This is a genomic window from Burkholderia sp. AU28863, from assembly GCF_002223195.1.
In the GTDB taxonomy this organism is placed as follows: domain Bacteria; phylum Pseudomonadota; class Gammaproteobacteria; order Burkholderiales; family Burkholderiaceae; genus Burkholderia; species Burkholderia sola.
In genome coordinates this window covers 851158-908507 of record NZ_NKFE01000003.1, presented here as the reverse complement: position 1 = coordinate 908507, position 57350 = coordinate 851158, and the positions used below count along the sequence as shown (strand labels likewise).

At 68.6% G+C, this 57350-nt stretch carries 48 protein-coding genes and 3 pseudogenes (1 of these 51 running past the window's edge); 20 read left to right on the top strand and 31 right to left on the bottom strand.

Features of this window, described 5'->3' with window-relative positions:
* Positions 1–26 precede the first annotated feature (26 nt).
* Together CFB81_RS36855 and CFB81_RS36465 are read left to right on the top strand one after the other, a co-directional pair.
* Positions 27–251: pseudogene (locus tag CFB81_RS36855) on the top strand (hypothetical protein); the annotation flags it as partial.
* A 178-nt stretch (positions 252–429) separates the two neighbouring features.
* The gene (locus CFB81_RS36465) at positions 430–591 is read left to right on the top strand and encodes a diguanylate cyclase domain-containing protein (protein ID WP_256976064.1); all 162 of its coding nucleotides are present in this window, start codon (positions 430–432) and stop codon (positions 589–591) included.
* Here CFB81_RS36465 and CFB81_RS06620 read toward each other — a convergent pair.
* The 4 genes from CFB81_RS06620 to CFB81_RS06605 are packed head-to-tail and all read right to left on the bottom strand — an operon-like array spanning position 588 to position 4880.
* The gene (locus tag CFB81_RS06620) at positions 588–1040 is read right to left on the bottom strand and encodes a hypothetical protein (protein WP_089434878.1); all 453 of its coding nucleotides are present in this window, start codon (positions 1038–1040) and stop codon (positions 588–590) included. The two genes, CFB81_RS36465 and CFB81_RS06620, sit on opposite strands and share 4 nt — an antisense overlap.
* Positions 1040–2449, bottom strand: coding sequence for a phosphatase PAP2/dual specificity phosphatase family protein (locus CFB81_RS06615; protein ID WP_089434877.1), 1410 nt, complete (start codon positions 2447–2449; stop codon positions 1040–1042). Before CFB81_RS06615 ends, CFB81_RS06620 begins: the two co-directional genes overlap by 1 nt.
* On the bottom strand, positions 2446–4215 hold the full coding sequence (locus CFB81_RS06610) for a bifunctional alpha/beta hydrolase/class I SAM-dependent methyltransferase (RefSeq protein ID WP_089434876.1): 1770 nt from the start codon (positions 4213–4215) through the stop codon (positions 2446–2448). Before CFB81_RS06610 ends, CFB81_RS06615 begins: the two co-directional genes overlap by 4 nt.
* Positions 4216–4274: 59 nt before the next feature.
* Positions 4275–4880 carry a CDP-alcohol phosphatidyltransferase family protein gene (locus CFB81_RS06605; protein ID WP_069617178.1) on the bottom strand — a complete coding sequence of 202 codons (606 nt, stop codon included), beginning with the start codon at positions 4878–4880 and terminating at the stop codon, positions 4275–4277.
* 470 nt (positions 4881–5350) lie between these two features.
* Here CFB81_RS06605 and CFB81_RS06595 point away from each other — a divergent pair, with 470 nt between their 5' ends.
* Positions 5351–5983, top strand: a complete 633-nt coding sequence (locus tag CFB81_RS06595; RefSeq protein WP_089435337.1) for a lysophospholipid acyltransferase family protein — start codon at positions 5351–5353, stop codon at positions 5981–5983.
* A gap of 39 nt (positions 5984–6022) precedes the next feature.
* Positions 6023–6952: a phosphatidate cytidylyltransferase gene (locus CFB81_RS06590; RefSeq protein WP_006481850.1), complete on the top strand. Its 930-nt coding sequence runs from the start codon at positions 6023–6025 to the stop codon at positions 6950–6952.
* A gap of 55 nt (positions 6953–7007) precedes the next feature.
* Here CFB81_RS06590 and CFB81_RS06585 read toward each other — a convergent pair whose 3' ends face one another.
* The 5 genes from CFB81_RS06585 to CFB81_RS06560 form a co-directional block, all read right to left on the bottom strand.
* Positions 7008–7820: a topoisomerase IV gene (locus tag CFB81_RS06585; RefSeq protein WP_089434875.1), complete on the bottom strand. Its 813-nt coding sequence runs from the start codon at positions 7818–7820 to the stop codon at positions 7008–7010.
* Between the two features lie 51 nt (positions 7821–7871).
* A complete protein-coding gene (locus CFB81_RS06580) occupies positions 7872–8627 on the bottom strand; it encodes a hypothetical protein (RefSeq protein WP_256975991.1) in 756 nt (251 codons plus the stop codon).
* A 304-nt stretch (positions 8628–8931) separates the two neighbouring features.
* Entirely contained in the window at positions 8932–9243 is a 312-nt protein-coding gene (locus tag CFB81_RS06570) for a hypothetical protein (RefSeq protein ID WP_089434873.1), read from the bottom strand.
* Positions 9243–10601 (bottom strand): acyclic terpene utilization AtuA family protein, encoded by a 1359-nt coding sequence (locus tag CFB81_RS06565; protein ID WP_089435335.1) that lies wholly within the window; start codon positions 10599–10601, stop codon positions 9243–9245. The genes CFB81_RS06570 and CFB81_RS06565 overlap by 1 nt, the downstream gene beginning before the upstream one ends.
* 39 nt (positions 10602–10640) lie before the next feature.
* Positions 10641–11939 (bottom strand): CitMHS family transporter, encoded by a 1299-nt coding sequence (locus tag CFB81_RS06560; RefSeq protein ID WP_089434872.1) that lies wholly within the window; start codon positions 11937–11939, stop codon positions 10641–10643.
* Between the two features lie 97 nt (positions 11940–12036).
* On the opposite strand from CFB81_RS06560, the gene CFB81_RS06555 reads away from it, so the two are divergent.
* Complete coding sequence (locus tag CFB81_RS06555) at positions 12037–12933, top strand: LysR family transcriptional regulator (RefSeq protein WP_089434871.1); 897 nt, start codon at positions 12037–12039, stop codon at positions 12931–12933.
* Positions 12934–12966: 33 nt separating this feature from the next.
* Here the strand turns inward: CFB81_RS06555 and CFB81_RS06550 are convergent, their stop codons facing one another.
* Positions 12967–13551, bottom strand: coding sequence for a flavin reductase family protein (locus CFB81_RS06550; protein ID WP_089434870.1), 585 nt, complete (start codon positions 13549–13551; stop codon positions 12967–12969).
* A 132-nt stretch (positions 13552–13683) separates the two neighbouring features.
* On the bottom strand, positions 13684–14109 hold the full coding sequence (locus CFB81_RS06545) for a VOC family protein (RefSeq protein WP_089434869.1): 426 nt from the start codon (positions 14107–14109) through the stop codon (positions 13684–13686).
* 112 nt (positions 14110–14221) lie between these two features.
* On the opposite strand from CFB81_RS06545, the gene CFB81_RS06540 reads away from it, so the two are divergent.
* Complete coding sequence (locus CFB81_RS06540; RefSeq protein ID WP_069617170.1) at positions 14222–15112, top strand: LysR family transcriptional regulator; 891 nt, start codon at positions 14222–14224, stop codon at positions 15110–15112.
* Here CFB81_RS06540 and CFB81_RS36460 read toward each other — a convergent pair.
* Both CFB81_RS36460 and CFB81_RS06530 read right to left on the bottom strand, forming a co-directional pair.
* A pseudogene (locus tag CFB81_RS36460) lies at positions 15085–15296 on the bottom strand (hypothetical protein); the annotation flags it as partial. The gene CFB81_RS06540 and the pseudogene CFB81_RS36460 sit on opposite strands and share 28 nt — an antisense overlap.
* Before the next feature lie 438 nt (positions 15297–15734).
* A pseudogene (locus tag CFB81_RS06530) lies at positions 15735–16784 on the bottom strand (RNA-guided endonuclease InsQ/TnpB family protein); the annotation flags it as partial.
* Between the two features lie 89 nt (positions 16785–16873).
* On the opposite strand from CFB81_RS06530, the gene CFB81_RS06525 reads away from it, so the two are divergent.
* Together CFB81_RS06525 and CFB81_RS06515 are read left to right on the top strand one after the other, a co-directional pair.
* Entirely contained in the window at positions 16874–18034 is a 1161-nt protein-coding gene (locus CFB81_RS06525; RefSeq protein ID WP_089434868.1) for a porin, read from the top strand.
* 392 nt (positions 18035–18426) lie between these two features.
* Positions 18427–19653 carry a transglycosylase SLT domain-containing protein gene (locus CFB81_RS06515; protein WP_089434867.1) on the top strand — a complete coding sequence of 409 codons (1227 nt, stop codon included), beginning with the start codon at positions 18427–18429 and terminating at the stop codon, positions 19651–19653.
* A 143-nt stretch (positions 19654–19796) separates the two neighbouring features.
* On the opposite strand, the gene CFB81_RS06510 is transcribed toward CFB81_RS06515, so the two are convergent.
* Positions 19797–20132 (bottom strand): hypothetical protein, encoded by a 336-nt coding sequence (locus tag CFB81_RS06510; protein ID WP_089434866.1) that lies wholly within the window; start codon positions 20130–20132, stop codon positions 19797–19799.
* A gap of 270 nt (positions 20133–20402) precedes the next feature.
* On the bottom strand, positions 20403–21149 hold the full coding sequence (locus CFB81_RS06505) for a MipA/OmpV family protein (protein ID WP_089434865.1): 747 nt from the start codon (positions 21147–21149) through the stop codon (positions 20403–20405).
* Positions 21150–21394: 245 nt separating this feature from the next.
* On the opposite strand from CFB81_RS06505, the gene CFB81_RS06500 reads away from it, so the two are divergent.
* Together CFB81_RS06500 and CFB81_RS06495 are read left to right on the top strand one after the other, a co-directional pair.
* On the top strand, positions 21395–22120 hold the full coding sequence (locus tag CFB81_RS06500; protein ID WP_089434864.1) for a response regulator: 726 nt from the start codon (positions 21395–21397) through the stop codon (positions 22118–22120).
* Positions 22121–23503 (top strand): ATP-binding protein, encoded by a 1383-nt coding sequence (locus CFB81_RS06495; RefSeq protein ID WP_089434863.1) that lies wholly within the window; start codon positions 22121–22123, stop codon positions 23501–23503. It abuts the gene before it with no gap.
* 42 nt (positions 23504–23545) lie between these two features.
* Here the strand turns inward: CFB81_RS06495 and CFB81_RS06490 are convergent, their stop codons facing one another.
* The 6 genes from CFB81_RS06490 to CFB81_RS06465 all read right to left on the bottom strand — a co-directional run bounded on the left by CFB81_RS06490 (position 23546) and on the right by CFB81_RS06465 (position 31414).
* Positions 23546–24586, bottom strand: coding sequence for an iron ABC transporter permease (locus tag CFB81_RS06490; protein WP_179235920.1), 1041 nt, complete (start codon positions 24584–24586; stop codon positions 23546–23548).
* Positions 24583–25575, bottom strand: a complete 993-nt coding sequence (locus CFB81_RS06485) for an ABC transporter substrate-binding protein (RefSeq protein ID WP_089434862.1) — start codon at positions 25573–25575, stop codon at positions 24583–24585. Before CFB81_RS06485 ends, CFB81_RS06490 begins: the two co-directional genes overlap by 4 nt.
* On the bottom strand, positions 25572–26357 hold the full coding sequence (locus CFB81_RS06480) for an ABC transporter ATP-binding protein (RefSeq protein WP_089434861.1): 786 nt from the start codon (positions 26355–26357) through the stop codon (positions 25572–25574). Before CFB81_RS06480 ends, CFB81_RS06485 begins: the two co-directional genes overlap by 4 nt.
* Positions 26358–26368: 11 nt before the next feature.
* Positions 26369–28579 carry a TonB-dependent receptor gene (locus CFB81_RS06475; RefSeq protein WP_373452642.1) on the bottom strand — a complete coding sequence of 737 codons (2211 nt, stop codon included), beginning with the start codon at positions 28577–28579 and terminating at the stop codon, positions 26369–26371.
* 319 nt (positions 28580–28898) lie between these two features.
* Positions 28899–29339, bottom strand: coding sequence for a nuclear transport factor 2 family protein (locus CFB81_RS06470; protein ID WP_089434860.1), 441 nt, complete (start codon positions 29337–29339; stop codon positions 28899–28901).
* Positions 29340–29389: 50 nt separating this feature from the next.
* Positions 29390–31414 (bottom strand): FAD-dependent oxidoreductase, encoded by a 2025-nt coding sequence (locus CFB81_RS06465; protein WP_089434859.1) that lies wholly within the window; start codon positions 31412–31414, stop codon positions 29390–29392.
* Positions 31415–31566: 152 nt separating this feature from the next.
* On the opposite strand from CFB81_RS06465, the gene CFB81_RS06460 reads away from it, so the two are divergent.
* Positions 31567–32133, top strand: a complete 567-nt coding sequence (locus CFB81_RS06460; RefSeq protein WP_179235918.1) for a PadR family transcriptional regulator — start codon at positions 31567–31569, stop codon at positions 32131–32133.
* Between the two features lie 147 nt (positions 32134–32280).
* On the opposite strand, the gene CFB81_RS06455 is transcribed toward CFB81_RS06460, so the two are convergent.
* From CFB81_RS06455 to wecB, 5 genes are all read right to left on the bottom strand, one after another.
* Positions 32281–33261 (bottom strand): NADPH:quinone oxidoreductase family protein, encoded by a 981-nt coding sequence (locus tag CFB81_RS06455; protein WP_069617157.1) that lies wholly within the window; start codon positions 33259–33261, stop codon positions 32281–32283.
* A gap of 142 nt (positions 33262–33403) precedes the next feature.
* Positions 33404–35233, bottom strand: coding sequence for an acyl-CoA dehydrogenase (locus tag CFB81_RS06450; RefSeq protein ID WP_089434857.1), 1830 nt, complete (start codon positions 35231–35233; stop codon positions 33404–33406).
* A 175-nt stretch (positions 35234–35408) separates the two neighbouring features.
* Positions 35409–37733 (bottom strand): xanthine dehydrogenase family protein molybdopterin-binding subunit, encoded by a 2325-nt coding sequence (locus tag CFB81_RS06445; RefSeq protein ID WP_069617155.1) that lies wholly within the window; start codon positions 37731–37733, stop codon positions 35409–35411.
* Positions 37730–38191, bottom strand: coding sequence for a (2Fe-2S)-binding protein (locus CFB81_RS06440; RefSeq protein WP_069617154.1), 462 nt, complete (start codon positions 38189–38191; stop codon positions 37730–37732). Before CFB81_RS06440 ends, CFB81_RS06445 begins: the two co-directional genes overlap by 4 nt.
* Positions 38192–38645: 454 nt before the next feature.
* Positions 38646–39863 (bottom strand): non-hydrolyzing UDP-N-acetylglucosamine 2-epimerase, encoded by a 1218-nt coding sequence (gene wecB, locus CFB81_RS06435; protein WP_069617153.1) that lies wholly within the window; start codon positions 39861–39863, stop codon positions 38646–38648.
* A 1182-nt stretch (positions 39864–41045) separates the two neighbouring features.
* Between wecB and CFB81_RS06425 the strand changes: the two genes are divergently transcribed.
* From CFB81_RS06425 to CFB81_RS06385, 9 genes are all read left to right on the top strand, one after another.
* The gene (locus tag CFB81_RS06425; protein WP_089434856.1) at positions 41046–42599 is read left to right on the top strand and encodes a glycosyltransferase family 2 protein; all 1554 of its coding nucleotides are present in this window, start codon (positions 41046–41048) and stop codon (positions 42597–42599) included.
* 3 nt (positions 42600–42602) lie between these two features.
* Complete coding sequence (locus CFB81_RS06420) at positions 42603–43598, top strand: polymer-forming cytoskeletal protein (protein WP_069617151.1); 996 nt, start codon at positions 42603–42605, stop codon at positions 43596–43598.
* Between the two features lie 10 nt (positions 43599–43608).
* Positions 43609–44619, top strand: coding sequence for a YaiO family outer membrane beta-barrel protein (locus CFB81_RS06415; RefSeq protein ID WP_069617150.1), 1011 nt, complete (start codon positions 43609–43611; stop codon positions 44617–44619).
* Between the two features lie 13 nt (positions 44620–44632).
* Entirely contained in the window at positions 44633–45403 is a 771-nt protein-coding gene (locus CFB81_RS06410) for a hypothetical protein (RefSeq protein ID WP_089434855.1), read from the top strand.
* 335 nt (positions 45404–45738) lie between these two features.
* Positions 45739–47877 carry a hypothetical protein gene (locus CFB81_RS06405; RefSeq protein WP_069617148.1) on the top strand — a complete coding sequence of 713 codons (2139 nt, stop codon included), beginning with the start codon at positions 45739–45741 and terminating at the stop codon, positions 47875–47877.
* Positions 47878–47969: 92 nt separating this feature from the next.
* Positions 47970–49058 carry a hypothetical protein gene (locus tag CFB81_RS06400; protein WP_089434854.1) on the top strand — a complete coding sequence of 363 codons (1089 nt, stop codon included), beginning with the start codon at positions 47970–47972 and terminating at the stop codon, positions 49056–49058.
* A gap of 49 nt (positions 49059–49107) precedes the next feature.
* Complete coding sequence (gene glmS / locus CFB81_RS06395; protein WP_089434853.1) at positions 49108–50925, top strand: glutamine--fructose-6-phosphate transaminase (isomerizing); 1818 nt, start codon at positions 49108–49110, stop codon at positions 50923–50925.
* A 256-nt stretch (positions 50926–51181) separates the two neighbouring features.
* Complete coding sequence (locus CFB81_RS06390; protein WP_089434852.1) at positions 51182–52258, top strand: glycosyltransferase family 2 protein; 1077 nt, start codon at positions 51182–51184, stop codon at positions 52256–52258.
* 16 nt (positions 52259–52274) lie between these two features.
* Positions 52275–53552: a glycosyltransferase family 87 protein gene (locus CFB81_RS06385; protein ID WP_373452641.1), complete on the top strand. Its 1278-nt coding sequence runs from the start codon at positions 52275–52277 to the stop codon at positions 53550–53552.
* On the opposite strand, the gene CFB81_RS06380 is transcribed toward CFB81_RS06385, so the two are convergent.
* The 5 genes in view from CFB81_RS06380 to CFB81_RS06360 are tightly spaced (each overlapping or abutting the next) and all read right to left on the bottom strand, a layout consistent with a single transcriptional unit that may run on beyond the window.
* On the bottom strand, positions 53516–54556 hold the full coding sequence (locus CFB81_RS06380) for a TadG family pilus assembly protein (RefSeq protein WP_089434851.1): 1041 nt from the start codon (positions 54554–54556) through the stop codon (positions 53516–53518). The two genes, CFB81_RS06385 and CFB81_RS06380, sit on opposite strands and share 37 nt — an antisense overlap.
* Positions 54549–54977: a TadE/TadG family type IV pilus assembly protein gene (locus CFB81_RS06375; RefSeq protein WP_089434850.1), complete on the bottom strand. Its 429-nt coding sequence runs from the start codon at positions 54975–54977 to the stop codon at positions 54549–54551. Before CFB81_RS06375 ends, CFB81_RS06380 begins: the two co-directional genes overlap by 8 nt.
* On the bottom strand, positions 54974–55843 hold the full coding sequence (locus CFB81_RS06370; protein ID WP_089434849.1) for a lipopolysaccharide assembly protein LapB: 870 nt from the start codon (positions 55841–55843) through the stop codon (positions 54974–54976). Before CFB81_RS06370 ends, CFB81_RS06375 begins: the two co-directional genes overlap by 4 nt.
* Complete coding sequence (locus CFB81_RS06365; protein ID WP_089434848.1) at positions 55840–56781, bottom strand: type II secretion system F family protein; 942 nt, start codon at positions 56779–56781, stop codon at positions 55840–55842. Before CFB81_RS06365 ends, CFB81_RS06370 begins: the two co-directional genes overlap by 4 nt.
* Positions 56778–57350: the 3' portion of a type II secretion system F family protein gene (locus CFB81_RS06360; RefSeq protein WP_089434847.1), read on the bottom strand. The gene runs 405 nt beyond the window's last position; only the last 573 of its 978 coding nucleotides appear in the window; its start codon lies off the right edge, out of view; its stop codon occupies positions 56778–56780. Before CFB81_RS06360 ends, CFB81_RS06365 begins: the two co-directional genes overlap by 4 nt.

The window sequence follows — 57350 nt, the reverse complement described above, 5'->3', positions numbered from 1 at the left end:
ACCGGCGCGAGCGCCGCCGCGGTCGAATTCGCCGAAGGCGACGACATGGTGTACCGCGCCGCGTCGGGCATGGCCGCCGGGATGTTCGCGCTACGGTTGCGGCTCGGGCAGCCTGTCGGGGCCTGTGTGTGCAGCAAGGCGAGTTGCTGCACTGCAGCGATTCGGAAACCGGCCCGCGCGTCGATCGCGATGCGTGCCGCCGGGTCGGCCTGCGCTCGATGCTCGTGATGCCGCTCACGCATGTCGGCACGACGATCGGCGTGCTGAAGGTGATGTCGCCGGCCGATTCGGGCACGCTGCGGCTGATGGCCGACCTGATCGCCGCCGCGATGTTCCACGCGGCCCGCAACGAAGCGAACGAACGCTACCTGCGCGCGACGCACGACGCGCTCACGGGCCGGCGAGCCGTTCGAATTCGACGGGCATGCGCTGCGGCTCGGCGTCAGGGTCGGCATCGCGATGCTGCCGGACGACGGTACCGACGTGAATGCGCTGATCGAGCATGCGGACCAGGCGATGTACGAGGCCCAGCGCACGCGGACGCAACGGACGGCCCGCGCGTCACGCGTGACGCGTCGCATGCGTCGCTAGCCGATCGGCGACACCGCGATCGCGATACCGACGACGAGCCACTGCACGACCGCGACGAGCACGGCGGCCCGGCACAGCCCGACCGCGCCGCGCACGCGCGCGTCGAGCGTGCGCCCGGCCTTCGTCGCATCGATCCAGCCCAGATCGGCGAGCGCGCGGTCGAGCGCCGCGAGCCCGTCGTCGACCGACCCGTCGCCGTCCACCGCCCGCGCCAGCGCGGCAAACAGCCGCCGATCGATCTCGATGCGCACCGCGTACCACAGCGCCGCGATCCCCGATCCGGTGCTGACGACGGCCAGCAGCACGCGGGCGAGCGTCGCCGACGGCCAGCCCGCCGCGATCCATCCGCCCGCGCCGGCCGCGGCCAGCGCGACCGCGATCGCCCACACGCCCGCATCGAGCACGCCGCGCGCGGCGGCAATCCTGAACGGGCCGGACCGATCGCGCATCACACCGGCTCCGCGTCGCGACGGCGATCGATCCACTGCTGCAGCACGGCCACGCCGTCATCCGACCACACCGCGTGCGGCCGGACCGCGCGCACCGCAGCCAGCGCGTCGCGCGCATCCGTCAGCCCGCGCCGCGCGGCCAGCCAAGCGGCCGCGCACAGCACGCTGCGCCCGTAGCCGAGCGCGCAGCAGACCAGCACGTCACGCCCGTCGTCGTGCAGCCGCCCGAGCGCCGCGACGGCCTGCGCGAGCTGCGCCGCCGTCGGCGCGACGAGGTCGAGCTGCGGCACGCACGCATATGCGAGCGAGGCATCGGCCGCCGCCCAGCGCGGCATCTCGGCGGTCAGGTCGATCAGTGCGGTGAAGCCGTGGCGCCGGATCTCGCGCGTCGTCGGCGTCCGGCCGATCGACACGCGCTCGTCGATCCGCACCGGCGCCGGGTGCCGGAACGTCCACAGCCGTGAATTGACGAACGCGCCGGCGATCGTCGGCGCAAGCAGCCAGCCGATGGAAACCGGAAACCGCCCCTCCGCATCCTTCTGGAACGCGCCGGGCGCGCCGCGCCGGTATGCCCATGCGACGCAGGCGAGCGCCAGCGCGACCCACCCTGCCGCCAGCGCCCACCCCGGCGCACGCGGCACGCACGCCAGCGCCGCGAGCGCGACCAGCGCGGCGCCGAACGCATAGCGGCGCGCGAGCGCGCGACCGGCCGCGGACGGCGACGCCTCGGCGCCGGCCAAGCGGCCCGCCGCATCGCGCAGCGGAAACAGGAACAGCGCGAGACAGCCGACGGCCGCCCCGGTCGGCACGTCGATCGCGTGATGCTGGTAAGTCGTCAGCACCGACACGCCGATCGCCGCGAACCACAGATGCAGCACGACGCGCGCGAACGTGCCGCGCACGTGCTTCGCATAGACGGCCCACAGCACGACGAGCAACCCGATATGCAGCGACGGCGCCTGGTTGAACGGCTTGTCGAAACCCATCAGCAGCGTGAACAGCGCACCGGCCACGCCGCCCGCGTCGGGCCGCTCGAAGCCGAAGCGCAGCGGCCACGCGACGAAACACGCGACCGACACCAGTTGCACGGTCAACAGCCGCTTCACGTGATCGAGCAGATCGTCGCGGCGCGTCCAGAAGAAGAACGACAGCGCATACAGCAGGTCGATCGACCAGTACGGCACGATCGTCCACGGCACGAACGGGATCGCATGCTCCCAGCCGAACGCGAACGTCGGCACCGCTTCGCGGCGCGCGGCGAGCCAGTTCGCGAAGCCGTACGTCGAGAAGAACACGGCGCCCATCGCCGCAAGCCAGCACAAGCGCAGCGCGAACGACGCGTCGCGCGCACCGGCCGCCGGCTCGGCCAGCCCGCCGCTCGCGTCCGCGCCGCCGCCGAGCGCGCTCATGACGCGTCGACCCGCTGCGCGAGGCTGACCGTGAAGATGCCCATCTCGTCGATCCGCTGGTCGAGCTTGCGGAAACCCGCCCGCGCGACGAGCTCGTCCATTTCGGCCTGCGAACGGCGGCGCATCACCCAGGTCGACTCGCCGCGGTGGTTGTTCAGCGCACGCGCGATGAATTCGAGCTGCGGATGCCACGGCTGCCCCGTATAGACGAGATAGCCGCCCGGTGGCACGGCCTGCGCGAGCCCGCGCAGCGAGCGCTCGATCAGCGCGTTCTCGCCGAACAACTCGTACAGGCCCGACACGATCGCCAGCGTCGGCCGCGGCTCGAGCGTCGCGAGCGATGCCTCGTCGAACGCATCGCCGCGCTCGAAGCGCGCGATCGGCTCGAGGCCGCGCTGGGCGATCAGCACGCGGCCGGCCTCGACGTTCGGCGGGCTGTAGTCGCGCAACGTAATGTCGTCGGGCGCCGCGCCGTCGCGCTCGGCGGCCGTGGCGATCGCGTCGAGCACGTAGCGCCCGTGGCCGGCCGCGATGTCGACGATCCGCACCGGCGTGCCGTTCCCGCGCAGGCGGCCGATCGCCGTGCCGATCAGTTCCTGCAGATGCACCTTGCGCTGGCGGATGCCGACCCAGCCCGGCGAATCGAGATACGTGCGGTCGATCAGCGCGCCGATGCCGAACCGCCCCTGCGCGCGGTTGCGGTACACGTAGTCGAGCGTCGAGCCCGAATCGAAGCCGAGCCGCAGCCCGAGCGCGATGCCGTCGGACAGCGCGCCGCCGGCTTTCAGGCCGGCGCGCGTGAGCGCCCAGTACGCCCGCGCGAACACGCTGGCCGGCGGCCGGCCGAGCGCCGCGTATTCGTCGTGGAACGCGCCGCGGCGGTCGGCGTCGGCAAGCGACACGCGCGGGCTCGGCGCATCGAACTCGCGCAGCACGAACGCACGCAGCGGCGCGAGCGCCTGCGCGCGGTCGCGCTCGCCGAGCGTGTCGTGATAGAAGCCCGGCAGCACGATGCGCTCTTTGCGCGCCGCGCCGAGCCGTTCGAAGAAGCGGTCCTGCGGGCCGCGATGCACGACCCAGTCGGCGCCCGAGATCAGCAACTGCGTCGGCACGGTGATCGCGGCGGCATCGGCGACGATCCGCTGCGCGGTATCGTGCAGGTCGAGCAGCATGTTGACCGCGATCGGCCGCGTGATCAGCGGATCGGACGCGTAGCTCGCGATCCGCTCCGGGTCGTGCGTGAGGAATTTCGGCTTCACGTAGCTGTTCACGTAGAACAGCCCGCGCAGCTTGTGCATCAGCCGCAGCCCCGGCCGCGCGAACGGCACGTAGAGCTTGATGTGGAATGCCGGCGACGCGACGACGAGCGCGCGGATCGGCGGCGCGTAATCGTGCACCCAGGTCGCCGCGAGCACCGCGCCGACGCTCTGGCCGACGACAGCCAGCTCCTCGATCGCGATGCCATGCGTGTCGCGGATATGCTCGACGAAGGTCTGCAGGTCGCGCACCGACGCGGCCGCGCTCGGACTGTAGCCGCGCGCGCCCGGCGAGCGGCCGTGGCCGCGTGCATCCCACGCAAAAAAGGCGAAATCCGGCAGGTCGAGCTCGTCGACGAGGTGCGCGACGCGCGCCGAATGTTCGTGCCCGCGATGCAGCAGCACGATCGCGCCGCGGCAGCGCGGGCCCGTCGCGGGCCAGTGACGATAGAACAGCGTTGCGCCGTCGTGCGTGATGAAATCGGCCTCACGGGCCGTGCGTGCGTTCATGCGATCTCTCTCGTTTCGTTATTCGAATGGTGTGGCGCCGCCCTCCGGCGCCGGGCCCGTCAGCGGCCCGCTTCGGCGATGCCGGCCCGCACGCGCCGCACCGCCGTCACGATCGACAGCACGATCAGCAGCCGCCACAGCCACGCGGCGACGCCGCCGACCGGGAAGCCGAGGCCGATCCACAGCGCGAACGCGCCGAGGGCCAGCGCGCGGTCGCTCTTGCCGAACGGGCCGTCGTAGCGGCGCGTCGCGCCGACGAGCGGGCCGATCAGCCCCGCGCATTCGACGATCACCGCCGTCAGCGCGAACAGCCAGACGTCCGCCGGAGCGAACGCGGGAATGGCGAGGAACGGCAGCACGAGCGCGACGTCGGACACGATGTCGCCCAGTTCGTTCAGGTACGCGCCGAGCGTGCTCTTCTGCCCGTGCTCGCGCGCGAGCATCCCGTCGATCGCGTTGAGCGCCATCCGCGCGAACAGCCACAGCGGAATCAGCAGGAACAGCGCGCGGGCGAATACGCCGAGCCCGGCGAGCGCGCCGACGACGATCGAGCCGCCGGCCGCGAACAGCGTGACCTGGTTGGCCGTGACGCCGCGTTCGGCGAGCGAATTCGCGAACGGGCGCAGATGGTTCTGGAATTTGGGTTTGAGTGCGTAGAGGCTCATCGTTTCGTATTCGTATTATTCGCGCGGCACGGTCGGATACGTTTCCCGCCGCCATGCCCCGGGCGGCGAAACGGCCGTCGTCGGCCTGGATTGAACGGCCCTCATCGTCGCCGAGCCGCCCCGATGCGTCAAGCATGCGGCCCGGCCCGCCCGCGTGGCGCCAATCTGGCGTTTTTCGGCGAAACTCGCGATAATCCGCTGGCCCGATCGCCGCGAGATTCCATTCGAACTGCAGACGGGCACTCGTGCAACAGCCGATTATCACGCCGCCGACCGGCGCATTCGCCGCGACGCAACCGCGTGCGACGGCGAATCGTCCGATTATCGCGGACCTGCGACAGGCAGCCACGAACTTTGAAAAAATTTAAACAAGAGCCGTTCGGCGCGCATCCTGCCGCGCCGGCATTCCGGGGTTCCGTCCGCCGCGCGTGCGCGGCGGGCCGGGCATGCACGCAGGAGGCCACGCGCCGATGAACATCCTCAACGTCTGGCAGCGTGACTTCCTGCTGTCCATCGTGCGGCTCGTCGCCGGCGCGTATCCGGTCTGGCATCAGGCGCCGCCGTCCCCGACGCAGAAGATCTACTTCTCGAACCACACGAGCCACATCGACACGCTCGCGATCCTCGCCGCGCTGCCGCGCGACGTGCGCGCGGTCGTACGGCCGGTCGCCGCGCGCGACTACTGGGACAGCAGCGACGTGAAGCGCCACATCGCGCAGAAGCTGCTGAACGTCGTGCTGATCGACCGTCACCGCGAATCCGGAGGCGATCCCCTCGACCCCGTGCGCGACGCGCTGCGACAGGGTCACTCGATCATCATCTTCCCGGAAGGCACGCGCGGCGCCGACGTGCTGCCGCAGCCGTTCAAGAGCGGGCTGTTCCATCTCGCGACCGAGTTCCCGGACGTCGCGCTCGCGCCCGTCTACCTCGAGAACCTGCAGCGCATCATGCCGAAGGGCGCGATCTGGCCCGTGCCGCTGATCTGCAAGGTGCATTTCGGCGCGAACGAAGCGCTCGGCGCCGAGGAAGACAAGCCGACGTTCCTCGCCCGCATGCGCGACGCGGTCATCGCGCTCGCGCCGCCGCAGCGGCCGGCCGGCTGAACGCGGCGCGCCCCCTTCTCCCTTTTCCGGATACCAACCATGCGAACCCTCTTCTGGGAACTGGTCGCGGGCGTCACGGGCGTGCTCGTCGTCGCGACCGTGATCGGCGCGATTCTCGGCGCGCGCAGCGGCGGCACCAGCGCGACCATCGTCAACCTGAACCAGCGCATCCGCGCATGGTGGGCGATGATCGCGATCATGGCCGTCGCGATCGGCCTCGGCAACAACGTCACGTACCTGGTGTTCGCGCTGCTGTCGTACCTGACGCTGCGCGAGTTCATCACGCTCACGCCGACCACCGCGAGCGACCATACGACGCTCTTCATCGCGTTCTTCGTCGCGATCCCCGTGCAGTACCTGCTGCTCGGGATCAACTGGTACGGGATGTACTCGATCTTCGTGCCCGTGCACCTGTTCTTCGCGATGTCGCTCGTGTCGGCGCTCACGCAGGACACGCGCGAATTCCTGAGCCGCAACGCGAAGATCAACTGGGCGCTGATGGTGTGCGTGTACGGGCTGAGCCACGCGCCGGCCGTGCTGATCCTCGACATCCCGCGCTACGCGGGGCAGAACGCGCTGCTGCTGTTCTTCTTCCTGTTCGTCGTGCAGATCAGCGACGTGCTGCAGTACGTGGTCGGCAAGCTGTTCGGACGCCGCAAGATCGCGCCGCAGCTGTCGCCGTCGAAGACGATCGAGGGCTTCGTCGGCGGCGGCCTGCTGGCCACGCTGTGCGGCGCGTCGCTGTATCGCGTGACGCCGTTCAGCTTCGGCGCGGCGTTCGGGATCTCGCTCGCGATCGTGATCGCCGGCTTCGTCGGCGGGCTCGTGCTGTCGGCCGTCAAGCGCTCGCTCGGCACGAAGGACTGGGGCTCGATGATCGCCGGCCACGGCGGGATGCTCGATCGCGTCGATTCGATCTGCTTCGCCGCACCGGTGTTCTTCCACCTGGTGCGCTACCTGTACGTGTGACGCAGTTGCGCGATACGCGGGCGGCGCAATGCCGCTCGTTCCTGCGCGCGAGGGATCAGTACCCGTCGCGCAGCGCCTTCGGCACGACGTAGCGGCCGCGCGCGGCGTCGAACTTCACCGTGTAGCGTGCATGGATGGCCTTGTCGCCGCGCGTGCCCGTTTCCGTGACCGTCAGCGGATAGACGTCGCCCGTGCCGGTCGTGTCCGGCGCGATCTCGAAGCGGCGCTCCTCGCAACGCGCGCGAGCATGCGCGCATTCCGTCGACTCGGCATTGTCGAGCGCCTCGTCGATGCGCGCCGCCGCATGCAGCAGTGCATTGCCGTATGGAAGCCAGATCGAACGAAAGCGTTGCGTGTAGCCTTGCCGTGTGTCGCTTTCGCCGATGACGAACCCGAATAGGCGCGGCCCGAGCCGCTCGATGCGCACCGTGCCCGGTTCGCCGCGCTGGCCCGATGCGATTTCCGTTGTCTTCGCGACCGGCTCGAGCGTCGTGCCGTCCGAAGAAGGCCTCAGCACGTACAGGTCTACCGCGCCCGGCGTCACGTCCGAATCCATGCCCGGCATCCCGTTCTGCACCGCCGCCTCGGTCTCGCCGCACATCGCGAGCAGCGTGCGCGGGCCGTCCGCGGTCGCCACGCGCAGCATGCCGCACGGCGAATGGATGAAATCGCCGTCTTCCGCCTGCCAGCCCTTGCGGTCCGCGCGCCAGTTGCCGTACGTGTCGTGGATGAAGGTTTTCAGTTGGCGGTCGGGCTGGGGCGGCTCGGCGGCATGAACAGGCGACAGCGCGGCGAGCGCCGTGAGTGCCGTGAGCGCGCCAAGGGCGGTGAGCGGCGTGAGACGTCGGTTCCGGTTCTGGATGGTCATGACGAGATCAGGTCGGATCGATGTGTGGCGGATTGTTGCAGAATCGACGGTTCAAGGTTGCCGGGGCGCGATGCCCGTGCCGTCCGGCTTCAGCCGCGCGGTACGCACCCACCCTTCGGCGATGCCGCGCGTACGCGAATTCAGGTATACGACCGACGTGAAGCGGCCGTACTCGGTCCGCGCGTCGACGTGGTCGTGCTCGACGATGAAGAGCCCGTCGATCCGGCAGGCGTCGTCCGGTGCGGAAAAGAACGGCAACCGCCCGTTGCCGATGACGACGCGCCCGGCGCCGCTGCCCATCACGTAATCGCGTTGCGCCTGCGCACGGCGGTTCAGCGCATCGCAATCGACGGCACTGTGTACCGGCGTCGCCGATGCCGCGCACGTCGCCACGAAACGCGACAGCGCGCGCCGGTCGATCCTGAGCACGTCCGGCCGATCAGGATCGCGTGTGACGTCGAGCGCCCGCATCGCCTTCGCATCGAGCGTCACCCAGCCGACCGTCGCTTCGCGATTCGGCGTGCCGGGATGGTCGGGCGTCGTGAACAGGCGGATCCGGTAGACGTCGCGGTTGCGCTCGTCCACCGCGGCATGGATGTCACGCCGGGCGAACTCGGTCTGCGGCAGCGCAGGTACGATCAGTGCCGTCAGTCGTTCGTTGCACGACGACGCCGGCGCGGCGGCGGCAACCTGCACGGCCAGCGCGCCGACACATGCGAGCGCGACGCGCACGGCGATGGCCGCGCACCGGATGCGCCGCCCGGCCTCGCCATTCGCGCCGGTCGGCGTTACGATCTCGTTCTTCACTTCAGGCTCCGTTCGGTACGCGGGGGAATCGACCCGCGAGGCCATAGCGTACACGCACACGTGACGAACCACATCCACCGACACCGCCCATGAAACTGAAGCTCGACATCGTCCAACTCGCCGGCCGCGACGGCGACACGCACGACCACCTGCAGCGCGCGATCTACGACTATCGTCGGAATCAGCGCCTGCACGTCGTCGGCGAGCGCATCGTGCACGCGGACGGGCGTCGCGACCTGCTGATCCGTGAGTCCGAATGTGAGCGTGAACGCGCGCCCGGTCGGCCACGCACACGGTCACGCCGTCACGTCGGGTCGGGCACCTCGATCGCCAGCAGCGCCGAACTGACCGACTTGCCGTGCGCGTCGAGCGCGAGCGAGCGCGTCACCCCGCCGCCGAGCGCATCGCGCAGCACGAAGTTGAACGCGCCGAGCGTCGGCAATTCGTAGCGCACGACGTCGCCGTGCACGATGCCCGAGAGCCACGCCTTCACCGCGTGCGCATCCAGATGCGTGCGCAGATGGTCGTAATGGCGCGGATCGCGGCAGATGACCGACACGTTCAGCGTATTGCCCTTGTCGCCGGTGCGCGCATGCGCGAGTTCACGCAATTGCATCAGGCCTCCACGAATGAAAACGACGGCGTCACGGCCGCGCGCGGCAGCAGCACCGACTGCACGGCGATCACCTCGCGCGTCGACTTGAACGCGCCGCCGCCGCCGGCCGGCCCGTTCGTATAGAGCGTCTCGACTTCGTTGCCGATCCGCGCGGCTTCGGCGGCGTTCGCCGCGCGGCCGGCCACCCGCACGCGCACCTCGGCCGGCTCGCCGCGCACGGCCGGCGCCGCGTCGCCATACAGCGCATCGACGCCGATCAGGTCGAAGCGCAATTCGCTCGCCGCGACGCCGGTCAGCGCGAGCCGCTCGCGAACGATGTCGAGCGCGAGACGCGCACGCGCGAGCGCACCCGGGCCGCCGTACGAGATCTGGCCTTCGCCGATCCAGCCGTCGACGTACGCCACCGACACCTTCAGCGTATCGGGGCGCGCCGTGCCGCGCCCGCCCGTCACGCGCACGCGATCGGCCGCTTCCTCGGCGACCGCCACGCGCGTGAAATCGGCCACGACGTCGGGTTGCAGATACCGCGCCGGGTCGTGAATCTCGTAGAGCAACTGCTCCTTGCAGGTCGCCGCGCTCACGCGGCCGCCCGCGTGCGGCACCTTCGTGATCACGACCGTGCCGTCGGCCGCGACCTCGCCGATCGGAAACCCGAGCCGCGCGAGATTCGGCACGTCCTTGTAGCCGGGATCGGCGAAATAGCCGCCCGTCACCTGCCCCGCGCATTCGAGCAGATGGCCGACGACGGTCGCAGCCCCAAGCGCGTCCCAGTCGTCCATCCGCCAGCCGAACGCGTGGATCAGCGGCGCGGCGAACAGCGACGGATCGGCGACGCGCCCGGTCAGCACGACGTCCGCGCCGGCCGCGAGCGCGTCGACGATCGGCGCGGCGCCGAGATACGCGTTCGCGGACACGATGCGGTCCCGATACGCGGCGACGTCGTCGCCCGATTCCTCGAAGCGGAACGCGCCGCGCAGCACGACGTCGAGCACGTCGTCGCCTTCGACCGCCGCGACTTTCAGCCCCGCGATGCCGAGCGACTGCGCGATCCGCGCGGTACGTCGGGCGGCCGCACGCGGGTTCGCCGCGCCCATGTTCGACACGATGCGCACGCGCTTGCCCGCCGCGACCGGCAACACCGCGTGCATCCGCGCGTCGAGCAGCGGATCGTAGCCGAGCGCCGGATCCTTGCGGCGCGCCTGCTGCGCGATCGCGATCGTGCGCTCGGCCAGGCATTCGAAGACCAGGTAGTCGAGCTGCCCGTGTTCGGCCAGTTCGACCGCGGGCTCGATCCGGTCGCCCGAGTAGCCGGCGCCCGCGCCGATGCGCACGCGCCGTTCAGGTTGCTTTGCTGTCATGTCCGTACCGTCGTCCGGCGAGCGCATCGCCGGCAGGAATCAAAAAACGCCGAGCACGACGCACGCGATCGTCATCACGATCGATGCGCCGAACAGCAGCGGAAACGTGAATTTCTGATGCTCGGCCAGCTCGATTCCGCACAGCCCGACGACGAGGAACGTCGCCGGCGTAAGCGGGCTGACCGGAAAGCCCGTCGTCATCTGGCCGAGCAGCGCCGCCTGTCCGACCTGCACGGCCGGCACGCCGAGCTGGCCGGCCACTTCCGCAATCACGGGCAGCACGCCGAAGTAGAACGAATCGGGATCGAACAGCATGCTGAGCGGCATCGACGCGAGACCGAGCGCGACCGGAATATGGCCGGCCATCGACGGCGGCACGAAGCCGACCGCCGCCTGCGCCATCGCCTTCAGCATCCCGCTGCCCTGCATGATCCCGGTGAACACGCCGGCCGCGAGCAGGATGCCGGCCATCATCAGCGCAGCACGCGCATGCGCGTCGATGCGCTTGCGCTGCATGTCGACGTCGGGGTAATTCACCATCAGCGCGATGCACAGCCCGACCATGAACATGATCGCGGGCGGAATCTTCTCGCCCATCACGACCATCGTGCCGAGCACGACGAGCGTCAGCACGAGGTTGAACCAGAACAGGTGCGGCCGGCGCAGCGCCTGCTCGTCGGGCGTCAGTTCGCGCCGGGGCAGCGGAATCGACGCATCGTCGCGCGACAGGCCGAGCCGCTTCTCCTCGCGCCGCCCGAGCCAGTACGCGACGCCGAACACGAACACGAGCCCGATCGCCTGCACCGGAATCAGCGGATTGAACAGCGCCGACACCGGCAGGTGCAGCGACGCCGACGCGCGGATCATCGGGCCCGTCCACGGCAGGAAGTTGATGCCCGCGGCCATCGACACGGCCGCGGCCAGCACGCGCCGGTCCATCTTCAGCCGGTCGTACAGCGGCAGCACCGCGGGAATCGTCACGAGAAAGCACACGGCGCCCGAGCCGTCGAGGTGGATCAGCAGCGCGAGCAGCGTGGTGCCCATCACGATGCGCGTGGGCCGCGTGCCGACCGCCCGCAGGATCCGGTCGATGATCGGGTCGAGCGTGCCGGCGTCGGTGATCGTCCCGAAGTACAGGATCGCGAACACGAACATCCCGACGACGGGCGCGAGCCCCTTCAGCCCGTCGATGACGAATTTGCTGGTGTGCAGCCCGAAGCCGCCGAGCAGCGACGCGGCGATCGGCACGACGATCAGCGCGACGAGCGGCGACATCCGCTTCGACAGAATCGCGGCCAGCAGCACGACGATCGTGCCCAGCCCGAGTAACGGCAGCATCCGTGTCTCCTACCTTGTCTTTTGTTGGAGACGAGCGTAAGGTCGGCGCAGCGATAGCACAATTGAAATGATTTGATCGCAGCAATCACGAACCGTTATGGATCTGAATCTTCGCGACATTCGCGCGTTCGTCACCGTCGCGCACGCCGGCAACTTCACGCGCGCGGCCGCGCGGCTGCACCTGTCGCAGCCGGCGCTGACCGTGCAGATCCGCCGGCTCGAGGAAATCGTCGGCGCGCGCCTGTTCGACCGCAACAGCCGCAGCGTCGCGCTCACGCAGACGGGGCGCGAACTGCTGCCGCTGTTGCAGCGCTCGCTCGACGACATGGAGCGCGTGCTGCGCGATGCACGCGCGCTCGGCGAAGGCGCGAGCGGCACGGTGCGGCTCGCGTGCCTGCCGACCTTCGCGTCCAGCGTGCTGCCGGAGCTGATCCAGTCGTTCCGGCGCGACGTGCCGCGCGCGGGCTTCGAGATCCGCGACGGCGTCGCGAGCCTCGTCACCGCGCTGGTGCGCAACGAGGACGCCGATCTCGGGCTCACCGGCGGCGATACGTTCGATGCGTCGCTGGACGTGCTGTATGCAGGCGCCGACCGGCTCGTCGCCGTGTGCCCGCAGGATCATCCGCTCGCGCGCAAGCGCCGCGTCACCACCGCCGACGTCGCCGGCGTGCCGCTCGTGCTCACCGCACGGGGCACGAGCGTGCGCAGCGTCGTCGATGCCGCGCTGGACGCGGCCGGCTGCACGCCCGACATCGCGTGCGAGCCGACCTACATGATGACGGCCGTCGCGATGGTGCGCGGCGGCCTCGGCGTGACGATCCTGCCCGCGACCGCCCGCGAGGTGCGCGCCGAACCCGAACTGGTCGCGAAGCCGATCGACGATCCCGCGTTCGTGCGGCCGATCGCGCTCGTCGCGAAGCGCGGGCGCACGCTGCCGCGCGTCGCGCAGGCGTTCGCCGACCTCATGCTGGCCGAATTGAAAAAGCGCGCATGAAGCGCGCCCGATTCGGGAAAGTCCGCGCGGCGCTTACTGCGCGTCCGGATCGACGTGCAGCGATTCGCCGATCGCATAGAAATTGCCGCCCGCGATGTAGTGCAGGCTGCGCAGCGCGGGATCGGCCGATTCGAAATACCAGTGGCCGTCGCGAAACACGCGCGTGTCCGACCATGCGCCGATCACCTCGCCGATGAACAGGTCGTAGGTCTGCTGATTGTGCGGTTCCGGAATCAGCCTGCACGCGAGCCAGCCCGAGCAGCCGGCGACGAACGGCAGGTCATGACCGTCGACGTCGAACAGCGTGACGCCCGCTTCGCGCAGCTTGTCGGGCCGCTCCGCGAGGCTGCGGCTGCCGACCGCATGCGTGAGCTGCAATTGCGCGGCCGTCGGCACCTGGATCACGAACGTGCCGCTGCGCTCGACGAGCTCGCGCGTCTTCGCGGATTTGTCGAGCACGACCGTCAGCTTCGGCGGCAGGAAGTCGAGCGCGCACGCCCAGGCGGCGGCCATCACGTTGTCGACGCCGTCGTGGCGGGCCGACACGAGCACGGTCGGGCCGTGATTGAGGAGACGATAGGCTTTGTTCAGCGCCACCGGCGCGATGTGACTGTCCATACGGGTTCCTTGGAGAACGAGGCGCACGGACCCATACCGTGCGGCGCGGCGCCGGCCGTCGCACGTGCGTGCGGCCGGGCCGAAGGCTGCATTCTCGCACCCGATTTCAATCGGCGCCGGCGCCGTGGCCGGTCACTTCGCGAACAGCTGACCGATGTCGCGGAACGCCTTGAATTCGAGCGCATTGCCGCACGGATCGAAGAAGAACATCGTCGCCTGTTCGCCGACCTGCCCCTGGAACCGCACATACGGCTCGATCACGAAAGTCACGCCGAACGAACGCAGCCGCTCGGCCAGCGCTTCCCAGCTCGCCCAGTCGAGCACGATCCCGAAATGCGGCACCGGTACGTCGTGGCCGTCGACCGCATTCGTATGCGCGCCTTCCTGCGACGCGGTTTTCGGATGCGCGTGGATCACGAGCTGATGCCCGTAAAAGTTGAAGTCGACCCACTGCGCACTCGAACGCCCCTCTTCCAGCCCGAACACGCGGCCGTAGAAATCGCGCGCGGCCGGCAGGTCGTAGACCGGAATCGCCAGGTGAAACGGGGAAAGACTCATGATGGCCTCGTAAAGGAACGCTCGCGTGTCGCGAGGACGGCACCATGGTAGACAACGCCGCTCAAAAATTAAATCAATATAAAATTGGCTGATTCACAAACGGAATTGATGAATGATCCGCGAGCTGAAAACCCTCGTCGCCGTCGCCCGCGAAGGCACCTTTGCCGCGGCCGGCAATCGTATCGGGCTCACGCAGGCGGCCGTGAGCGCGCAGATGCAGCGCCTCGAAGCCGAGCTCGGTTTCGCGCTGTTCGACCGGCAAGGGCGATCGGCGCGGCTCAACGAGCGGGGCCATCACGTGCTCGACCAGGCGCAGGCGCTGATCGGCCTGTACGAGAACCTGAGCTCGACCGCGCCCGGCTCGCCGGACGCCGTGCGCGTGACGATCGGCGCGATCGCGTCGGTGCAGAGCGCGCTGCTGCCGGCCGCGCTGGCCGATTTCCATCGCCGGCACCCCGGGTGCCGCACGCGCGTGATACCGGGGTTGTCGATCGAGCTGGTCAACCGGGTCGACGCGGGCGAAATCGACATGGCCGCGATCATCCGGCCGCCGTTCGCACTGCAGAGCGACCTGCACTGGACGACCCTCGCGCAGGAACCGTTCCGGCTGATCGTGCCGCGCGGCGTGAAGGGCAAGGACTGGACCGCCCTGCTCGCGAACGAACCGTTCGTGCGTTACGACCGCGCGTCGTTCGGCGGCCGTCAGGTCGACCGCTTTCTGCGCAAGATGCACATCGCGGTGCGCGACACCTGCGAACTCGACGAGCTCGACGCGATCGTCAAGCTGGTCGAAAACGGCGTCGGCATCGCGATCGTGCCGCAGACCGCCGTGTATCGCCGCTGGCCGGCCGGCGTGCGCGCGATCGACCTCGGGCATCACACGTTTCACCGCGACATCGGGCTCGTGCATCGTGCACGGCGCACGATGTCGGAGCCCGCGCAAGCGCTGGCGCAACTGATCGAGGCGGCGTCGCGGCGGCGCGCGGGCGCGAGCGTTTCGTAGTCCATCGTCGCGCCTTTCTCGTACGCGAAGATCGCGGCGTTGTCGGGTTGACCGTACACGGTCGCGATCGTGATCGCGCCGAGCCCGGCTTGCCCCGGCTCATCGGCGCCTGCTTGCCGTACGCGTTCGTCGCGCCGGCCGGCAGCCCGGCCGCGACCGGATGCGGCGCGTTGACGAGCCAAGGCGAGTTCGCGGCCCGAGTTTCAACGTGCGGCGGCTACGACGCACCGACGGTTCGTGACGTGGCGAGACGAGGCCGTCACCGCTCACGCGCGACGCGCATCTATCACATTCATTTCAGCGCAGCCGATTCAATTCGTTAAATAACGATTTGACGGATCGAAAACAATATCGAGATTGCGGTAGTTCACCCGCAAAACACGCCGAATTATCACGACATGCGCAAAGCCCACTGAAAAACCGGCGGAATGGCAACCTATTGATACGCGCTTATCAATAATCCCGATCCCTCAACGGTGAATTCCGGGAAACATCCCTGTCTGCATCAGGCCACAACGAAGAATTCCATTTTTGCCGTTTCAGTGCGGCTCTGTAGTCTCGTGCCCTTCCGGATCACGAACCCACACCCATGCGCAAAGGAGTTGACGTCCTCCCCTCCCTGAAGGGAGAGGATTCCCACATCTGGCGATGCACGTCCGCATCGGAGAATGTTCAACGCAGCGTTGATATCACGATCATGTTCGACACCACAGTCACTGCAGGTCCACTCTCTTATTCGCAGTCCCGCGATACCTTTCGGCCGCGTCGTGCTGTCTTTCGACCCGCACGCCGAACAGGACTGGGTAGAACCGCTTTCGTCCACTTCCTCGAACGTGGCTCCGTGCGCGATCGCTTTGTAGCGGAGCTTGTTTCGGAAGGACGACCAGGATGCGTCGTAGACGCTTTTCGCCATCCTGGTTCTGGCGAGTTTGACAGCCGACACGTTGCCGACCGCGATGTAATCGAAGCGCCGCACCAGATCGAGCGCGAGCTTGTGTTGGAAGTCGGCTCGGGCATTCGCGACCTTGGCGTGCAGCTTTGCGATATGCCGCTTGTGCTTTCGCGCCCGCTGCGCTTTCGCCAGCTTTTCCGCCGCGCGTCGACCGAACCGATCATTGGGCAGCTTCTCGCCGGTCGAAAGTGTCGCGAAGTCTTTCAGGCCAAGATCGATGCCGACACCGGAACGGATCGGACGAGCCTGAACATCCGGCATCTCGATCACGATGTTCAAGAACCAATTGCCGCGTGCATCCTGCGCAAAGTTGGTCCCGTCCTTGATCTTGCCTTCGGGAAGCGTCCGGCTGTTGAACACGCGAAAGGTGTTGCCGGCGAAACGGAACGCGTCGCCCTCGCGCTTCAGGTCACGTCCCTTCAGCGGCACCCAGCCGAGCGACTTCCTGCCGCGATAGCGCAGGTACGGGCGACGGTGCTGGCTGCGCGACTTCGTGTATTGCTCACACGTCGCGTTGATCGTGCCGGAGTGGATGCCGAGCGCCTTGCTGCTGCCGGTCGTGAGCACATTCAAGTCGAAACCGGTCGGCCACTTCTTGCTCCACTTGAGCGCGTGCTTCCGCGTGTCGTTGCAGAAGTTCCAGACGTAGTTCACCGCGCGGCTCTGCTTGTTAAGCAGTCCGTTGAGCGACTTCACGCGGTAGCGGTAGACAAGGATCATGCCGGTGATCCTAACCCGTGGAAGAAGCTGTCTGTCAACAGCACCCCTTTCCTCCCCGTCCTGAAGGACGGGGTTTCTCGGAGCAACTAATGAAACGCACGGCCCTCTCGATGATTGCCCTCGCGTCGTTGGCGGCGATGTCCGTCGCGCATGCGCAGTCGAGCGTCACGTTGTATGGCGTGATCGACACGTCGATCACCTATGTGAACCATGCCCAAGGCAAGGACAACGCATGGATGCTCGGCAACAGCAGCGCGGGCAACCTGGCCGGCAGCCGCTGGGGCGTGAAAGGCACCGAGGACCTCGGCGGCGGTCTGAAGGCGCTGTTCCAGTTGGAGAACGGCTTCGACCCGAGCAACGGCCGGCAAGGCCAGGGCGGCCGCCTGTTCGGCCGTCAGGCCTTCGTCGGCCTGACGAGCGACCGCTACGGCACGCTCACGTTCGGCCGGCAGTACGACCCGCTCGTCGATCTCGTGCAGGGCATCACCGCCGACAACTATCTGGGCAGCGCGTTCGCGACGCCGGGCGACGTCGACAACTACGACAACAGCTTCCGCGTCGACAACGCGGTCAAGTACACGTCGGCCGTCTATTCGGGCCTGCAGTTCGCGGCGATGTACTCGTTCGGCGGCATCGCCGGCAGCACCGGCGCCGCGCAGTCTTACTCGGCCGCCGTGTCGTACAACAACGGGCCGTTCAGCGTCGCGGGCGGCTACTTTCACGCGACCAACAGCCCCGCGTCGAACGGCGTGCGCAACGGCTGGACGAGCTCGTCGGACGGCACGTTCGACGGCCCGATCAACAGCGGCTATGCGAGCGCGCACTCGTTCGGCATCGCACGCATCGCGGGCCAGTACGTCGCCGGCCCGTTCACGTTCGGCGTCGGCTACAGCAACGCACAGTACCGCCGCGACGCAAGCTCGGTGTTCGGCTCGAACGAGCACTACAACACGGGGCAAGGTTTCGTGAACTACCAGGCGACGAACGCGCTGCTCGTCGGCGTCGGCTACAGCTACACGCGCTCGGGCGGCGACACGTCGGCGACCTATCACCAGGTATCGGCCGGCGCCGACTACAACCTGTCCAAGCGCACCGACGTCTATCTGACCGCCGCGTACCAGCACGCGAGCGGCCAGACCGGCGACGGCAACGGCGGCTCGATGGCCGCGCAGGCATCGATCGGTTCGTACGGTTACGCGGGCACGAGCTCGCAGACGATGGTCAACCTCGGGCTGCGTCACCGTTTCTGACGGCGACTACCTGAGGATGGCCTGCCGCGCGCCGCGCGGCCGGCCGAATCCGCATGGCGCAAACGGCGGCTTCGGCCGCCGATTTTTTTATCTTTTCTTTCGCCCCGGGCGATTTTCCTGTTCGCCCGCTTCATCGCCGGTTTCATCGTGCGCCTGACGTAATACGTCAGGTTTCCATCGCCGCCATTGCATCGGCACTCACGCCAATGCCGGCCATTTTTACCGATCCGCGATCGCCTCGAACCGTGATCCGGCGCGATAAAAGTGCGCGGCGCCCGCACGGGCAAATGCAAAGGAAAGTTTGACGCGAGCCATTTTCCCGCCTGCTATGGCACACTTCGCGTCTGCGTAATTTCCTTGCACCGGGCGGTCGGATTCCGCCCCATCCTGCCATGCCGCGTCATACTGCTCGCCCGCTCAGCCGCCACACGCTGACCATCGCCTCGACGATCGCGCTCTCGTGCGCGCTCTCTGGCGTCGCGCGGGCCGATTGCCTGGACGACGCGGCCGCGTTCCAGCACGTGAGCGTCGCCCTGATGCGCGGCATCGCGCAGGTCGAGTCGGGGATGAATCCGAACGCGGTGAACACGAATACCAACGGCACGGTCGACATCGGGCTGATGCAGATCAACAGCACGTGGCTGCCGACGCTCGCGCGCGAAGGAATCACGCGGGAAAGCCTGTTCGATGCCTGCACGAACGCGTACGTCGGCGCGTGGATCCTGTCGCAGAACATCCGCCAGCTCGGCCCCAACTGGAACGCGATCGGCGCGTACAACTCCGCATCGCCCGACAAGCGCCTCGCGTATGCGCGCAAGGTCTATGATGCAATCCGGACCATGCCGGATTCGCCGGATACTCCCATGCCCATCCTTCCACCGTCCTTTACGCCGCCGCAACAGGCACAGACGTACAACCCGTTCGCGAGCCTGAGCGTGTCGGCGCCGCCCGTCACGCGCGCACGCACGATCTCGCCGGGCTCTGCGCCTCCGCCGCCGCAGGGCGGCCCCGCCGGGCCGGCCGGCACGTACAACTTCGGATGGACGGTCACCGGCGCCGACCAGGCCAAGCCGACCCAGGTGTTCGACGACGGCGCGCGGGTCTATGTGCAGTTCAGCGACATGAAACACGTGCCGGCGATCTTCACCGAGACGTCGGCCGGGCGCGTGCTGATGTCGTGGGAGCTGCAGTTTCCGTATGCCGTCGTGACGCGTCCCGCGCAAACGTTGATCTTCCAGCTCGGGCCGTTCGAAGCGCGCGCGCAGCGCAGTGCGGCGGCCGCAGGCATGACCGCGCAGGCCGGGACGGCCGGGACGGCGACGGCCGGGGAATCGGCCTCGGCATCGAAGAAGTCGGCAGGGACGACGACGAATGCGGCGACAAACACGGCGTCCAAGGCGGCAGCGAAACGCACCGCGTCGGCCGATGCGCTGTGGTACGTGAATACGCCGTCGACGTCGGGAACGGCGGCGGCCTCGCCTTCGACCGCGAATATTCCCGCCACGCTGCCGACCGCAATCACGTCGAATACGCCGCCGCCCACGCCGGCTCAACGACCGGCTGCGACCGCTCAGCCGTCGCGCGCCAGCGCGGACGCGCTGTGGTACATCTCGAAGTAACGCGGGCCCGATCGCTTGCGCATCGCGGCGATTATTTCCGTGCGGTCGGCGGCAGTTCGGGCGCGGCCGTGCCACGCTCCGTGAAATACGCGCGCAGATCGCGCGACGTCGACGAGTCCGGTCGTGAAATCGTCATACGGCCGTCACCCGCGCCGCACCCAGATCACTTTCCCGTCACGAATGCCGAGATTGCGGCGCTCCTCCCGGTAATCCATCGTGCCCGGCAACGACTTCCCGTCGCGCTCGAGCACGCGCCACAGGCAGCCGCCGAGCAGCGCGGCCGCATCGGTCTCGGTCTTGCCGACCAGCGCATCGTCCGGCGCGCCGTCCGCCTTGCATACTTGCGCGGCGCCCGGCTGCAACGGGGCCCTGGCCGCGCCGCCGGCGGTGGCGTTGGGGTGCTTCGTGTCCATGTCCGCACATCCTGCAAAGGTTGCGCTCGCAACGAGTGCAACGAGCATCGCGATCGTATTCTTCATCGGTTTCTCCCTGTCTCGGCCCGGCGGTCCATGTGCGGCATTCGTGCACGACCGGGCATCGCATGATCGGTTCCCCACGCTGCCAGCCGTTTCCTGCCGGAGCCGGCCCGCGCATGGCGGCCTGTCGCGACTCGGCCGGGGCCACGTCGGCGCCCCGGCGTCGCAGGCCCGGCCTGACGCCGAACCCGCCCGCATGTTACCGCACGCGGTTCGCGGCGACGGCGCGACGCCGACACATCGTGTGCGCGCCAGCCCGCGTCGACAATCCGCTCAGAACTTGTACGTGACGCCCGCGATGCCGTAATAGTTGCTGCGCGACTGGACGATCGGGCTGTCGCCGGCGCGGCCGAGCAACCGCGTCACGCCGCCGGTCGCGAGCACCGACCAGTGCCGCGACAGCGTCCAGTTCCATGCAACCGCCATCGACGCGCTGTCGATCCCGCCGCTCGCCGAATACGGCCGGAACCGGCTCGTCATCGACTGTGCGTCGGTCACGCCGTAAAAGGTCTGCATGTAGCGTCCCGAGCCCGCGTGCACGGTGCCCGTCACGATGATCTCGTGCTGCGACGTCTTGAGCACCGGCACCGCGAGATCCACGTGCCCCGACACGCCGCGCGACGTGTGCGTCACCGGCGTATCGATCGTGACGCTCAGTTCCGCCGTGTCGAAAAGCGTCACGCCGGCGCGCACGCCGACGAGCACCGAGCCCGGAATCCGGCCCATGCCCTTCAGGTAGTCGGAGCCCGGCAGGTCGAAGCGGTTCTCGTCCGCGCGGCCCGCGTCGTAGTTCACCGCCGCCGACACGAACGCCCCGTGCGGCAGGTCCAGCCGGTAGCCGGCGCCCTGCGTGCTGTCGACGAAGAAGCCATTGCCGAACGTGGCGGAAAACGACGGCGCAACGACGCCGCGATACTGTTTGCTGCCCTGGTAGCGCGGGGCAACCCCGCCGCCGAGCGACAACGAATACTGGTTTTCCGCGTGGGCGGCGGCGGCGAGGGTCAGGCCGGCGAGCGGCATGCAATAGCGGTAGCGGCGAAGGGATGGGCGCACAATATTGAGATATGAGTAACGAAGCCCGCAGTCTAGGTGCCGCCCCGCGCCGAGACTGTCCTGAATGTGCGGCGAATGTGTGCTCAATTGTGTTCGATTGTTCGCGATTGTCGCCCCGCTGCCCCGGCGGTCGATCCGCCGGATAGAATTCGCGTGCCGCGCCGCCCGTCGGTCTGCCGGGTGGGAGATGGCGCGTGCATCCCGAGGAAACCATGAACGAAGTTCCGCTCAAATACCGCGTGCTGCTGATCGAGGACGACGACCGCCTCGCGCAGCTCGTCCGCGAATACCTCGACGGCTATGAATTCGCGGTGACGGTCGTGCGGCGCGGCGACCTCGCCGTCGCGGCGGTTCGCGAGCACCAGCCGGCCCTCGTGATACTCGATCTGATGCTGCCGAATCTGGACGGCATGGAGGTCTGCCGGCGCATCCGCGCGTTCACCAACGTCCCCGTGCTGATCCTGACCGCGCGCGCGGACGTGTACGACCAGGTCGCCGGGCTCGAGACGGGCGCCGACGACTACGTCACCAAGCCGATCGAGCCGCGCGTGCTCGTCGCGCGCGCCCGCGCGCTGTTGCGCCGTGCGCAACCGGCCGCGGCGGAAACGCCCGCGGTCGCGCCCGACGCGCTCGTATTCGGCGAACTCGCCATTTCGCCGCCGAACCGCACCGTCACGTGGCGCGGCGAGCCGGTCGAGCTGAAGACCGCCGAATTCAACCTGCTGCTGATCCTCGCGCGCGCGGCCGGCACCGTGCTGAGCCGCGACGACATCCTGAAGCAGTTGCGCGGGATCGAATTCGACGGGCTCGACCGCTCGGTCGATTCAGGCATCTCGAAGCTGCGCCGCCGCTTCGAGGATGCGTCATCGGAGCCGCACAAGATCAAGACGATCTGGGGTCGCGGCTACCTGTTCAGCCCTTCTGCGTGGGAAGAATAAATGCTGCGCCCGTTGCTTCGGTTGTACCTCGTCGTGATCCTGTTCGTCGGCGCGTCGATCATCTTCATCCAGCTGTCGTTCGACCGGATCTTCTACGAGCGCGGCGCGCAGGCACAACGCGACTCGCTGACGACCTATTCGTTCGTGCTGAACGACTACCTCGAACGCCATCCGGGCGCGCAGCGCGAACTCGCATTGCGCGAACTCGCGCTGCACGGCCGCGAAGGGTTCGGCTTCATGTCGATGGCCGACGCACGCGCGCAACTGAGCGGCGCGCCGCTGCGCGATCTCGACGCCGGCAGGATCGCGATCAGCTACAACGGCAAGGATTACTACATGCCGCTCGCCGACGGCTCGGTGCTGCATGCGCGCCCGATCGAAGCGCCGGACCTCGACATCCGCATCTATGCGTACATGCTGCTCGCGCTCGCGACGCTGTTCGCGGTGGTGCTGTGGATTCACTATCACTGGCGCGACATTCGCAGGCTGCAGGACGCCGCGCGCGCGTTCGGCGCCGGGATGCTGTCGACGCGCGTGAAGGTGTCGGGTAAATCGAACATCTACGAGCTGTCGCAGCAGTTCAACGACATGGCCGCGCGCATCGAGGCGTCGATCAAGCAGCAGCGCGAAATGATGCACGGCATCTCGCACGAACTGAAAACGCCGCTCGCGCGACTCGAGTTCGGGCTCGCACTGCTCGCCGACGCCGACGAAACGGGCCGGATGCGCGAGCGCCGCGACGCGCTGCGGCGCGACGTGCGCGAACTCGACGAACTCGTCACCGAACTGCTGACGATCGGCCGGCTCGAACAGGGGGCGAGCGAACTCGCGCCGATGGAGGTCGTCGTCGACGCGCTGATCGACAGCGTCGCCGGCAACGTCGCAGACGACATCGCCGATCGCGGCATCGCGCTCGACGTGTCGACGCTCGACGCGGCCGCGACCCACGTCTGCGATCCGAAGCTCGTCGCCCGCGCGCTGCTGAACCTGATCCGCAACGGCGCGCGCTATGCGTCGCGCAAGGTCGTGCTGGCCGCCGCCCGCGACCGCTCCGGTGCGCTCGTGCTGAGCGTCGACGACGATGGCCCCGGCATTCCGCCCGCCGAGCGCGCCCGCGTGTTCGAGCCGTTCCAGCGACTCGACTCGAGCCGCGACCGGCAGACCGGCGGCTTCGGGCTCGGGCTTGCGATCGTGCGGCGCGTCGCGCAGGTGCACGGCGGCGACGTGCGGCTCGAGGATTCGCCGCTCGGCGGCGCGCGCTTCGTGATCACGCTGCCCGTGCGCACGCTGCCCGACAGCCTCTTCGACGTCGCGCACGACGTCGCGACCCGGCACGCCGATGCGCGCCGCCGCAGCGGCACGCGTAGCGTCGTCCCGCTTTGACGAAACGGGCGGCGCCCCCGCCCCGTCGCCTGCCGCGCGCTGTCAGCGCCGGCGCAGCAGCGCGACGAAGAACAGGCTGCCGAACAGCGCGGTCACGATGCCGATCGGCAGATCCTCCGGCGCCGCGAGCGTGCGCGCGGCGACATCGGCCCACACGAGCAGGATCGCGCCCGCCAGCGCGGCGACCGGCAGCAGCCGGCCGTGCTCGGCGCCGACGACGCGTCGGCACAGATGCGGCGTCACGAGCCCGACGAAGCCGATCGCGCCGCTGACCGCGACCATCGCGCCCGTCGCGAACGACGCGACGACGAACACCTCGCGCCGCATCCGCGCGCTCGGCACGCCGAGCGACGCGGCGGCGACATCGCCCGACATCAGCGCATTCAGTTCGCGCCGGCGCGCATAGAGCGCGCCGCCGGCAAGCACCGCGCACACGGCCGGCACCGGCAGCAGATCCCAGCGCGCGAGCCCGACGCCGCCGAGCATCCAGAACAGCACCGACGACGCGGCGCGCTGGTCGCCGAGATACAGCAGCAGGTTGCCGAACGCGGCCATCATGAACGACACCGACACGCCCGCGAGCAGCAGCCGGTCGGATTCGAGCCGGCCGCTCCGGTAAGCAAGCGCGACCACGCACGCGGTGGCCGCAAGCGCGCCCGCGAACGCGGCGGCCGACAGCGTGAACGGGCCGAACGCGGCGCCCGCCACCACCGTGACCGCGATCGCGCCGAGCATCGCGCCCGCGCTCACGCCGAGCAGGTGCGGATCGGCCAGGCGGTTCGCGGTCGCCGCCTGCAATGCGACGCCGACCGCCGCCAGCGTCGCGCCGACGATCGCGGCCAGCAGCGCACGCGGCATCCGGATCAGCCACACGATGCTGTCGTCGCCCGCGGCGGCCGCGAACGCGTCGGCGCCGCCGAGCGCGGACGCGACGTGCGCGGCGACGATCCGCACCGCGGCCGGCATCGCGATCGGCGCCGGGCCGAACGCGGCCGACACGACGATCGACGCGATCAGCAGCACGGCCAGCCCCGGCAGCACCGCGCGCATGCGGAGCCGCGCCGCCTCCCCGCGCACGCTCATCGTGCCGCTGCCGCGAATGCGGCCGGATACAGCGCGCGGGCGAGCGTCTCGACGGCCGCGACGTTCTCGGGGCCCGGCGTCGCCGCATCGTACGGAATCACGACGAAGCGCCGGTCGCGGATCGCGGCCACGCGCGCGAGCGCGGGCTGGCTCGACAGGAACTGCTGCTTCTGCGTAGCCGTGACCGCCGAATAGTCGACGATCACAATCACCTGCGGATCGCGCGCGACCACGCTTTCCCAGCTCACCTGGGTCCAGCTGCGCGGCAGGTCGTCCATCACGTTGCGCGCGCCCGCCGCCGCGAGCAGCGCGGTCGGCATCGCGAGGCCGCCCGCCGTCATCGGCTTGTCGGTGCCGCTGTCGTACACGAACACGCGCAGCGGCGCCGGCCGCCCGATCGCGCGCGACACTGCCGCGAGCCGCGCGCGCATCCCGGCGACGACCCGCGCGGCGCGCGCATCGACGCCGAAGATCCGGCCGAGATTGGTCAGGTCGCGGAACACGTCGTCGAACGACGCGGCCGACTGCTTCATCACGTGCGAACACGATTCGGTCAGTTCGTACGTGCGGATGCCGAACGGCGCGAGCGTCGCGGGCGTCACCGGCCCGCCGACATGCATTCCGTAGTTCCAGCCCGCGAGATAGAAGTCGGCGCGCGCGGCGGCCAGCACTTCCAGCGACGGATACTGGCTCGCCAGTTCGGGCACGCCCCGCAATGCGTCGCGCACGCGCGCGGTGCCCGTCTTCCAGCCGCCGATGCCCGTATAACCGACGAGCCGGTCTTTCAGGCCGAGCGCGAGCATCATCTCGGTCAGGTTCACGTCGTTGCTGACCGCGCGCGTCGGCGCGCGCTCGAACGTCACGTCGCGATCGCAACTGCGCACGGTGACGGGATAGGCGCCCGCATGAGCGGCCGCGCCGCCGAGCACGGCAGCGGCAACGAGCCGGCGGGAGATGGAGGACAGAACAGGAAACGGCATGGCGGTCATTCCGGATGAAGCGGCGTGATGCGCGGGCGGCCCGTGACGGGATGGCGATCGACGAGCGCGGCGACGCCGAACACGTCGCGCAGCAGCGCTTCGGTCAGCACGTCGTCCGGCGCACCGGACGCGACGACGCGGCCGTGCGCGAGCACATGGAGCCGGTCGCAATACGCGGCCGCGAGATTGAGGTCGTGAATCGTCGCGAGCGTCGCGATGCCGAGGCGGCGCACGCGCGCAAGCAGTTCGAGCTGATGACGCAGGTCGAGATGGTTGGTCGGTTCGTCGAGCAACAACAGCTCGGGCTGCTGTGCGAGCGCGCGCGCCAGCAGCGCGCGCTGCTTCTCGCCGCCCGACAGCGACGCGAAGCGCTGTGCGCGACGCTCGACGAGGCCGACATCGTGCAGCGCGGATTCGACGATCCGGCGATCGTCGGCCGACTCCGCATCGAACGGCCGCTTGTGTGGCGTGCGGCCCATGTCGACGAGTTCGTCGACCGTCAGCCCGAAATCGTCCGGCGTTTCCTGCTGCAGCACCGCGATGCGCTGCGCGACCGCACGCGGCCGCATGCGCCATACGTCCTGCGCGTCGAGCGCGACGCGGCCCGCGTCGGGGCGCGCGTAGCGGAACACGCAGCGCAGCAGGCTCGTCTTGCCGCTGCCGTTCGGGCCGACCAGCCCGACGAATTCGCCTTCGGCCACCGTCAGCGTCACCGAATCGAGCACGTCGATCGCGCCGCCGGCAGACCAGCTCACGCGTTCGATATCGAGCATGTGGGTGACGGGACGCATGCCGTCCCGCCCTAGAAGCGCATCGTCGCGACGAGTTCCGCCGAGCGCGACGGGCCGAGCAGCCATTGCTCGCCGCCGTTCGACGTCGTCACCGCGTACGTACGGTTCGCGAGATTGCGCAGATACAGCGCGAGCTCGGTGCGTGATGTCGGCTGCCAGCGCAGCGACGCATCGAACACCGTGTATGACGGCACTTGCACGCGATTCGCGTCGTCACCGTACGTCGCGCCGACGTAGCGCACGCCCGCATCCGCGCGCCAGCGCTCGGCGAACGCCCAGCCGAGCCACAGGTTTGCCGTCTGCTGCGGCACGCCGGACGGCACGTTGCCGGCCCGCGACACCGTCGCGCCGCCGACCGTCTGGTTGAATGCGTCGTAGCGTGCCCGCAGCAGCGCGACGTTCGCATCGATCGTCCAGCCGTGCGGCAGCCGCGCGCCGCCGGTCAGCTCGACGCCGCGCGACGACTGCCGGCCGACCTGCTGGCGCAGCGCCGGATTGTACGGGTCGGTGCTGAGCAGATTGCGCTTCGTGATGTCGTACACCGCGAACGTCCAGTACGCGCGACCGTCGAGCAGCATCTGCTTGAGCCCGGCTTCCCACTGTTCGCCGGTCGCGAGCCGGTAGCCCGCCTGCGACGCGGACAGCGTCACGAGGGAGCCGACGCCCTCCGCACCCGTCGTGTACTGCGCATACGCGCTGAACGTCGGCGCGATGTCGAACACGAAACCGGTGCGCCAGCCGACGTTCGCGAACCGCTTGTCGAAGCCCGCGCCGGTCGCCGCCTGTTCGCGGCTGAACGCGATGTGGTCGTAGCGCAGGCCGCTCACCCACGCGAGCCGCGGCAGCACGTCGAGCCGGTTCTCCGCGAATACCGCCGCCTGCCGCACGCGCGTGCCGAACTGCGGCACGGTCGGGTCGGGGCTCGTGAATACGCCGGGATCGAAGCCGTGCGCCGGTACCGTCGTTTCGCCGCCGTACGGCGAATTGTTGATGCCGCTGAACGTGATCCGGCTGAATTCCGTGCCGACGACGAAACGGTTCGCGCGACCGAACAGCGTGCCGTCGATGCGCACGCTCAGCCGGTCGCCGATCTGCCGCTGATGGTGGCCGATGTCGAGATAGTCCCCGCGCGCGACGCGCCCCGTCGCCGCGTCGAGCGCATACGATTCCGCGTTGCGCCAGTGGCGGTTCGACGTCAGGTAGTAGAGCTGATTGTCGATCGTCACGCCGGGCGCGGGCCGATAGCTGGCCGACAGGCGCGTCCACTGGTCGTAGTACGAAATCGTCGCATCGCCAACCGTGTAGTTCAGCTTGCGCAGCGACGAATCGAGCACGCCGTTCGGCGCGGGCACGCCATAGTACGTCGCGGGCATCTGGCGCCCGTAGTCGTAGTCGAGCGTCAGCGTGAGTCGCGGGCTCACGTCGAATGTCAGCGCGCCGCCGATGGCCGTCGTATGCGTATCGGCCCGCTCGGCGAGACCGTTCGCGCGCGCATCGCTCGCGTAGAAGCGGTACGACGCCCGCGGGCCGAGCGCGCCCGTCGTATCGAACGCGAAGCGCTTCGCGCCGTCGGGGCCGACGCCGGCCTGCAGCGTCGTCTCGCGCGTGCGCTGCGGCCGCTTCGGCACCACGTTCACGACCCCGCCGATCGCCCCTTCGCCGTACAGCACCGATGCCGGGCCGCGCAACACCTCGATGCGCTCGACCGACCACGTGTCGAACGGAAACGTGCTCGTGCCGGCCGCCGGCATCAGCCGCACGCCGTCGAGCAGCGTCATCACCGATTCCTGCCCGCTGAAGCCGCGCACGCTCAACGCGGTGCCGCCGGTGCCCGGCGCGATCGCGCTCGCGAAGCCCGCGGTGCGCGTGACCGCATCGCGCACCGTGCGATCGCCGCGTGCGTCGATCGTGTCGGCCGTGACGGCTTCGACGCTCGCGGGCGTGTCGAGGCTCGCGAGCCCGAGCCGCGAGCCGGTTTCGAGTGGTTGCGTCAGCGGGTCGGCCGGTGCGGACGAAGCCGTGACGTTGATCGCAGGCAGCGCGCGCCGGTCGTCCGGCGACGATGCGGCGGCTTCGGCGGCCAGCGCGCCGGTGGTCGCGATCGCGCAGCCGACCAAGGTCGTGCAACTGCGTGCCGCGCGCGTGCGCCAGGCGCTCGCGTGCCGGCGCGGCGCGGCATGGCGCCGCTCCCCGCGCGCCGGGGTGTGTCCGGTTCTCGTCACGTCGTATCGATCTTCGTTGGATGTCGTCGCACGCGAGCGGCCCGGGCAGCCGGCCGACCGGCGACGAAAACGTCAGATGATACAATATATCAACTTGATCCGTCAGGATTTTGACAGCTCGAGTTGCCGCTCCGCGCGTCTACGGCGGGAAGCCGAACTGCACCCACGGCGTGTCGGCCTGCGGCCGGTTGTGTGCCGCGAACGCGTGCGTCCGCACGCGCGCGCGCCTGCCGCGCGCCTCGTCGAGGCTACCCACGACCTCGCGCGCTCAGCCCGGCTACGCGGCCGCAAGCCGGTTGCACGATAGTCGCCGCACCGCTCAACCGCCGGTCTTGAACGCCGGCAACTGCTGCCCGAGCCGCGCGCCCATTTCCGCGCCGAGCGCCTGCAGCGCATTGAACGGCCGGATCATGACCTCGAACTCCACGATCCGCCCGTCGTCGTCGAAGCGGATCATGTCGATCCCCTTCAGCGCCTTGTCGCCGATGGTCGCGCCGAACTCCAGCACGACGCTCTTGCCGTCGTCGGCCGCGAACTGGCGGTGATACGTGAAATTCTCGAGGATCGTGATCACCGTGCGCAGCGCCATCAACAGCGCGGGCGCGGGCCCGTACGGCTTGAACGCCATCGGCGAACGGAACACGGCGTCCGGGTGGACGATCGATTCCAGCGCGCCGAAATCCTTGCGTTCGACCATCGCATGCCATGCGTCGAGCGATTTCGCGACGGCGGGATGAACATGCAGCGGGGAATGCGTCATCGCAGTCTCCAGTCATGTGGTGGGACGGAACAGAAACGGATCGGTATCAATCAAAGGGTCGCCGCCAGCGTCGTGCCCTGGTGAATCGCGCGCTTCGCATCGAGTTCGGCGGCCTCGTATGCGCCGCCGATCAGATGCACGCGGCATCCGGCAGCCTGCAGTTGCGCCGCCAGCTCGCGCGACGGCTCCTGCCCCGCGCAGATCACCACGTTGTCCACCGGCAGCGTCTGATCGACGCCGTCGATCGTCACGTGGAAGCCGTCGTCGTCGATCCGCCGATATGTGACCGACGACGACATCCCGACGCCGCGCGCCTTCAGCGCGGTACGGTGAATCCATCCGGTGGTCTTGCCGAGCCCGTCGCCGACCTTCGACGCCTTGCGCTGCAGCAGGTGCACGTGCCGCGCCGCCGGTTCGGGCCGCGCTTCACCCAGGCCGCCGGCATTCGCATACGACCGGTCGACGCCCCATTCGCTGAAGAACCGGTCCGCATCGACACGCTCGCCGCCGTCGCGATGAACGAGATATTCGGCGACGTCGAAGCCGATGCCGCCCGCGCCGACGATCGCGACGTTGCGACCGACGGCCTTGTCGTCGCGCAGCACGTCGAGATAGCCGAGCGTCTTCGGATGCCCGACACCGTCGATCGGCGGCGTGCGCGGCACGATGCCCGTCGCGATCACCACTTCGTCGAATTCCCCCTGCAACAGCATCTCGGCGGTCGCACGCGTATTGACGTGCAGCGCGATGCCGCGCAATTCGATCTGCCGGCGGAAATAGCGCAGCGTCTCGTTGAACTCTTCCTTGCCGGGCACCTTCTTCGCGATGTTGAACTGGCCGCCGATCTCGGCGCCGGCTTCGTACAGCGTGACCGCGTGACCGCGTTCGGCCGCCGTGACCGCGAAGCCGAGGCCGGCCGGCCCCGCGCCGACCACCGCGATCCGCTTGCGCCGCGGCGCCGGCTGGATCACGAGCTCGGTTTCATGACACGCGCGCGGATTCACGAGGCACGACGTGATCCGGCCGCTGAACGTATGATCGAGACACGCCTGGTTGCAGCCGATGCACGTGTTGATTTCGTCCGCGCGCCCTTCGCGCGCCTTGCGCACGAAATCGGCATCGGCAAGGAACGGCCGCGCCATCGACACCATGTCGCAATAGCCGTCGGCGAGCAGTTGCTCGGCGACTTCCGGCGTATTGATCCGGTTGGTCGCGACGAGCGGGATGCCGACCTTGCCCATCAGTTGCCGCGTCACCCACGCATACCCGGCGCGCGGCACCTTGGTCGCGATGGTCGGAATGCGCGCCTCGTGCCAGCCGATGCCGGTATTGAGGATCGTCGCGCCGGCCGCCTCGATCGCCTGCGCGAGCCGGATCACCTCGTCGAGCGTCGAGCCGCCTTCGACGAGATCGAGCATCGACAGCCGGTAGATGACGATGAAATTCGTGCCGACACGCTCGCGCACGCGCCGCACGATCTCGACCGCGAAGCGGATGCGGTTGTCGTACGCGCCGCCCCACGCATCGTCGCGATGGTTCGTGCGCGCGGCGATGAATTCGTTGATCAGGTAGCCCTCGGACCCCATGATCTCGACACCGTCGTAGCCCGCGTGCTGCGCGAGCGCCGCGCATCGCACGAAATCGGCGATCGTCTCGTCGACCTCGTCGCTCGTCAACGCATGCGGCGTGAACCGGTTGATCGGCGCCTTCAGCGCGCTGGGCGCCGCGAGCGCCGGATGATAGGCGTAGCGCCCGAAATGCAGGATCTGCAACGCGATCCGGCCGCCCTCCGCGTGCACCGCGCGCGTCACGACACGATGGTGTTCGGCCTCCGCTTCGGTCGTCAGCATCGCACCGCCCGGCCCCGGACGGCCGCGCTCGTTCGGCGCGAATCCACCCGTGACGATCAGGCCGGCCTCGCCGCGCGCGCGCTCCGCATAGAACGCAGCCATCCGCTCGAAGCCGTTCGGCGCTTCCTCGAGGCCGACGTGCATCGACCCCATCAACACGCGATTCCTGAGCGACGTGAAGCCGAGTTCGAGCGGGGTCGTCAAATGCGGATAACGGGAGGTCATCGGGGCGTCTCCATTTTTTATGCAACAAGTTGCACAGATGGTAGCGCGTCGATTTTGTTTATGCAACATGTTGCACAAAGAGGCCCCACCGATTGTGCCGCGGCACCGATATGGCAAGATTCGGTTCATTGCGCAGCCTTCCCCGATCCGACATGTCCCTGCCTCACGCGCTTCTCACCGCCCTCGCCGAACGCCCCGGTTCGGGGTCCGAGCTCGCCGACCGTTTCGATCGATCGATCGGCTATTTCTGGCAGGCGACGCACCAGCAGATCTATCGCGAACTCGGGCGTCTCGAGGAAACGGGCTGGATCGAATCGCTGCCCGCCGAGTCCGGCCGCGGCCGCAAGCGCGCGTACCGGATCCTGCCGGCCGGCAAGAAGGAATTGCGCCGCTGGATCGCCGAACCGGAAGATCCGACGCCGCTGCGCGAGGCGTTGATGGTGCGCCTGCGCGCGGAAGCCGTGCTCGGGCCGGCCGGCCTCGAGGACGAGATCCGGCGGCGCATCGCGCTGCATCAGGAAAAGCTGGACTTGTATCTGCAGATCGAGGCGCGTGATTTTTTGGCGGCCGGCGATCCCGCGGACGGCGCTTCGGTGGCCGGCGATTCGCGCACGAAGCGCCTGCAGCATCTGGTACTGCAGGCCGGCATCGCGAACGAACGGTTCTGGGTCGAGTTTTCGCAGCTCGCGCTCGACACGCTGCGTTTGCCGAAGGGTTGAAGCCGCTGCGGCGTTCGCTTCAGCGCCGATCGACATCGTGCGCCCGACTGTCGGGTCGCGACGCCTTTACAATCGATCGCACCGCGCCCGCTTTCGTGAAGCCCAGGCCGCGCGGCCTGCGTCGAAGCAGCGCGCGGCGAAACCGGATCACGCGTCCGGCAAAATCACCACCTTGCCCTTCACCCGCCGGTTCGCCATCCGCGCGATCGCATCGGCCGCGCCGTCCAGCGACACGCGTTCGGTGATCGTGGGCCGCACCTTGCCGGCCGCGAACCATTCGGCGAGCAGCCGCATGTTCGCCGCATGCTGCGCCGGATCGCGACGCACCGCATCGCCCCAGAACACGCCGAGAATGTCGCGCTCCTTCAGCAGCGCGAGGTTCAGCGCAAGCTTCGGGATCTCGCCGGCCGCGAAGCCGACCACGAGAAACCGGCCGCGCCACGCGGTCGCACGCAGCGCCGCTTCGCTGTATGCGCCGCCCACCGGATCGTAGACGACGTCGGCGCCGCGCCCGCCGGTCAGTTCGTCGACGCGGCGGCGCAGGTCCTCGGTCGCATAGTCGATCGTCTCGTCGGCGCCTGCCTCGCGGCACAGCGCGAGCTTGTCCGCGCTCGACGCCGCCGCGATCACGCGCGCACCGAGCGCTTTCGCGATCTCGATCGCGGCGATCCCGACGCCGCCGGCCGCGCCGAGCACGAGCAGCGTCTCGCCCGCCTGCAGACGCGCCCGCTGCTGCAGCGCGTGCAGCGACGTGCCGTACGCGAGCACGAGCGCCGCGCCCTGCTCGAACGTCATGTCCGGCGGCAGCGCGGCGAGCTGGTGCGCGTCGGCCACGCACTGCTGCGCGAACCCGCCGTGGCCGGTAAACGCCATCACCGAATCGCCGGGCCGCCATGCCGTGACGCCCTCGCCGACCGCGTCGACCACGCCGGCAAACTCGGCGCCCGGCGAAAACGGCAGCGCCGGTTTCACCTGATACAGCCCCTGGACGATCAGCGCGTCGGGGAAGTTCAGCGACGCCGCCTTCACCTGGATCCGGACTTGTCCGGCAGCCGGTTCGGGAATCGCGACGTCCGCGATGCGCAAACGGTCGATCGGGCCGAATGCGGTACACAACAGGGCTTTCATGCGCTTATCTCTCCTTGCGCGGCGTGGCCGGGCATCGGTACGGTGTGCGGGACATCCCCGCGCGGCCGGTTCACGACGCGTATGCGATGCCCGACGGCATCGGCAACATCGTCAGTATTCCGGAATGTCGTTGAAGCCACGGTCAGAACCACGCGTCGCGCATGCCGAGCGTCGTCGTGTCGACGCTCGACAGCAGGTCGAGCTGCGCATCCACCTTCGGCAGTTCCCAGCGGAAAAAGTACCGGGCCGCCGCGCGCTTGCCGTCGTGGAAATCGCCGTCGCGCCCGTGCGCGGCGAGCGTCACGTCGAGCCACAGCCACGCGACGACGAGATGGCCGAACGCTTCGAGATACACGCTCGCGTTCGCGAGTCGCGTCTGCGGATCGCCGATCGCGCCGAGTTCCCGCGTGACGTCGCCCAGCCGCGCCCAGCGCCGCGCCAACGCATCGGCCTGCTCGCGCGTGCCGGCCTCCAGCGCTTGCGCGCGCTCGACGGTCGCGCCGACGCGTGCATCGAGTGCGCGCAGCGACGCGCCATCGTCCTGCACGACCTTGCGGCCGAGCAGATCGAGCGCCTGAATGCCGTGCGTGCCTTCGTGAATCGGGTTCAGGCGATTGTCGCGATAGAGCCGTTCGACCGCATAGTCGCGCGTGTAGCCGTAGCCGCCGTGCACCTGGATCGCGAGATCGTTCGCGGCAAGACACCATTGCGACGGCCAGCTTTTCGCGATCGGCGTCAGGATGTCGAGCAGCCGCGCGGCATCGGCGCGCACCGCCGCATCGTCGTGCGCACGCGCTTCGTCGACGCGTTTCGCGCAGTACAGGATCAATGCGAGGCCGCCTTCGACATACGCCTTCTGCGCGAGCAGCATGCGGCGCACGTCCGGATGGTCGACGATCGGCGCCTGCGGCGCGGCCGCATCCTTGCCGGCCGGCCCGAGCGGGCGCCCTTGCGGACGATTGCGCGCGTAGTCGAGCGCATGCAGATAGCCGGTGTAGCCGAGCGCCACCGCGCCCGCACCGACGCCGATGCGCGCTTCGTTCATCATGTGGAACATATAGGCCAGCCCGTGATTCGGCTGACCGACCAGGTAGCCGATCGCGCCCGCTCGCCCTTCCGGCCGGTACCGCGTCCCTTCGCCGAAATTCAGCAGGCAGTTGGTCGTGCCGCGATAACCCATCTTGTGGTTCAGCCCGGCGAGCACGACGTCGTTGTGCTCGCCGTTCGCGCCGCCATCGACGCCCGTCAGGAACTTCGGCACGACGAACAGCGAGATGCCGCGCGTGCCGGGCTGCAGCCGGCCGTGCTCGTCGGGAATCTTCGCGAGCACGAGATGGACGATGTTCTCCGCGAGCTCGTGCTCGCCGCCGGAAATCCACATCTTGTTGCCGGTCAGCCGGTAGCGCGCACCGAGCGGCGAATCGCATTCGAAATCGGCGCGCGTCGCAATGTCGGACAGCGACGAGCCGGCCTGCGGTTCGGACAGACACATCGTGCCGAGGAAGCGCCCTTCCAGCTCCGGACGCGCAAACGCGTCGATCTGCGCGGCGCTGCCGTGCGCGACGAGCAGGTTCGCATTGGCGACGGTCAGGAACGGATACGCGGCCGTCGCGATGTTCGCGGCCTGGAAGAACAGGAACGACGCGGCTTCGACCAGTTTCGGCAAGCGCATGCCGCCGAGCGCTTCGTCGTGGCCCGCGGCGATCAGCCCGGCGTCCGCGAACGCGCGCACGGCCGGTTCGACTTCCGGGATCAGCGTCACGCGTTCGCCGTCGAACCGCGGCTCCTCGCGATCGCCGCGCGCCGCGTGCGGCGCGAACAGGTCTTCGGCGATACGCTCGCTGGTGTCGAGCACCGCGTCGAAAGTCTCGCGACTGTGCTCCGCATAGCGCGGCAGCGCGACGAGCGCTTCGGCGTCGAGCCAGTCATACAGCAGGAACGCAAGATCGCGTCGCGACATCAACAGGCTCATCGTGCTGCCTCCCGGGGTGCTGGCCGTGCCAGCCGAATGAAGGGTTGCGTGACGCCAAGTGCTGGCAGGAATTTAGCACGGTCGTTCGCAAACGACAACGACGCGCCTGCTCGTCCGCGTATCCGGGAAGTGGGCCGGGCCGCACGGGGCGACCCGGCGCGGGACAGCCGTCGCGTCAGCCCGCCTGCGGCTTCGCGAGCTGATCGGCAACCGGCAGGCTGCGGATGCGCGTGCCGGTCGCCGCGAAGATCGCGTTGGTCAGCGCCGGCGCGACGGGCGGCAGGCCCGGTTCGCCGACACCGCCGAGCGGCGTCGCGTAGTCGTCCGGTGCGACGAGATGCACGCGAATTTCGCGCGGCGCCTCGTTCATCCGCAGCACCTGGAAGCCGTTGAAGTTGCTCTGCTCGGGGCGGCCGTCCTTGAACGTGATCTCGCCATGCAGCGCGATGCCGAGCCCCATCACCACCGCGCCCTCGAGCTGCGAGCGCACCCGCTCCGGATTGACCTGCGGCCCGCAGTCGATCGCGATGTCGACGCGCGGCACCGAGATCCTGCCGTCCGCATCGACCTGCACCTCGCACACCGCTGCCGTGTACGACACGAAGCTGCGATGCGCGGCGATCCCGAGCCCGCGCCCCTTCGGCAGCTTGCGCCCCCAGCCGGCTTCGCGCGCGACCGTCTCGACCACGCGCCGCAGCCGGCCCGTATCGACCGGATACAGCGCCGGATCCTCGCCGTAGTTCACGTTTTTCACCGTGATGTGCGGCTCGAAACGCCGCGCGGGCCCGATCAGGTCGAGCAGGAAATCCTTCGGATCGCGGCCGGCCGCATGCGCGAGTTCCGACACGAAGCTCTGGATGCCGAATGCATGCGGGATGTTGTACACCGAGCGGAACCAGCCGATCCGCGTGTGCGCCTCGGCCGCCGGATTCTCGATCCGCACGTTCGGAATCGCGAACGGCAGATCCGCGATGCCCTGCGCGAGCTCGCCCGGCTGCTCGTGCACGACGCCGGCGCGGAACGTCGACTGGATCGACGGCGCCACCGTGCGATGCTGCCACGCGACCACCTTCCCCGCCGCATCGATCCCGCCGTCGAACGCTTCGAGCGACACCGCGTGGAAGTAGTCGTGCGCGATGTCGTCCTCGCGCGTGAACGTCAGCTTCACCGGCGCGCCGACTGCCTTCGACAGCAGCGCGGCTTCCACCACGTAATCGGGCTTCGACTTGCGGCCGAAGCCGCCGCCGAGCAACGTCACGTTGACCGTGACGCGCTCGGCCGGCACGCCGAGCGCCTTCGCGATCTCGTCGCGCGTGGTCTGCGGCGCCTGCGTGCAGGTCCACACTTCGCAGCGGCCGTCGGCCACCCGCGCCACCGCCGCGGGCGGCTCCATCGTCGCGTGCGCGAGATGCGGAACGTAGTACGTCGCGCGCACGCGTTTCGCGGCGCCGGCGAGCGCGGCCGCGGCATCGCCGTCGTTGCGGATCACGTCGCCCGGCTGCGCGGCGGCCGCTTCGAGCGTCTTGCGATACGCGGCCGAGTCGTAGCCCGCATGCGGCCCGCGCTTCCAGTCGATCTTCAACTGCGCGCGTGCCTGGATGGCCGTCCACGTATCGCGCGCAATGACGGCCACGCCGCCGAGCGGCTGGAAGCCGGACGGCAGCGGCGTCGACGCCAGTTGCACGACCTTGACGACACCCGGCAGCTTCTCGGCGGCCGATGCGTCGAACGACGCGACCGTGTCGCCGTACGCCGGCGGTCGCGCGACGACCGCATACAGCATGCCGTCGAGCCGCGTATCGATCCCGTACCGCGCGCGGCCGCCGACGATGTCGCGTCCGTCGATCAGCGCCGTCTTGCCCTTGCCGATGTAGCGGAATTCGGCCGGCGCCTTCAACGCCACGCTTTTCGTATCGGGCACCGGCAGCGCGGCTGCCTTCGCGGCCAGTTCGCCGAAGCCGAGCTTGCGCCCGCTTTGCGTGTCGACGACCTCGTGCACCGTCACCTTCACCTGACGCACGTCGACGCCCCACACGGCAGCGGCCGCCTGCGCGAGCATCGTGCGCGCGGCCGCCCCCGCACGGCGCAGCGCGGCGAAGCTCTGGCGCAGGCTGCGCGAACCGTCGGTGTTCTGGTTGCCGTAGCGCGGCTCGTCGCCGACTGCTTGCGCGACCTTCACGCGCACCCAGTCCGCGCCCAGTTCGTCGGCGACCACGAGCGCGACGCTCGTGCGTACGCCCTGGCCCATCTCGGAACGGATGCAGGTCACCGTGACGGTGCCGTCGGGTGCGATCGCAACGAACAGGTTCGGATCGTCGCGCAAGCCGTGCGGCATCCCGGCGCCGCCATACTGCGGATTCGCACTGACGGGCGGCTGCACCGGCGCGGCCGCCTGCGCGAGCGTCGGCACGCCGAACGCGAGCAGCAGCCCGCCCGATGCGAAGCCGAGCAGCAGCGCGCGGCGGCTTTCGTTGTGGACGGAGAGTTCGGGTGCGCTCATGCATCACCTCCGCGGCGCACGGCCAGCCGGATCGCCGCGCGAATGCGCGTATAGGTGCCGCAGCGGCAGATGTTGCCGGACATCGCATCGTCGATGTCGGCGTCGCTCGGATGGGGATTCGTCTTCAGCAGCGACGCGGCCTGCATGATCTGCCCGGACTGGCAGTAGCCGCATTGCGCGACGTTCAGTTCCTGCCACGCCTGTTGCAGCGGGTGCGTGAGATCCGTCGACAGCCCCTCGATCGTCGTCACGCGCCGGGACGCGGCCGCCGCGACCGGCGTGATGCACGCGCGGATCGCGACGCCGTCGAGATGCACGGTGCACGCACCGCACAGCGCCATCCCGCAGCCGAACTTGGTGCCGGTGTGGCCGAGCACATCGCGCAGATACCAGAGCAACGGCATGTCGGGATTGCCGTCGAAGTGCTGCTCGCTACCGTTGACGGTCAGCGTGATCATCGTTCACCTCCTGGTTGCGATGCCCGCCGGGCAGGCATCGAGTGGGGATTCGAACGGCGCGGCGCACATTCCGAACGATCAGGCAGGCGTGGCGCCGTTTCGTCGACCGTGTCGCGTGCACGCACGGTCGGGCGGATGCCGCGAACGATGCCGTCGGCCGGTTGCCTGCGCAACCTTTCACCTTCGCCCCGGCCGGCGCTCGTCCGCATGGATCGCCGCCCGCATTATCGAACCATTTCGGATTTGACGTCGGATTGCGGCAATTCGGGAGTTTTAGGCAAGCGGGGAAAAGGCACGGCCGGGGACCGGACGTGTCATTGGTGTGGCTTCCGAGTGCATCGGGATGCGTGCGTTCCGGGTCGCACATAGGCAAACATCCGGCCGACCTCGCGGCCGGACCGGATGCTTGACGGTTGCGCCGAACGCGCCGCAACGCGCTAGCGGGCGATCTTCCTCACGGCGACCGCAACGCCTGCAATCCGAGCGTGAGCGCGTTGAACGGCATCTCCGCGGCGCCCATCGAGAAGCTGGTCGTCTTCGTGGATACGCCGGGCGTGCGCATCAGCGCATGGACGATCCGCTCGCTCGCGTGGCCGTCGCCGTACGGATTGCTCGCGCGCGACATTTCCTCGTATGCGCTCTCGCTGTCGAACAGCCGCGACGCCTCCCACACGATCCGGTCCTGATCGGTGCCGACGAGCCGCGCGGTGCCGGCCTGAATCGCTTCGGGCCGCTCGGTCGTCTCGCGCGTGACGAGCACCGGCTTGCCGAGCGCCGGCCCTTCTTCCTGAATGCCGCCCGAATCCGTGATGATGAAATGCGCGCGCGACATCAGGAATACGAACGACAGGTATTCCTGCGGCTCGATCAGGTAGATGTTGGGCACGCCGCCGAGCCGCGCGCGCGCCGGGTCCCGCACGTTCGGGTTCAGGTGCAGCGGATAGACGAACTGCGCATCGCGATAGCGGTTCGCCAGCGTGCACAGCGCGTCGCAGAAATGCCGGAACGGTTCGCCGAAACTTTCGCGGCGATGGCCGGTGATCAGCACGACGCGCCGCGACGGTTCGAGAAACGGGAAGTACGCGGCGATCTTGTCCGACAGCGCGGCGGTGCAATCCAGCATGCGCTTGACCTCGTGCAACGCATCGATCACGGTGTTGCCGGTCAGCGAGACCGCCCCGCCCGGCACGCCCTCGCTCAGCAGATTGTCGCGTGCCTGCCCGGTCGGGGCGAAATGCCATGACGACACCGCATCGGTCACGCGGCGATTCAGCTCCTCCGGCCACGGCGACCAGATGTCGCCGCTGCGCAAGCCGGCCTCCACGTGACCGACCGGCAGATAGCGATAGAACGCGGCCAGGCTCACCGCGAGCGTGGTCGTCGTATCGCCGTGTACCAGCACGACGTCCGGCCGAAAATCGTCGAAGACGATGCCGATCGCCTGAAGAATGCCGGTCGTCACGTCGGTCAGCGTCTGGCCTTGCCGCATCAGGTTGAGATCGTAGTCGGGCTTGATGTCGAACAGCGTCAGCACCTGATCGAGCATTTCCCGATGCTGCGCGGTCACGCACACGCGGGCGTCGACATCCGCCTGCGCCTTCAGCGCACGCACCAGCGGCGCCATCTTGATGGCCTCCGGCCGGGTCCCGAACACAAGCAAGATCTTCTTCATCGTTGTCCTCGTTTAGCCCGCTTCGCGCCTGGCGATCCTGCACGTGGCGCGAAGCATGTATTCGGGCGGCGCATCCCGTATTCGCACGCGAGCGACACGCGGCGGTGTTGCGGGGCGAGCGCACCGCTTCGTCCGCGCGGTCCGGGCCGCGCGAATCGTCGTACTACCGGCGTCCCGTTGCACTGGATCAATCACGTCATGAGTCGTTCCTCGCCGTGTCGAGCGTCACGTCCTCCCACACCAGCAATATTCAAACCAGCCGGCTCGCGTCGCGGCCCGCTTCGCTCGGCGGCCATTGCCCGCGAACGGTGCGTGACGGAATGTTTCACAACTGCTACGGACGCCCGCATCGCCGGATCGACGCGACACCGATAAACAGTCGGACGTTCGCGCGATCCGTCTGACGACGTCGTCCGACGAATCGCGCATGCAGGTCGCGCCCCCGTGACGATGCGGATCGCGTTGACCTTTCGACGCGCGTTGCGTCGCCTCGATTCGCCCCTTTCGTCTGTGCAGTGCGCGGTGCGCACTCGAGCGTCGACCGTCGTCGCGCGCGCAGGATTTCATCGACATCCGACGCTGCCTTGCATCACACGAATCGGGGCGCGGGAAATGTTGCGGATGTGTAACGCGGATTCGAAACCGGCGAATACATCGGAGTCCGGTCCATTTGTCTCATGTGAAAGCAGTGCGCCGTGGTAATCGCGGGGCCGACGCGTGCACGCCGAACGGCACACGACGGCCCGTCATGCCAAGCCGTACCCGGCAAGCCGGCATCTGCGGCTTGGACGGCCGGGCGCCGCGCGACGCGCTCGCGGCGCGCGCCCGACCGTGCGGGGTCGGATGCGACGTGCTCATGCTGATTCGTCAGTGAATCAAAACACGCGGGCTGCACGCGCGCCGCATCCGTTCCCCGCGCGCGCCCCCTTGCTGCGCGGGGCATCGCGGCAGATGGCTCACGCCTTGCTTGATGTCGGACATGTGCGTCCCGAAGCACTCGCATCGCAGCAGACGGACGGGAACACCAAAGCAACGAAGCCGGGAGACGACGCGACACGTCCGTCCGGGGCAGCCGACAACCGCCCTGCAACGAATGCGCCATCGTTTCCCATTGACGTCCGCGCGATCCACGGAGCGCCTTCAGCTCTCATCGGTCGTCGTTGCGGGCACGGGGATGGGGACATGAAGAAAACGCTGGCGGCGTCACTCTGCGAGCAAGGCATCCTGCTGCTGATCGTGCTTGCCTGCTCGCTCATCGTGCGCGACACCGCCTCGCAGGCGATCGCCGAACCGGTCCGGTTCGGCGTGCCCGCCGCAACGACCGCAACCACCGGACTCGCGATGGAGCGCACCGCGCTCGACAGCGTGACGCTCTCGCTCGTCGCGCCGGCCTCGCCCGATACGGACACGTCGCTCGAGCCGCCCCCCTCCCCTCCGCCGGGCATCGCGTTCGACCCGGAGCTGCTGCTGATACCGTGTGTCGCGTACCTGTGGCTGTTCACGCTGTTGACGTGCGCGTATGCCGCACGGCACTACGTATTCAGCCTCGACCGCCTGTTCAAGCCGCAGCACGCGCCGTACCGGACGATGACCCACGGCGACTGGCCGCGGCTCACCGTCTTCGTCGCCGCCCACAACGAGGAAACCGTCATCGTCGATTGCCTGATGGCGCTGCTGGCGACGACCTACCCGCGCGACCGGCTGACGATCATTCCGGTCAACGACCGCTCGACCGACAACACGCGCGCATTGATCGACGAAGTCCGCGCACTCGCGCCCGAACTGATCCAGCCGTTTCACCGCGAGACCGGCAAGCCCGGCAAGGCAGCCGCGCTGAAGGATGCGCTGCGCTTCATCCGCGGCGACATCATGGTGGTATTCGACGCCGACTACCTGCCGCGCCCGGGGCTGCTGAAGGAACTGGTCGCACCGTTCTTCGACCCGGAAGTCGGCGCGGTGATGGGCCGCGTCGTGCCGCAGAACGCCGACAGCAACCTGCTCGCGCGGCTGCTCGATCTCGAGCGCGCGGGCGGCTATCAGGTCAACCAGCAAGCCCGCAACAATCTCAACCTGGTGCCGCAATACGGCGGCACGGTCGGCGGCATCCGCAAGGGCGCGCTCGACGCCGTCGGCGGCTGGTGCGACGACACGCTGGCCGAAGATACCGACATGACCTACCGCCTGCTGCTGAGCGACTGGCGCACGGTCTATCTGAACCACGCCGAATGCTACGAGGAAGTGCCGGAGCGCTGGGCCGTCCGCGCGCGGCAACTGACGCGCTGGGCGAAGGGCCACAACCAGACGATGCTGCGCTATCTGGTTCCGGTGCTGCGCACCCCGCTGATCTCGCGACGCTGCCGGCTCGACGGCGCGCTGCTGCTCGGCGTGTTCGCGATGCCCGCGCTGCTCGCGATCGCCTGGAGCGCCGCGCTCGCGCTCTACCTGTTCAACGGCGTCAACTCGACCGCGCTCGGCCTGCTCCTGTCGCTGTTCGCGCTGTTCTCGTTCAGCACCTTCGGCAACTTCGGCGTGTTCTTCGAGATCGTCGTCGCCGCGCGGCTCGACGGCCGCGCGACGCGGCTGCGGCTCGTGCCGGTCAACGTCGTCGGCTTTTGCGTGACGATCGCGGCGGTCGTCTCCGCGCTGTGGGGCCTCGCGCTCGACGCCGCGTTCCGCCGCGAACTGAAATGGGACAAGACCGAGCGTTTTCGCCGGCAGTTGAAACCGGAGCGATGAGCGATGACGACCTTCAACGTGATGGTGCCGGTGGCCGGCGTGCTCAGCCTGCCGTTCCTGCCGATGCTGCATGAACTGATCCGGCGCAGCGACGTCGCGGCGCTGCCGATCGGCGACGGGCCGTTCGTCGATCAGGCGCTGCTCGCCGCGCGCTGGCACGACGCGCTGCGCGCGCACGTGGCCGGCACGCCGCCGCCGGATGCATCCGGCGCGCCGCCGTGGCAAGCGCTCGGGCTGCCCGTCGAGCATGTGGACGCGATCCATGTCGCACGCGACGCGCATCGCGACGACGTGCTCTACGCCGATCGTTCGATCACGCTCGACGACGGCGCGCGGGCCGCGTACGCGTTCGCCGACGAGCGCATCGACATTCATGCCGGCGCGACGATCGGCACGCTCGCGCATGCGCCGCTGATCGACGTCGACGGCGCGGTGCTCCGCGGCGTCGTGGTCGGCGACACGGTGCGCCTGCGCGGCGCCGGCGGCTTCGCGTGCCTGTATGGCGAGCCGATCGTCTTCGGCGCGGCACCCGGCGAGCGGCCTGCCGACACACCGGCCGCCCCGCGCCGCGCGATCACGCTCACCCGTCACTTCGCGTCGCTGCCACATCGCTTCCTGCACGGTCGTTACCTGCTGCCGTGCGACGTTCGCCTGCCCGCGCACACGGTCGTGCAAGGCAACCTGATCGTCGAAGGGACGCTCGTCCTCGGCGAAGGCTGCGTGCTGCGCGGCAGCGTCAAGGCACATCGCGTCGAACTCGAACGCCGCGCATTGCTGCACGGCGCGGTATTCGCGCGCGACGACGTGTTGCTCGCCCACGCGAGCTGCATCGACGGCGTCGTGTCGGCCGGCGGCCTGCTGCGACTGACGGGTGCGCGCATCGGCGTCGCCGGTCATCCGGTCAGCGCGTGCGCGCGCGACGTATCGATCGTCAATCATGCGTGCGTGCATGGCGATCTCGTCGCGTGGCGCAGCGGCTGGTTTCACACATCCCGTTAAGGAGCGCCTCATGTCCGATCGCCCCAGCCATCGCGGCCCGCGCGTGCCGGTTGCCACCCTCGCGATGCTGTGCGGCGTCGCCTTCGGCGCGCCCGCGGCGCTGGCGGAGCAGCCGGACGATGCCGCCGCCGCGCCCGCCGTGCAGCCGCCCCCCCCGACCGTCATCACGCCAAGGATGCGCGACGAATCGATGTTCGTGCGCGTGGAGGCCGAAGGCCTGCCGGACGGCGTGCCGCTCGCCGAGTTCACGCCCGAGGATACGAACCGGCCGCCGCTGCCCGATGCAGTCGTCACCCATGTTCAGGCGCCGCAGGAATCGCACACCGAGCTGTCGCTCGGCTATTCGAGCGCACATCTGACGCACGGCTACGGCGACTGGTACGGCGTGCACCTGCGCGGCGTCTATCAGGACGGCAGCCGCACCGTGCTCGGCGAACTGGCGCAACTGCACCGCTTCGGCGAGAACACGCAGCTCGGCGCGCTGACCTACGTGCAGAACCTCGGCCCCGACTGGTTCGGCGGGATCGGCTTTTCCGGCACCACGTCAGGCACGATCCTGCCGAGTGCGCGCATCGACGCGTCGATCAACCGCAAGCTGTTGCCCGATCGTTCGCTGGTCGTGTCGCTCGGCGCCGGCTACGCATGGAACCGCAGCGGCCACCGCGATCAGCTCTATCACGCCGGCGTGATCTGGTACGCATTGCCGAAGTGGATTTTCGAGGCGGGCGCGAACTATACGGTCGATTCGCCCGGATCGGTGAAGGCGCCCGCCTACTACGGCGCCGTCACCTACGGCGAAGTCGGCAAGAGCGTGATCGTGCTGCGCGGCGGCGTCGGCCGCGAAGCGTATCAGGTCACCGGCTCGGGCTCGCAGATCGCGGATTTCCGCAGCCACGAGATCACCGCGAAATGGCGCTACTGGGTCACGCGCAAGTGGGGAACGCAACTCGAATTCGCCTACTACCACAACCCGTATTACTCACGAATCGGCGGCGAGCTCAGCGTCTTCTATCGCTGGTAAGCGGGCGGGCGCCATGCACACGCATCCCGTCCGTCCTCCCGTCGACCGTTCGCTGCGCACCCACGCGCACCCGCAGCGCTGGCTGTCGTCGATCGCGCTGCTGACACCCGCGCTGTACGCGTCGCTGTGGTTCGGAATGCCGCTCGCGTGGCGCTACTGGCGCGCGGTGATGGCGTGGGGCGCGCGCCAGATCGATCCGGCGCTTCATGTGATCGTGATCGGTTATCCGGCCGACGCACCGCGCGTGCCGCTGCTGTCGATCGACGTCGCGGCCCGCATGCCGAGCGGCACGCTGCTCGTCGCCACCACCGCGCTCTGTATGATCGGCTTCGCCGCATCGTTCATCCGGCGCTCGCACTGGCTGCCTGTTGCATATCTGTTACGTATCGCGAGCTTCACCCAGCTGCTGATTTGCGCGTACTTCTGGCTCGCGCCCGGCACGTTCCCGTACGTCCCGCAGCTGCATCTGCGCGACATGTTCGTGCTGCACGGCGCGGCGATCGCCCTGATTCCGCTGGTCATGGCCGCACTGTACTACCCGCTCGATTTCTCGCTGCTGCAAAAAGCCTTCGCATCGCTGCTGGTGCTCGGCTACTTCGTGTTCGCGCTGCCGTTCGTGATGCTGCTGCACGCGACGATCGTCCATCACGGCTCGCTGCTGTTCTTGCCGTTCTGCTATTTCCTGCTCGGCGGGCCGCTGCTGATCGGCCTGCTGGTCACGCTCTATACCTACTGCGCGAGCTGGCCCGGCGCACTGACGCGCGATCGCGATTCCGTCTGCTGATAGCGCGTCCCAACGCGCCGTATCAGCGATGAAACGAATCCGCCGGGTTTGCGACCGTGCCGCGCGACCTGCAGCGCAAGAAGCCCGCAGGACCGGGCCTCCTGCGCCAATGGCACGTTGTTCGCTTCTTTCAATGCGTCGCATCGAGTCCTCTCACCGGTGAAGGCAGCGCAGCGCACCGGCGCATTTGCGCAGTCGGACCGCCCTGACACGCACCGCTCGATACCCGACGAACCGGACAGCCGCACAACACCTACGGGGCTGGATTGCTCGACCTGGCGGCACGCGTATCCCGGCTGCCGCACGCCCCCCATTCCTTGAGCGAGGAGCACACCATGTTGGCAAAGTCAGGCAAGTTCTTGCGGATCCTGTTCGCGCTGTTCGCGCTCGCGTTCGCATTCAGTCCGGGCGGCGTTCAGGCGGCCACCAACCAGCTTCTGCTGTTGGTGCCCGATACGCTGACGCTGCCCGATTCGCGCGTATCCGCATGGCTCGACAGTGCCCAGGAGGAAGGGCTGCAGATCAAGGTGATGACCGACAGCCAGTTCATGGCGGCCGGCGCGACGCTGTCTCAGTATCCGGGCCTGATCCTGCCCGATCAGGTGCATACGACCGCCGCCGACGCGCTCGTGACGGCGATTCAGAACTACGCGCTGAACGGCGGCAAGGTGATGCTCGTCTACGATTTCGGCGTGCTGAATTCGGCCGGCTTCTACGTCAGCCCGAAATCGCGCTTCAGCAGCATGGTCGGCGTGGACTATGTGCTGTATGACCAATACGGCGGCAACATGATCGGTCTCGGCAACGTAACCGGCATGAGCAGCTGGCTGCGCACGCTCCAGGTGCCCCCCGGCAAGTCGATGGCGTGGACCACGACTTCGTCGACCGCCACGACCGCCAGCGCGTTCGCGGCGACGAGCCCCTCGGGCACGTCGACGACTTCGACGTCGGGCAGCGCACAGTTCCTGTCCGCGAGCCCGTCGAACCCCGGCGGCCTCGCCAACTACAACCACGGCGCATGGTTCCAGTACACGACGCCGTCCACCGGCAGCGGCGTGCTGAACCAGACGGCCCCGAAGCTGACCGGCACCGTGGCCGGCAAGCTCAAGAAAACCACGACGTATACCGCCAATTCGCTGCTGAGCACGTCGACCGGCAAGACGGCCAACGCGCTCGCGTCGACGCTGGCCACCACCGCCGACACGCTCGAAGGCATCTCCGGCTACGTGTACGGCTTCCTCAGCTATCCGAGCTTCGTCACCCAGGGGACGTACACCGGCACGACGATCCTGACCTCGCCGACTTTCGGGCTGGTGTCCGGCTACAACACGTACGGCAACGGCGGCGTGCTGTTCGTCAACCTGCCGCTCGCCTACCTCGACGGCCAGACCGACGGCATGCTGATTCACGGCTACCTGCATTATTTCGGCACGCAGATGCTGAACCTGCCGTCGCTGTCGCCGTTGCCGAAGGCGATGGCCGGGCTCGTGTTCAACTGGCACTTCTGCGCGGGCGACCAGATCCAGCCGGCGCTCTACCTGAAGAGTCTCGGCGTATGGAACAACGGGCCGTTCTCGCTCGTGGTCACGGCCGGCCCCGATGAAGCGGCCTTCGGCGACGGTGGCGGCATCAATCTCGCCAACAACCCGTCCGCGCAGAATCTCCTCAAGTATTTCGTGAGCAAGGGCCATCGCGTCGGCAGCCACGGCGGCTGGATTCACGACTACTGGGGGGCGAATGCGAGCGAAACGAACGCGAGCACGTTCACGCAGTACCTGGTGATGAACCACCAGGCCGTCCAGGCGACGACAGCCTTGCCCGATGTCGAGTACGCGGCGCCGGAAGGCAACACGCCGACGTGGTCGGTCAACTGGCTCGAAAGCAACGGCTTCAACGGCTATTACTTCACCGGCCACACCGGCTCGGCGCCGACCCGCGCATACCGCAACGGCGCGCTGCTGAACCCAGGCCTGTGGGCTTACCCGGTGATGCCGTTCGGCAAGTACGCGACGTTCGAGGAGTTCCAGCAGTATGCGGTGCCGACTGCCGATGTGAACAACTGGTACGCATCGCTGATGAACTTCGTCGTCGCGAACCGCACGAGCCGGCTGATCTATGCACACCCGCTCGGCGCATCGTCCTACACGTCGACGCTGTCCGCGATCTTCAATCAAGCCAACATGCTGAAGCTCACGGGTCAGTTCAAGTGGTACACGATGACCGACATCACGGTGTTCGACCGCGCACGCCTGAACGTCACGTGGTCGGCCACCGATACGGGCAGCGGCTGGGCATTCGCCGCCAGCCACCCGACCAGCCTCGCGAACATGACGTGGCTGCTGCCGAAGAAGGCCTTCTCGCTGCCCTTGATCACGCAAGGCCTCGGTAGCGTCGTCATCACCGACTCGACGTACTGGCTCGTGACCGCGAACAGCGGGACCAGTCTCAAGTTCACCAGCGCCAAGGTGCACTGAGCCGCGACATCGACACACCCGCCGGCGCGCGACGCGGCCAACGCCGCGCCCGGCGGAATTTGCGCAGGACCACCGCGCAGGAGCCCCCCATCATGAACCGGCCCGCGCTTTTCCCGGCCGCACGCGCACGCGTGACGGCCACCGCCCGGCTATGCCGCCTGTGGTGCATCGCCTGCTGTGTCGCCGCATGCGGCGTCGCACCGCAGGCGAGCGCCGCCGAACTGCAGCTCAACGGACTCTACCAACGTCCCGACGGGGCGATCACCGTGCGCCTGAACGGCGCCGGCATCGATCCGTATTTCGCGGCGAAGGCATTGCTCGGCGCCGCCGATGCCGGCCTCGACGCCCGTCAGGCCGCGCTCGCATGGATCGCGTGGCTGTTGCCGCGCCAGCGGCCGGACGGCGGCTTCGATCGCTATTGCGTGAAGAGCGGCCAGTACAGTTCATGCGCCGAAGCCGACGCCGACGACGCGATGATGGCGACCTGGATCGAACTGCTCGCCCGCTTCGCGCCGCCCGACGGCCTGCCCGCCGCATGGGAACTCAGCCTGAATCGCGCCGGTGCGCATCTGGATACGCTGCTCAGCAAGCCCATGGGCGTCTATCAGATCTCGTCGACGCTGCACGTCGCGCTGCTGATGGACAACGTCGAGGTACACAGCGCGTTCCAGGCGCTCGCCGCGTATTACGTCCGGCATGGCGACTCCACGCGCGCCGGCCCGTGGAGCCAGCGCGCCGACCGGCTCGCGTCCGCGATCCTGAAGGTGTTCTGGCGCGGCACGCAGTCGGGCTTTCGCGCGAGCACGCAGCGCATCAGCGACACGACGTTCTATCCGGCGAAAGTGGCGCAGATCTTTCCGCTCCTGTCGGGCATTCAGATTCCACAGCAATCGAACGATGTGTTCTACGCGCAGTGGATGCAGAAGTACGCCAAGACCTGGCTGCAACTGGCCAGCTCCGATTATCCGTGGGGCTTGATCGCACTGGTCGCATTCAAGATGAACGACAGGAACACGGTCGCGTGCTGGCATGCGCTATCGGGCCCGTACCGGCACGGCGCACACTGGAACGTCCTGGAGGAAGCGCTTTATCTGGCATTCGAAAGCCGGATGGCCGACCCGGTCGCGCCCGCTCAATGCGGCTTCACGACGGCGGCGACAACGGAGACCGTGTCACGCTGATCCACGCGTGCGCACGGTCCGGGGGAATCTACAGGGAAGGAGACGTGTCATGTGTGGCATCGTCGGCGCGGTCGCGCAACGGGACATCGTCCCGATTCTGATCGAAGGTTTGCGCCGCCTTGAATATCGCGGCTACGATTCATGCGGCGTGGCGACGGTCGTCGACGGCCAGGCACGCCGCGAGCGCAGCATGTCGCGCGTGGCGGATCTCGACGCCCACGTGCGCAGCGCCGGCCTGGCCGGCAGCACCGGCATCGCGCACACGCGCTGGGCTACCCACGGCGCACCGGCGACCTGCAACGCGCATCCGATCTTCTCGCGCGACGAAATCGCGCTCGTGCACAACGGCATCATCGAGAACCACGAGACGTTGCGCAAGCAACTATCCGCCGAACACTACGAGTTCGACGGCCAGACCGACACCGAGGTGGTCGCGCACCTGATCCACAGCAAGTATCGCGGCGACCTGCTCGCCGCCGTCCGCGACGCGACCTCGCAATTGCACGGCGCGTATGCGATCGCGGTGTTCAGCAAGCGCGAGCCGCAGCGGCTGATCGGTGCGCGGGCCGGCTCGCCGCTCGTCGTCGGCGTGAAGGACGGCGAGTGCTTTCTCGCGTCCGACGCGCTCGCGCTCGCCGGCATCACCGACCGCTTCATCTTTCTCGAGGAAGGCGACATCGTCGAACTGACGCCGGGCGGCGTGCGGGTGCTCGATCGCACCGGCGCGCCGATCGAACGCGCGATACAAACCGTTCCGTCCGTGCAGGGCGTGGTCGAGCTCGGGCCATACCGGCATTTCATGCAGAAGGAAATTTTCGAGCAGCCGCAGGCCGTGGCCGCGACGATCCCCGATGCAGGACTGTTCGATCCGGCCGTATTCGGCCCCGACGCCCCGCGCGCGTTCGAGCAGATCGACAACGTGCTGATCCTCGCATGCGGCACGAGCCACTACGCCGGCCTGACTGCACGCCGCTGGCTCGAGACGATCGCGCGCATCCCCGCGCAGGTCGAGATCGCGAGCGAATACCGCTACAGCGACGCGCTCGCGATGCCGAATACGCTGGTGGTCAGCGTGTCGCAATCCGGCGAAACCGCCGACACGCTCGCCGCGCTCAAGTACGCGCAGGCGCTCGGCCACATCGACACGCTGGCGATCTGCAACGTGCCGACCAGCGCGATGATGCGCCAGACCGGCCTGCGCTTCCTGACGCGGGCCGGCCCGGAAATCGGCGTCGCGTCGACCAAGGCGTTCACGACGCAGCTCGCCGCGCTGTTCATTCTCGCCGTCACGCTCGGGCGGCTGCGCGGCTACGTCGACGATGCGCAGCTCGCGCGCTATACGACGCAGTTGCGGCGCCTGCCCGGCGCGCTCGAAGACGTGCTGGGGCTGGAGCCGCAGATCGAGCGCTGGGCGGCGGAATTCTCGCAGCATGAAAACGCGCTGTTTCTCGGGCGCGGGCTGCACTACCCGATCGCGCTCGAGGGCGCGTTGAAGCTGAAGGAGATTTCGTATATTCACGCGGAAGCGTATCCGGCCGGCGAGCTGAAACACGGGCCGCTGGCGCTCGTCACGCATACGATGCCCGTCGCGACGATCGCGCCGAACGATGCGCTGCTCGAAAAGCTCAAGTCGAACATGCAGGAAGTGCGGGCGCGCGGCGGCCAGCTTTACGTGTTCGCGGACGCCGATACGCGGATCGACAATGGCGAAGGCGTGTCGGTGCTGCGCATGCCCGATTACTACGGGCTGTTGTCGCCGATTCTGCACGTCGTGCCGTTGCAGTTGCTCGCGTATCACGCGGCGTGCCTGCGGGGCGCGGATATCGACAAGCCGAGGAACCTGGCGAAATCGGTAACGGTCGAGTGACGCGCGGTTCCTGGACGCGGGCGGGCCCGCGAAGGTCTTCAACCGATCAATCGGGCCCGCGCGGCACGCCGCGTGCGCGATTCGCGCCTTGTCGAATCCCGAATACTTCGTACAATATTGAGAGCCCATGTCGTCCGTTCCACGGTGGAAAGGCTGGCCGGGACCGCCTTCGCCCCGAATCGGGTCGCCCCGTTCGGCAAACGACAACGCAAACCTACCGTGCAACGCAGGCCGAATCTCTCCGGGGGGCCGCAACGTGTCGACGCATGCCAGGAAGCCGCTGATATCGCTCGTCGTGCCTTTTCACGACGAAGAAGAAACGATCGACGCATTCTTTGCGGAAACGCTGCCCGTTCTCGAGTCGGTGGCGTCGGTGCGCTTCGAGATCGTCTGCGTCAACGACGGCAGCCGCGATCGCACGCTGGACCGGCTGCTGTCGGTCGCCGCCGGCGACCCGCGCGTGCACGTCGTGGATCTCACACGCCGCTTCGGCAAGGAAGCGGCGCTCACCGCGGGTCTCGACGAAGCGGCCGGCGCGGCCGTGATCCTGATCGACGCCGACCTGCAAGACCCGCCCGCGCTGATCCCCGCGATGCTCGAACGCTGGCACGCCGGCGCCGAGGTCGTCGCCGCGAAGCGCACCGACCGCCGGTGCGATCCGCTGATGCAGCGCGTGGCCGCCGCGCTCTACTACCGCGTGCACAACCGGCTCTCCGAAGTCGAGATGCCGGAGAACGTCGGCGATTTTCGGCTGATGGACCGCGAGGTCGTCGACGCGCTGCGCGCGCTGCCCGAGCGGCGGCGCTTCATGAAAGGCCTGTTCGCGTGGGTCGGCTACCGTACCGAGATCGTCGAATACACGCGTGCGACGCGCAGCGGCGGCCGCTCGAAATTCTCCGGATGGCGGCGCTGGAATTTCGCGCTCGAGGGCATCACGAGCTTCAGCACGGTGCCGCTGCGCGTGTGGACCTATGTCGGCCTCACGTTCGCGATGCTGTCGCTCGCGTATGGCGCCTTCATCGTGGCGCGCACGCTGCTGTACGGCAATCCGGTGCACGGCTACCCGTCGCTGATTTCCGTCGTGCTGTTCGTCGGCGGCATCCAGTTGATCGGCATCGGCGTGATCGGCGAATACCTCGGCCGGATCTATCACGAATCGAAGCAACGCCCCGTCTATCTCGTGAGGCGGCACTACCGTGCCGAGCGCGATGCGGCCGCGCGACCGGCATCGAAGCTGCTGCCGTTTCCGCTCAAGCGTGCGCCCTCGGCGCGCCGCCGGGCCGCGACACCCGCGGCCGCGGGCATCGCCGCCCGCAAGACGTCGTTCAAGTAGCACCGGGCCGCGTCAATTGGACATCCTCCGGCAATCGACACGCGCGGCCGAGCGGCCGGTCGTCGCGTGGCTCACGTCGCGACGCGTCGTCCTGTACAGCGTGCTGGTGCTGATGTCGTACGCGGTGTTCATCGCGATCTGGACGGCGGTCGCGCGTCACGCGTCCGCCACCGGCGGCGTGATGCCGCGCCCGGGCGCCGACTTCTCGGTGTTCTGGTCCGCGTCGTACGTCATGCTGCACGGCGCGCCATCGCAGGCGTACGATTTTTCCGCCTTCTCGCGGCTGACGACCGGGCTGTTCCCGCACCTTCCCCGCGACGTCTTCGCGCCGTGGCTGTACCCGCCCACCTATCTGCTGCTCGTGACGCCGCTGGCGCTGCTGCCGTTCGCGCTCGGTTATCCGCTGTTCGTCGCGCTCGGCGTGCTCATGCTCGGCCTCGCCGCGTGGCGCGTATCCGGCCTCCGCGCGATCCCCGGCGCAGCGCGCGCCGGCGCATTCGCGCTGATCGCCGCGCCGTGCGTGTTCGTCACCGCGACGCTCGGGCAGAACGCGTTCCTGACCGCAGCGTGTGCGGCGCTGGCCGTTTATTCGGCCGAGCGTCGACCGCCGTGGGCCGGCCTCTGCATCGCACTGCTGTCCGTCAAGCCGCAGATGGCGCTGCTGTTCCCGTTCGTGCTGGTCGCCGTGCGCGCATGGCGCACGATCATGTGGGCCGCGCTCGCGACCGGCGCATTCGTCGCGTCGAGCGTGCTCGTCTGCGGCATCGAGTCGCCGCGCCTGTTCGTCGCGAGCGCCGGCCTCGTCCGCTCGATCATCCTCGAGCATGGCGTCGGGTTCTGGCTCGCGTCGCCGACGCCGTTCGCGGCGTTCCGCCTCGCGGGCGTGCCGCTCGGCGCCGCGTATGTCGCCCATGCCGGCATCGCCGCGATCGCGATCGCCGCCGCCTGCGTCGTCTGGACGCAATCGCGCGACACCCGCGTGCGCGCGGCCGTACTGGCGGTCGCGACGCTCGTGGCGAACCCGTACGTGTGGCACTACGAGCTCGCGTGGCTCGCGATCCCGATCGCCTGCATGCTGTCGATCGGCTGGCGCGACGGCTGGCTGCGGGGCGAACAGGCCGCGATCGCGCTGATGTGGGCACTGCCGATCGCCGAATACCTGAACCCGTGGCTGCAGGTGCCGCAGATCGGCCCGGCCGTGACGCTCTTCGCACTGCTGATGCTGGTGCGCCGCGCACGGCACGACGCGCGCAACACTCACAGCGCGAGCCGCGGCGGAACGTACACGCCGTAATACGGCCCGACACCGGTCGCGACGCCGGTCATCTTGACGCCGGCGACGAAGTGCCCCTGGATGTACTTGTAGGTGCCGCCCAGCGACACGTCGATGCGGAACGCGGCGAACGCGACGATCGGCACGGAGGTGCTGCTCGACGTCTGCGTGACGACGGGCAGCACGACCGTCGTGCCGACCGGCACCGACGTGTAGAGCGTCGCCTTCACGCCGGTCGCGAGATTGATGCTGTCGCCGATATTGAGCGTGGTCGGATTGCCGGTCACCATCAGGCCGCCCATCGTCGTCGTGTCGGTCGCGGTCGACTGGAACGACGTCCACTGGCCGCCCATGCAAAGCGCGCCATACGTCTGGCCGTTCGTGATCGAAAACTCGTACGGCAAACCCGTCAGCGGATTGATCAGCGGCTGGTTGGTCTGCGCGTTCCAGTACTGGTTGTACACGCACTGGTCGATCGCGATCGGAAAGAGCCCGCCCGCCGCGACGCCGCCCGGCGCGGCAAGCACCGCGATCGCGGTCGCGCCGCCGGATGCGCCGGGGATGCCCAGCAGCCCGCCGAGCAGCAGCGGAATCGAGCCGCCATTGATGCCCGGCGCGCGCGACACGGTCACCTGCACTGCCGGCACGTCGTAGGGGCCCGGCGTGATCGTGGTCGGCTGCATCGATGCCGGCGTGCGCGTCACGTTCCAGTAGCCGGTCGTCACCGTGCCGGTCGCCAGCGGTGCGCCCGCCGCCGAATTCCGCGCGATCACGCCGTTCGCCGCGGGCGCGGCCTGCGACCAGTTCAGCGGCCCGCCGGTCGGCGACATCATCGCATCGGCCGCCGCGAGCGCGGCCGCATCCGCGGCATTCTGCAGCTGGTTGCGCACCGTGGCGATCCATGCGATGTCGATCGCCAGCGCGCCGAACGACAGCAGCGGAATCAGGAACATCAGGAAGAACAGCGCGACGGAGCCGCGCTCGCGCGTCGTGCCGCCGGATCGCGTGTCGACCGCGTCATTCATAGAGCATCACCGAGCTGGCCGTGAGCGTCACCGGGCCGGTCAGCGCACTGAATGCCGAGCCGAGCACCATCCCGGAATACGTGTAGGTCACCGTGACCGTCAGCGCGGTGCCCGCCGTCGTGCCGTTCGCCTGCGTCACGGTCACGGTCGGTGTCGTCGGCGTGCCGCCGGTGATCAGGCTGTTCTGCGTATAGTTGAGCGCGACGTTGGCGATCTGCGTCGGGGTCAGCATCGGCACGCGCAGCACGACGCCGGCCCGCGCGGCTTCGCGGCTCGCGTTCGTGATCACCGCCTTGTCGCACAGCAGCAGGCTCACGTCGATGATGCCGATCAGCACCATCAGCAGGAACGGCAGCATCAATACGAACTCGAGGGATACGACGCCGCGCGCGTGGCGGTCGCGCATCGTCGCGCGTGTCATTTTGCGGCCGCCGCGACGGGCGGCACCGTATGCGGCTCGAGCGCGGCGCCCTTCGACGGCCGCCCCGCATCGGCAGCCGGGCGCGCCGCGAGCCGCGCACGCACCGCCTGGTACACGCGCAGATTGTCGGCCACCGCCGACGCCGGCAGATCCGCGGACAGCAGCTTCTTCGCCGAATCGGTGTTGCCGAGCACGCCATACGCGAACGCGAGATTCTGGCGCGCCTGCCACGGCGCATCGGGCAGCCCGGCCACGTCGAGCAGCACGTTCACGCCCTCGCGCGGACGATTGCTCAGCACGAGCGACAGCCCGAGGTCGACGCGCAGCCCCTGCGCGTCCGGATGGGCGCGCAGCGCGTCCCGGTACACGGCCTGGGCGTCCTCGTGGCGGCCCTGCAGGTCGAGCACCGTGCCGAGCCCCTGCGCCGCGAGCGGCAGGTTCGGTTGTGCCGCGAGCAAGGCGCGATAGCGGCCGGCGGCCTCGTCGAGCCGCCGCTGCCGCAACGCGACGCGCGCGAGCCCGACCTGCGGCCCGAGTTCCGCGGGCGCCTGTTGCCGCGCCTGCTCGTAGAGCACGCGTGCGCGCTCCAGATCGCCGGCGCGGTAGTTGACGTCGGCGAGCCCCAGTTGCGCCGCGAGCGAGTCGGGATGCCGGGCGAGCACCTTGCCGTACAGCGTCGACGCGAGATCGACGTTGCCGCCGGCCAGCGCGCTGTCGGCAATGCGCAATTCGGCCTGCGGGTCGTCGCTCTTGTGCGACAGCGCCGGCCGCGTCTGGATGCCCGGCGCGCAGCCGCCGGCCAGCAGCGGCAGCACGGCCGCGAATGCGAATGCGAATGCGAACGCGCGTCGCGCGGAGCCTTTCATTTGAACACCTCGAGCAGACGGATGGCCGCCGGGCCTGCCGCGATCAGGCCGACCGTCGGCAGGATGAACAGCATCATCGGCAGCGTGATCTTCGGCGCGAGCTTCGCGGCCTGTTCCTCGAGCGCGACGATCTGCTCGGTGCGCTCGCTGCGCGACAGGGTTCGCAGCGCCTGCGTGATCGGCGTGCCGAACCGCTGCGATTGCGTGAGCGTCGTGGCGAGCGAGCGCGCCGACGCGAAATCGACGCGGAGCGCGAAATGCGCGAGCGCTTCCGACACGTTGCCGCTCAGCGTCAGCTCGTCCGCGCAGACCGTCAGCTCGTCGGCGAGCGGCGGGCAGATGCGCTCGAGCTCGCGCGCGACGCGCCGCACGCCCGACACGAGGCTGTTGCCGGCCATCGTGCAGATCACGAGCAGGTCGAGCGCATCCGGAAAACATGCGGCGATGATCCGCCGGCGCCGCCGGATCATCGCGCCGAGCACGTATTCCGGCACGATCACGCCGATCACGAACGCGGCGATCATCGCCACCGCACGGATCACGAAGTATTCGCCGAAGCGCGGAATATACGGGCTGAACACGATCGCCACGCCGGCGAACAGCACGCCGCAACTGAGCTTGATGCCGATCATCGACGACACCGCGCGCCGTTCGCGAAAACCCGCGCGCGTCAACTGCAGCCCGAGCTTCACGCGCTGCATCGGATCGAGCACGGGCAGCCGCTCGCCGAGCTGCGCGAGCCGTCGCGTCAGATCCTGGCGCACGTCGCCCGGCAGACGCCCGCCTCCCACCGACGGCGGCCGCTGTCCGGCGGCCTGCTGCACGCGCACGGCGATCCGCCGGCGCGTGCCGCCGCCCGGCGTCGCGAGCGCCGCCGCGACGCACGCGATCAGCAGCAGCAGTTCGAGGCCGCGGGCGGCCAGCATCGACGTCGTCATCGCGCGGTATCCAGTTTCGAAATCTTGTGAATCGCCAGCAGGCCGATTGTCAGCAGCACCGCCGCGATCGTCAGCATCACGCGTCCGGCATGCGTGTCGAACAGCAACATCACGTACGCGCGGTTCACGAGAAACAGCGCGCCGATCATCACGAACGGCACCGCCGAGATGATCTTCGTCGTGATCCGCCCCTCGGCCGTCAGCGCGCGTGTCTTCAGCCGGATGTCGCGGCGCGTGCGGATGATGCTCGACAGCTCGTCGAGCGTCTCGCCGAGACTGCCGCCGGTCTCGCGCTGCAGCAGCAGGTAGACGGTGAAGAACGAGAAGTCCGCGATCCTCAGCCGGTCCGCCGCGTGCGTCAGCACATCCTTCAGATCCGCGCCGACGCGCAGGCTGTCCCCCATCGTGCGGAAGGTCGAGCGCACCGGCTCGGCCGCGCTGTCGCCGACCGTGCTGATCGCCTGCGTGACCGGAATGCCCGCGCGCACCGCCCGCACGATCAGGTCGATCGCATCGGGGAACGCCTCCAGAAAGCGCAGCCGGAAACGCTCGACCAGCATGCGGTAGCT

Bases quoted from the DNA above. Each gene is read 5' to 3' on its own strand.
- CFB81_RS06620 (WP_089434878.1), bottom strand. From the start codon at position 1,040: ATGCGCGATCGGTCCGGCCCGTTCAGGATTGCCGCCGCGCGCGGCGTG.
- CFB81_RS06615 (WP_089434877.1), bottom strand. From the start codon at position 2,449: ATGAGCGCGCTCGGCGGCGGCGCGGACGCGAGCGGCGGGCTGGCCGAG.
- CFB81_RS06610 (WP_089434876.1), bottom strand. From the start codon at position 4,215: ATGAACGCACGCACGGCCCGTGAGGCCGATTTCATCACGCACGACGGC.
- CFB81_RS06605 (WP_069617178.1), bottom strand. From the start codon at position 4,880: ATGAGCCTCTACGCACTCAAACCCAAATTCCAGAACCATCTGCGCCCG.
- CFB81_RS06595 (WP_089435337.1), top strand. From the start codon at position 5,351: ATGAACATCCTCAACGTCTGGCAGCGTGACTTCCTGCTGTCCATCGTG.
- CFB81_RS06590 (WP_006481850.1), top strand. From the start codon at position 6,023: ATGCGAACCCTCTTCTGGGAACTGGTCGCGGGCGTCACGGGCGTGCTC.
- CFB81_RS06585 (WP_089434875.1), bottom strand. From the start codon at position 7,820: ATGACCATCCAGAACCGGAACCGACGTCTCACGCCGCTCACCGCCCTT.
- CFB81_RS06570 (WP_089434873.1), bottom strand. From the start codon at position 9,243: ATGCAATTGCGTGAACTCGCGCATGCGCGCACCGGCGACAAGGGCAAT.
- CFB81_RS06565 (WP_089435335.1), bottom strand. From the start codon at position 10,601: ATGACAGCAAAGCAACCTGAACGGCGCGTGCGCATCGGCGCGGGCGCC.
- CFB81_RS06560 (WP_089434872.1), bottom strand. From the start codon at position 11,939: ATGCTGCCGTTACTCGGGCTGGGCACGATCGTCGTGCTGCTGGCCGCG.
- CFB81_RS06555 (WP_089434871.1), top strand. From the start codon at position 12,037: ATGGATCTGAATCTTCGCGACATTCGCGCGTTCGTCACCGTCGCGCAC.
- CFB81_RS06550 (WP_089434870.1), bottom strand. From the start codon at position 13,551: ATGGACAGTCACATCGCGCCGGTGGCGCTGAACAAAGCCTATCGTCTC.
- CFB81_RS06545 (WP_089434869.1), bottom strand. From the start codon at position 14,109: ATGAGTCTTTCCCCGTTTCACCTGGCGATTCCGGTCTACGACCTGCCG.
- CFB81_RS06540 (WP_069617170.1), top strand. From the start codon at position 14,222: ATGATCCGCGAGCTGAAAACCCTCGTCGCCGTCGCCCGCGAAGGCACC.
- CFB81_RS06525 (WP_089434868.1), top strand. From the start codon at position 16,874: ATGAAACGCACGGCCCTCTCGATGATTGCCCTCGCGTCGTTGGCGGCG.
- CFB81_RS06515 (WP_089434867.1), top strand. From the start codon at position 18,427: ATGCCGCGTCATACTGCTCGCCCGCTCAGCCGCCACACGCTGACCATC.
- CFB81_RS06510 (WP_089434866.1), bottom strand. From the start codon at position 20,132: ATGAAGAATACGATCGCGATGCTCGTTGCACTCGTTGCGAGCGCAACC.
- CFB81_RS06505 (WP_089434865.1), bottom strand. From the start codon at position 21,149: ATGCCGCTCGCCGGCCTGACCCTCGCCGCCGCCGCCCACGCGGAAAAC.
- CFB81_RS06500 (WP_089434864.1), top strand. From the start codon at position 21,395: ATGAACGAAGTTCCGCTCAAATACCGCGTGCTGCTGATCGAGGACGAC.
- CFB81_RS06495 (WP_089434863.1), top strand. From the start codon at position 22,121: ATGCTGCGCCCGTTGCTTCGGTTGTACCTCGTCGTGATCCTGTTCGTC.
- CFB81_RS06490 (WP_179235920.1), bottom strand. From the start codon at position 24,586: ATGAGCGTGCGCGGGGAGGCGGCGCGGCTCCGCATGCGCGCGGTGCTG.
- CFB81_RS06485 (WP_089434862.1), bottom strand. From the start codon at position 25,575: ATGACCGCCATGCCGTTTCCTGTTCTGTCCTCCATCTCCCGCCGGCTC.
- CFB81_RS06480 (WP_089434861.1), bottom strand. From the start codon at position 26,357: ATGCGTCCCGTCACCCACATGCTCGATATCGAACGCGTGAGCTGGTCT.
- CFB81_RS06470 (WP_089434860.1), bottom strand. From the start codon at position 29,339: ATGACGCATTCCCCGCTGCATGTTCATCCCGCCGTCGCGAAATCGCTC.
- CFB81_RS06465 (WP_089434859.1), bottom strand. From the start codon at position 31,414: ATGACCTCCCGTTATCCGCATTTGACGACCCCGCTCGAACTCGGCTTC.
- CFB81_RS06460 (WP_179235918.1), top strand. From the start codon at position 31,567: ATGTCCCTGCCTCACGCGCTTCTCACCGCCCTCGCCGAACGCCCCGGT.
- CFB81_RS06455 (WP_069617157.1), bottom strand. From the start codon at position 33,261: ATGAAAGCCCTGTTGTGTACCGCATTCGGCCCGATCGACCGTTTGCGC.
- CFB81_RS06450 (WP_089434857.1), bottom strand. From the start codon at position 35,233: ATGAGCCTGTTGATGTCGCGACGCGATCTTGCGTTCCTGCTGTATGAC.
- CFB81_RS06445 (WP_069617155.1), bottom strand. From the start codon at position 37,733: ATGAGCGCACCCGAACTCTCCGTCCACAACGAAAGCCGCCGCGCGCTG.
- CFB81_RS06440 (WP_069617154.1), bottom strand. From the start codon at position 38,191: ATGATCACGCTGACCGTCAACGGTAGCGAGCAGCACTTCGACGGCAAT.
- wecB (WP_069617153.1), bottom strand. From the start codon at position 39,863: ATGAAGAAGATCTTGCTTGTGTTCGGGACCCGGCCGGAGGCCATCAAG.
- CFB81_RS06425 (WP_089434856.1), top strand. From the start codon at position 41,046: ATGAAGAAAACGCTGGCGGCGTCACTCTGCGAGCAAGGCATCCTGCTG.
- CFB81_RS06420 (WP_069617151.1), top strand. From the start codon at position 42,603: ATGACGACCTTCAACGTGATGGTGCCGGTGGCCGGCGTGCTCAGCCTG.
- CFB81_RS06415 (WP_069617150.1), top strand. From the start codon at position 43,609: ATGTCCGATCGCCCCAGCCATCGCGGCCCGCGCGTGCCGGTTGCCACC.
- CFB81_RS06410 (WP_089434855.1), top strand. From the start codon at position 44,633: ATGCACACGCATCCCGTCCGTCCTCCCGTCGACCGTTCGCTGCGCACC.
- CFB81_RS06405 (WP_069617148.1), top strand. From the start codon at position 45,739: ATGTTGGCAAAGTCAGGCAAGTTCTTGCGGATCCTGTTCGCGCTGTTC.
- CFB81_RS06400 (WP_089434854.1), top strand. From the start codon at position 47,970: ATGAACCGGCCCGCGCTTTTCCCGGCCGCACGCGCACGCGTGACGGCC.
- glmS (WP_089434853.1), top strand. From the start codon at position 49,108: ATGTGTGGCATCGTCGGCGCGGTCGCGCAACGGGACATCGTCCCGATT.
- CFB81_RS06380 (WP_089434851.1), bottom strand. From the start codon at position 54,556: ATGAATGACGCGGTCGACACGCGATCCGGCGGCACGACGCGCGAGCGC.
- CFB81_RS06375 (WP_089434850.1), bottom strand. From the start codon at position 54,977: ATGACACGCGCGACGATGCGCGACCGCCACGCGCGCGGCGTCGTATCC.
- CFB81_RS06370 (WP_089434849.1), bottom strand. From the start codon at position 55,843: ATGAAAGGCTCCGCGCGACGCGCGTTCGCATTCGCATTCGCATTCGCG.
- CFB81_RS06365 (WP_089434848.1), bottom strand. From the start codon at position 56,781: ATGACGACGTCGATGCTGGCCGCCCGCGGCCTCGAACTGCTGCTGCTG.